Origin of the sequence: Nocardioides guangzhouensis (assembly GCF_004519545.1) — a bacterium.
In the GTDB taxonomy this organism is placed as follows: Bacteria; Actinomycetota; Actinomycetes; order Propionibacteriales; family Nocardioidaceae; genus Nocardioides; species Nocardioides guangzhouensis.
This window is the reverse complement of the sequence record NZ_SDKM01000032.1, coordinates 1-55023: the sequence shown is the minus strand read 5'-3', so window position 1 is coordinate 55023 and position 55023 is coordinate 1. Positions and strand designations below refer to the sequence as shown.

Here is a 55023-nt window from a genome sequence, read left to right as displayed (position 1 = left end):
CAGCGGCCACGTCTTGCCCGCCCAGCGGCCAGGTCTTGCCCGCCCAGCGGCCAGGTCCTGCGGTCAGGTGCCCTTGCGGCGGAACTGCGCCATGGTCCGCGCGTGCGCCGCGAACTCCGGCAGCTCGGTGGCCAGCTCGTCGAAGTCGCCGACCGACATCGTGAGCAGCCGCATCGGGGTGGCCGCGACCACGTTCGCCGTACGCCGTCCGTGCTCGACCACGCCGATCTCGCCGAATGTGCTGCCCGGCCCGAGCGAGCGGACCTCCACGCCGTCGACGGTGACCGCCGCGACGCCCTCGCGGACCACGAACAGGTGGTAGGCGAAGTCCCCCTGCCGGGCGATCACCGTGCCCAGGTCGACGTCGACCTCCTGCAGGCGCTCGGCCGCGAGCTCACGCTGCCGGTCGGTGAGGTTCCTGAAGAGCGGTATCGACCGCAGTTCGTCCGTCAGCATCGGTGTCTCCCTCCGGATCTCACAGTGGGGCACCCGGGTGGGCTCGTCAACGGCGCCGTACCGCTGCAATTGCGGCCGTAGGGCAGGACGGGGTGGCTGCCGACCTGTCATGGGACTGCAATTGCCGCCGTATGACATGGCGCGAGCCCGAAAACGTGTCGTACGGCTGCAATTGCGGGCTCTCGACATGCGCTCGCCGCCCTGACTCGGCGATTCGCACGTCCTGGTCGAGGTCCGGCCCTCGGCACCACCAGAACGTGCGACATGCGCGAGGCCGGGCCGCAACGTCATGCGTCCCGGCCGCCCGGACAGCCGCCCGGACAGCCACCTCGCATGACCTCCCGCGCAGCCTCATACGTCCGGGCTGCCTGGGCGACCACCGCGGATGACGTCCGACGCGACGTCGTACGTCGCGGGGGTGGGGTCTCAGATGACGCCCATCTTCGACGCCTCGTAGACCGCCTCGGCCCGGCTGGAGACGTCGAGCTTGCGCAGGATGTTGCCCACGTGGAACTTCGCGGTGGTCTCGGAGATGTAGAGCCGGGCGCCGATCTCGCGGTTGGACAGGCCACGGGCCAGCAGGCTGAGCACCTCGCACTCGCGGGCGGTCAGGGTGCGGTTCTCCTCGGGCGGCGGGGCGTTGAGGCCGCGCACCATCGCGGCGGCCGACCGGGCGTCGAAGGCGCTCTCGCCGCGGGCCACGTCGCGGATCGCGCGGATCAGGCCGGAGGTGTCGACGTCCTTGACGACGTACCCGCGAGCACCGGCCCGGATCGCCTGCAGCACCAGCTGCTCGTCGAGGAACGTGGTCAGCACCAGCACGCCGACGTCGGGGTGACCTGCGGTGATCTCGGCGCACAGGTCGAGGCCCTCGGTGTCGGAGGACGTCGACAGCTTGAGGTCGAGCAGCACGATCCGCGGCCGGGCCCGGCCGATCACGGTCAGCGCCTCGGTAGCCGTCGACGCCTCGGCGACCACACGTAGGTCGCGCTCGCGTTCCAGGATCGACCGCAGGCCCTGGCGGACGATCGCGTGGTCGTCGACCAGCATGATGTCGACGGTGCCGCTCTGGGCGTCGCGGCTGGGGCTCAGCGTGGCCATGGGTCCTCCTGGGTGTCGTCGCCGGACCTGTCGTCCCGGTCGTCACCGGGCGTGCCGACCAGCCCGGAGATCACGCCGGGACGGTCGGTGGGGGTCAGCGGGAGCGGGATCCGCATCTCGACACGTACGCCGCCGAGCCGGGCCCGCCGGAACACGATGCCGCCGCCGAGGTCGACGATCCGGGTCTCGATGTTCGCCAGCCCGCGATGCCGCCCGTCGGCGGACCGGCCCCGCTCGAGCCGCAGGAGCCGGCTCAGCTCGACCGGGTCGCCGTGCCCGTCGTCGGCGACCGCAGCCAGCAGCTCGTCGGCCCGGTAGCGCAGGCGTACGACGGCGCGCGTCGCCCGCGCGTGGGTGGCGACGTTGAACAGCGCCTCGCCGACCGCGCGCGCGATCTCGTGGTCCGCGTCGGTGGTCAGCGGGACGACGTCGCCCTCCACCCGGACCTGCACCTGCAGCTGCGGCCGATGGTGCTCGGCCACCTCGTGCAGCAGCTCGGGCAGGGTCGAGACGGTGTCGCGGTGCGACTGGTGCAGCGCGTAGATCGCCCGCCGCAGCTGCTCGACGGCGTCCTGGCTGAGCTGCTTGGCCGTACCGAGCCGCTCGAGGATCGTGGTGCCGTCGGCACCGAGCTCCTCGGCCTCGCCGCGGGCGACCTCGACGGCCATGCCGGCGGAGAGGACGTACTGAGTGACCGAGTCGTGCAGCTCGCGCGCGATCCGGTGCCGCTCGGTGTCGATCAGCTCGCGCTGGTGGGCCAGCACCAGTCGTTGCTCGGCCTGCCGGAGCTCCTGGGTGCGCTGCTCGAGGTCGCGGGCCTGGGCGGTGGCCTCGTCGTACAGCCTCTGCGCCCGGCGGTGCAGGGCGACGCCGGCCTGGTACTGCTCGCTGGTGTGCAGGCTGACCGCGGCCTGGTTGGCGAGGATCCGCAGCACCGACAGGTCGCCGGGCTCGGGCGCGGCGTCGAGGCCGTGCAGCCCGACCAGGCTGCCGATCTGGCGGCCCTCGAGGGTCATCGGCACCCGCACCCAGGGACCGTCGTCGTCGCTGCGGGTGGCGTGCCCGGCCCGGATCGCGCCGAGCTCGCGGCGTACGAGCGGTGCCAGGCCGGCATCGTCGTCGGTCACCACCCCGTCCGGGCCGACCGCGAGGAACCGGGGCCGGGCCCCGCGGAGGTGGCCGTCGGAGAGCGCGAGGATCGTCCACGACGCGTCGAGGTGGGCGGCGGCCGCGCGGGCCACCTCCTCCAGCAGTCCACGCGGTCCCTCGACGGTGCGGACCAGGGCGCGGGAGATCGAGTCCATCGCCCGGACCGCGCGCTGCATGCGCTCGTCGGAGCGGACGTAGGCGCGGTAGTAGGACCGCTTGCCGGACCGGACGCCGGTCAGGGTCGCGAGGTCGGGCGCGGCGTGGCCCGGCGGTCCGGGCGCCGGTCCGGGTGCCATGCCGGCTGCACTGTCGGGGGCGCTCATCGCCGCCTCAGAGAGCTTCCCGGAACAGATTCTCGACGTCCGACTCCGTGGCCGAGCGCGGGTTCGTGGTGAGGCACGCGTCGTCGAGCGTGGTGTGCGCCAGGCGCGGGATGTCGGCCTCGCTCACGCCCAGCTCGCGCAGGCCCTTCGGGACGCCGACGTCGTCGGCGAGGCGGCGTACGTGCGCGGCGAGGAGCTCGGCGGCCTCGTCGCCGGGCATCCCGTCGACGTGCAGCCCGGCGGACCTCGCGAGGTCGACGAACCGGTCGGGGGTGGCCCGGGCGTTGTAGCGGATCACGTGCGGCAGCAGCACGCCGTTGACCACGCCGTGCGGAGCGTCGAGCAGGCCGCCGACCTGGTGGCTCATCGCATGGGTGGCGCCGAGGATCGCGTTGGTGAACGCCAGCCCGGCCTGGAGGCTGGCCTGCGCCATCTTGGTGCGGGCGTACTCCTCGGTCGGGGCGGTCATCGTCGTGCGCAGGTGGTGGCAGACCAGGCCGACCGCGTTGAGCGCGTGGATGTCGGCGAGCGGGTTGTGTGCCAGCGAGACGAACGACTCGATGCCGTGGGTGAGCGCGTCGAGGCCGGTGGCGGCGTTGAGCTGCTCGGGCATCGTCATCAGCAGCCGCGGGTCGGTGATCGAGATGTCCGGCACCAGCGCCCGGCCCATGATCGTGATCTTCACGTGCCGGTCGGTGTCGGTGACGATGCAGAACTGGCTGACGTCGGCACCGGTGCCGGACGTGCTCGGGATCATCAGCAGCGGCGGGATCGGGTGGGTGACCTGGTCGACGCCGGCGTAGTCGAGGATGTCGCCGTCGTTGCCGGACAGGATCGCTACGCCCTTGGCGGCGTCGATGCAGGAACCGCCGCCGATCGCTATCAGGACGTCGGCGTCCATCGCGCGGTAGTGGTCGTACGCCGCCCGGATCTCGTGGTCCTTCGGGTTCGGCGTGACCGCGGACCACAGCACCGGGTCGAGCCGGCTCTCGCGGAGGTGACCGAGCAGCTCGTCGACCCAGCCGGCCTCGATGATCCCCGGGTCGGTGACGATCATGGGACGCCGGGCGCCGAGCCGGGCCGCGGAGAAGCCGGCCTCCCCCAGGGACCCGATGCCGAAGACGACCTCGGGTGCGTGGAACTTGACCAGCCCGGACCCGGCGTCGTCGTGCGGATGGCCGTCCACGACGGGCTCCGCGGGGGCGGCTGTGGCCACGGGACCTCCCTCTGTGATGCCGCCCACAGTACCGCCGTGCGGGGCAGCCGGCGCTGGCCGGACAGGGGGCGGAACCTGCCCGATCGGACAGGTCCGTGCGGGCCCGTTGAGTTGCGCCTCGCTGCGCGGTCAGTGGCGCATCGCTGCGCGGTCAGTGGCGCCTCGCTGCGCGGTCAGTGGCGCCTCGCTGTGGCTCCGTTCAGCCCGCGAACCCCCCGTCCGCGGCGACCACCGACCCGTTGAGCGCCCGCCCCTCGGGCGAGCAGCAGAACGCCACCACCGCGGCCACCTCGTCCGGGTCCAGCGGCTCCCGCAGCAGCTGGGAGCCGGCCAGGTCGGCCGGGGTCACGCCGTACAGGTCGGCGGTGGCGGCCAGCATCGCCGTGTCCGTCGCACCGGGGCTGACCGCGGTCGCGGTGACGCCGGTGCCGACCAGGTCGGCGGCCAGCCCGCGGACCAGGCCGACCACGGCGTGCTTGGCCGCGGAGTACGCCGCCAGGTGGAACAGCCCCCGGCTGCCGGCGGCAGACGCGACCGCCACGAACCGGCCGCGCGACGGGTCGCGGCCGGCCAGCATCCGCGGCACCGTGGCCGCTGCGAGGTGCTGCACGCCGAGAACGTCGACCGCCCACAGGGTCTCGAGGTGGGCGGCCGGGGTCTTCCAGAGCGGCTGCCCGCCGACGACGACGGCCGCCGCCGCGACCGCGACGTCCAGCCGTCCGTACGCCGCGACGGTACGGTCCGCCGCCTCCTCCAGCGCGGCCGGGTCGCGGACGTCGGCGACCACCGTCAGCACGTCGTCGGCGGACTGCCCGTCGAGCTCGGCCCGGCTGGCGAGGTCGTAGCCGACCCCGGGCAGGCCGTGGTCCCCGCCGGTGGCCACGTCGAGGGCGCACACGGCGTACCCCTCCGTGCGGAGCCGGCGCACGGTCGCCGCGCCGATGCCGCGAGCGGCGCCGGTGACGAGCGCGACCGGGCGGTCCACGGCTCAGGCGGAGGCGGGTACGCCGAGCGCCCGGGTGAAGCCGTCCGGCACCAGGACGTCGGCCGGGGTGAGGTCGTGGATCGAGGAGTGACCGAGGCCGAGCAGGGCCGAGTCGATGCCGCCGCGGAGGATGTCGAGCACGTTCTCGACGCCGGCCTGGCCGTTGGCCGCCAGCCCCCACAGGTAGGCCCGGCCGATCAGCACCGCGCGGGCACCGAGCGCGACCGCCTTGACCACGTCGCCGCCCCGGCGGATGCCGCCGTCGAGCAGCACCTCGACGTCGTCGCCGACCGCGTCCGCGATCGCCGGGAGCACCCGGATCGGGGCCGGGGTGCCGTCGAGGTTGTTGCCGCCGTGGTTGGAGACCGAGATCGCGGTGATCCCGGCGTCGCGGGCGGCGATCGCGTCGTCGACCCGGCAGACGCCCTTGAGCATGACCGGGCCGTCCCACTGCTCGCGCAGCCAGGCGACGTCCTCCCAGGACGGGGGCGGGGTCGTCATCCACTCGCCGTACGCACCGAAGAAGGTGGGCGCGTCCGGGCTGCCGGGCGGGACCAGGTTCGGCGTGGTCAGGTCGGGGAGGCCGGTGCGCGCGAAGTCGAGCAGCCAGCGCGGCCGGCGGAGCACCTCGGGCGCGAACCTCGCCATCGCCCTCGCGTCGAGCTTCTCCGGGATCGACGGGCTGCCCCAGTCGCGCCCGTGGGAGAACGACCAGTCGAGCGTGACGATCAGCCCGACCGCGCCGCCCTCACGGGCCCGGGACAGGCGGTCGACCATCTGGTCGCGGCCGCCCATCCAGTACGTCTGGAAGAAGGTCTGCGGGTTCGCCTCGACCACCTGCTCCAGCGGCTTGCTGGCGAACGAGCTGAGTCCCATCGCGATCCCGCGGGCGGCTGCCGCCCGGGCCACGGCGACCTCGCCGTCAGGATGAACCGCCTGGACGCCGGTCGGGGAGATCACCACCGGCATCGAGATGTCCTGCCCCATCACCCGGGTCGCGGTCTCGCGCTTGGTGGACAGGCCGGCCACGTGCGGCGCGAACCCGAGCTCGGCGAACGCGCGCGTGTTGTCGTCGTACGACGTGCCGCGCTCGCTGCCGGCCAGCAGCGCGCCATACACCGACCTGGGCAGCCGCTTCTTCGCGCGCCGCTGCGCCTCGGCGACCGTCTCGAACCATCCAGAGGCCATGGCCGTCTCCTCGTTGCCCGCTGCGTGCGTCTCTCGACCTTGCCCTCGACGCTAGGGGCGGGCCGCGGGGCCGGACACCCTCCGACCGGACGGGCGGGTGGTCCCACCGGACAGGTCCGGCGGGACCTATCGAACAGGTGTTCGATTTCGTGCTACGGTGGTCGGGTGGAGTTCCAGGCCAACCTGTTCGACACGGCGGTCGCCCCGTCGCTGGCGACCCTGGCCGGCGCGCGGCGCACGACGCTGGCCCGCGGCGCCTGGGTGGACGTGCGGCCGAACTGGGTGGTCGGCGCCGACCCGGTGTTCTCCGCGCTGGTCGACGACGTGCCGTGGCGGGCCGAACGCCGGCAGATGTGGGACAACGTGGTCGACGTCCCGCGGCTGGTGCACACCTACGGCGAGGATGAGGCGCTCCCCCACGCGCTGCTCGAGGAGGCCCGGCTGGCCCTGTCGGCGCACTACCTCCCGGAGCTCGGCGAGCCGTTCGTGACCGCAGGCTGCTGCTACTACCGCGACGGCCGTGACTCGGTGGCCTGGCACGGCGACACGTTCGGCCGGGGCCGCCGGGAGGACACCATGGTCGCGATCGTGTCGTTCGGCGACCCGCGCCGGCTGCTGCTCCGCCCGCGGGGTGGCGGCTCCTCGGTCGCGTTCACGCTCGGCCACGGCGACCTGCTGGTGATGGGCGGCTCCTGCCAGCGCACCTGGGAGCACGCCGTACCCAAGACCGCGCACGCCGGCCCCCGCATCTCCGTCCAGTTCCGCCCCCGCAACGTCTTCTGACCCCGCCGAGGTGCCCCTTCTTGCGCGCCGAGGTGCCCGCTCTTGCGGTCACGTGCGCAAGAGGGGGCACCTCGGGCATTGATTCGGGGCACCTCGGCCGACAAGGCCGGGCACCTCGGCGGGCTAGTCGGTGGTGGGGGTGACGGCGGTGGCGGCCTTCTTCCGCTTGCGACGCTTGCGGACCTTGCGGAGGACGAGCAGGACGACGAGGCCGGCGACGATCTGCCGCCAGTAGGACTTGAGCACCACCGGCAGCACCGTGGCACCGAGGTCGAGCGCGTCCTCGCCGGAGGCCGGGGCCGGACCCGGTGCCCGACGTGCTGCGGCCGCCGACGCACCGCCGCCGGAAGCGCCGGCAGCGGGCGCGGCGGCAGCCGTCCCGTTGGACGCGGCGACGCCGCCCGCCGATGCGGGCGCCTCGGCAGCGGCCTCCGGGGCCGCCGCGGCTGCCTCGGGTGCCTCCGCCTCCTCCGGCTGCTCGGTGAACCGCTGCTCGAGGCAGGCCACGAACTGGCCGAGCAGCTTGTCGGAGACGTCCTGCATGACGCCGCGGCCGAACTGCGCCGGCTTGCCGGTGATCGCGAGCTCGGTGGTCACCTCGATGGAGGTGCCCTCATCCACCTCGGTCATCGCCAGCGTGACGTGGGCACCCGCGGTGCCGTTGCCGCGCTTGTCCTTGCCCTTCGCGTCGACGACGAAGCGGTGCGCCGCCGCGTCCTTCTCCACGAAGGTGCCGGACCCGTTGTAGACGAGGGCGATCGGCCCGAGCTTCACCTTGCAGGAGCCCTGGAAGGTGTCCCCGTCGACGGAGGTCACCTGCGCGCCCGGGAAGCACTCCGCGACCGACGCGATGTCGTTGAAGTGCTCCCAGGACTCGTCGACGGACAGCGGGACGGTGAACGAATGGGTGAGGTCCATCCGGTCATCCTCCCGCGGCGGCCAGGACGGCGCGGCGGGTCAGCACGGTGGCGAGATGGCGGCGGTAGTCACGGTCACCGTTGAGGTCCGAGGGCGGGTTGGTGCCCTCGGCCGCGGCCGCCGCAGCCTGGCGTACGGCGTCCTCGGTCGCCGGCTGCCCGACGAGCGCCTGCTCCACCGCGGTCGCCCGCAGCGGCGTCGAGCCCATGTTGGTGAGCCCCACGCGCGCCTCGGAGATGGTGCCGCCGTCCGCCTTCACCGTCGCCGCGACCGCGACGATCGGCCACTGGTGGGCCACCCGCACGAACTTCTCGTAGTGCGCGCCCCAGCCGGTGTGCTTGGGGATCCGCACCTCGGTGAGCAGCTCGCCGTCGCCGATCGCGGTCTCGAAGAGGTCGACGAAGAACTCGTCGGCGCCGACCGTCCGGGTGCCGCCGGTGCCGGCGATCACGAACTGTGCCCCGAGCGCCAGCGCGGGGGCCCCGAGGTCACCGGCCGGGTCGGCGTGCGCGAGCGCGCCGCCGAACGTGCCCCGGTGCCGGATCTGCGCGTCGGCGAGGTGCTCGACCGCCTTGGTGACCAGCGCGGCGTTGTCGTAGACCAGTGAGCTCGCGCCGACCTCGGCGTGCGTGGTGGTCGCGCCGATGACGATCGCGTCGCCGTCGTCGCGGATCCCGCGCAGCGCGTCGATCCGGCCGATGTCGATGACCACCTCCGGCGCGTTCAGCCGCATCCGGAGCACCGGCAGCAGGCTCTGCCCGCCGGCGATCACCTTGGCGTCGTCGCCGCGTTCGGCGAGTGCGGCCAGCGCCTCGTCCACGGACGTGGGCGCCACGTAGTCGAACTGTGCGGGGATCACTGGGCCCCTCCTTCCTGCTCGTCGAAGTGGGGCATGGCGGCACCCGCCGTCGGGTCGTCGCCGCCGGCGCCGACACCCTGGACCGCCTTCCACACCCGCTCGGGCGTGCACGGCATCTGGATGTCGTTGACGCCGAGGTGGCGCACGGCGTCCACGATCGCGTTCACCACGGCCGGCGTCGAGGCGATCGTGCCGGCCTCGCCGACGCCCTTGGTGCCGAGCGTGTTGGTCAGCGACGGCGACGTGGTGTGGTCGATGTCGAAGCTGATCAGGTCAGCAGCGGTCGGCACCAGGTAGTCCACCAGGGAGCCGGACACCAGCGTGCCTGCGTCGTCGTACACCGCCTCCTCGAAGAGCGCCTGCGCGATCCCCTGGGTCACACCGCCGTGCACCTGCCCCGCGACGATGAGCGGGTTGATGATGTTGCCGATGTCGTCGCAGCACACGTACTTCCGCATCCGGACCGCACCGGTCTCGGTGTCCACCTCCATCGCACACAGGTGCGTGCCGTGCGGGAAGTTGAAGTTGATCGGGTCGTACGTCGCCTCGGCGTCGATGTACGGCTCGATCCCCTCGGGGTAGTTGTGCGCTGCGAAGGTCGCCAGGGCGACCTCCTGGATGGTCAGGCCCTGGTCGGTGCCCCGCACGCTGAACCGACCACCCGCGAAGTCGAGGTCGTCGACGCTGGCCTCGAGCAGGTGGGCGGCGATCGGCCTCGCCTTCTCGATCACCCTGTCGGCGGCCTTGACCACGGCCTCGCCTCCGATCACCAGGGAGCGGGACCCGTAGGTGTCCATGCCCTTGTGGGCCACTTGCGTGTCGCCGTGCAGGACCTCGACGTCCTCGAAGGGCACCCCCAATCGATCGGCGACGATCTGGCTGAACGCCGTCTCGTGGCCCTGACCGTGCGGGCTCACCCCGGTGACCAGCTCGACCTTGCCGGTGGCGAGCATCCGCACGCTCGCGTGCTCCCAGCCGCCGGCACCGTAGTCGAGGCTGCCCAGCACCCGGCTGGGCGCCAGACCGCACATCTCGGTGAACGTCGAGACGCCGATCCCGAGCTGCACCCTGTCACCCGACTCGCGACGCTGCTTCTGCTCGGCGCGCAGCTCGTCGTACCCGATCATCTCCTTGGCCCGCTCGGTGGCCGCCTCGTAGTTGCCCGAGTCGTACTCCAGGCCACACACCGTGGTGTAGGGGAACTCGTCGTGCTTGATCCAGTTCCGCTCCCGGATCTCCAGCGGGTCGACGCCGAGCTCGGCGGCGAGCTCGTCCATGATCCGCTCGATGGCGAACGTCGCCTCCGGGCGCCCGGCCCCGCGGTAGGCGTCGGTCCACGTCTTGTTGGTCAGCACCGTCTGGACGCTGAAGTGGTAGGCCTGGAACTTGTAGATGGCATTGAACATGAAGGCGCCGAGCACCGGTGTCCCGCCGCCAAGCAGGGCGTTGTAGGAGCCGAGGTCAGCGAGCAGCTCGACCTTCAGGCCAGTGACGGTGCCGTCCTTCTCGGCAGCCAGCGTGAGCTTCTGCCACTGGTCCCGGCCGTGGTGGCAGGCCACCAGCGACTCCGACCGGGTCTCGGTGTACTTCACCGGCTTGCCGAGCCGGCGGGCCACCGCAAAGGTGATGAACTCCTCCGGTGTGGTCTGGAGCTTGCCACCGAAGCCGCCGCCGACGTCCGGCGCGACCACGCGGATCTTGGACTCCGGCACGCCCGTGGTGGCGGCGAGCGCGAACCGCAGGACGTGCGGGATCTGGGTCGCCGACCACATGGTGATCTGCTCCCCGGTGGGGTCGACCACCGTCGAGCGGGGCTCCATGAATGCCGGGATCAGGCGCTGCTGGCGGTACTCCCGCTCGATCACGATGCCGTCGCTGCGAGCCTTGTCGATGGTCTCCTCGACGTCGCCGCCGGTGCCGGCCTCGCCCGAGTCGAACGTCCACAACGCCGACTTGTTGGTACCGAGGTCGGGGTGCGCCAGCACGGTGTCGGCGGCGGACTCCTTGAGATCGACCGCCGCCGGCAGCTCCTCGTAGTCCACGTCCACGAGCTCGGCCGCGTCGCGAGCCTCCGCCGCCGACCGTGCGACGACCACAGCGACGATCTCACCGGCGAACGTCGCCCGGTCCGACGGCATGGGGAGGTGCGTCGGCGAAACCTGGTCCTTGGTGATCGGCCAGGCGTTGATGATGACGCCCTGGTCGTCCGCGATGTCCGCACCGGTCAGCACGGTCACCACGTTGGCGGATGTCCTCGCGGCCGAGGTGTCGATGGACCTGATCGTCGCGTGGGCGAACGGGCTGCGCACCATGGCCAGGTGCAGCATCCCGGGCAGCGTGATGTTGTCGGTCCAGCGCGTGCGCCCGGTGATCAGCCGCTGGTCCTCCTTGCGTCGGCGGTCACGGCCGATCTCCGCAGTGGCCGCCCGCTCCTCGGTGGCGGTCACGACGCACCTCCTGCCGCGGTCTGCACGGCCTTCACGATGTTGTGGTAGCCGGTGCACCGACAGAGGTTGCCCTCGAGCCCGAGCCGGATCTCCTCCTCCGAGGGGTTCGGGTTGTCGTTGAGCAGGTCGACGGACTGCATGATCATGCCCGGCGTGCAGAAGCCGCACTGGAGGGCGTGGCACTCGTGGAACGCGGCCTGCACCGGGTGCAGCTCGCCGTTGGTGGCGAGACCCTCGATCGTGGTCACCTCCCGGCCGTCGGCCTGGACCGCGAGCACGTTGCAGGACTTCACGCTCTTGCCGTCGAGGTGGACGGTGCAGGCACCGCAGTTGCTGGTGTCGCAGCCGATCACGGTGCCGGTCTTGCCGAGCTTCTCGCGGAGGTACTGCACCAGCAGCATGCGGGGCTCGACGTCGTCGGAGACCGTGTCCCCGTCGACGGTGAGTTGGATCTTGGTCATGGGCACGCAACTCCCTCGGGAGGTCGGATGACTACCTGATGGGGCTGACGCTAGGAGGGCAAGGTTGGCGAAAGGTTGGTCACTTCGTGACCGCCGTCACAGGTCTCGACCATCGCCGCCCNCTAGGAGGGCAAGGTTGGCGAAAGGTTGGTCACTTCGTGACCGCCGTCACAGGTCTCGACCATCGCCGCCCCACGGTGAGTCGGCACAAGATGTGCCGGGTCACCACCCCCGCCCGACGGTGAGTCGGCACAAGATGTGCCGGGTCAGCGGCCGGAGGCGGCCAGGCGGCCCTTGAGCAGGGCCCGCGCCGGGTGCGGGGAGGTGCCGAGGGCGGCCAGCGCCACCTCCAGCACCTCCGTGTCGTACGGCGCGATCTCGCCGTAGCGGAGCACCGCGTCGGGCCGCGGGTCGGCCATCAGCGCCTCGCGCACGGCCACCGCGACGTACTCCGCGAGCTCGGTCAGGCCGGGGGCGTCGGTGCCCGGCAGCAGGTCGCCGCCGTACGCCGCCACGGCCGCGCCGACCTCGCCCTGGCCGAGCAGGTCGAGCACGGTCTCGACGTCCGTGGTCACCGGCATCATCAGCCGGTACGGCCGGGAGGCGAGCTGCCCGCCGAGCGCTGCGCGCAGGTGGGAGACCTCGGCCTTGAGCGTGGAGACGGTGACCGAGTGGTCGCCGTACAGCACCGCGTGGAGGTGCTCGGACGACAACCCCTCGGGGTGCAGCGCGAGCAGCGCGAGGATCTCGGTCTGCCGGCGGTTGAGCAGCAGCCGCTGCCCGTCGAGCCACGCCTCGGCGCCGCCGAGCAGGGTGAGCACCAGCCCGGGCTCGAGCCGGGCCGCCGACATCAGGGAGGCGTCGGCGTAGCTGCGGGTGTGCGGCAGCGCGGTCTCGATCAGCCGGGCCATCACGCGTGCCGTGGCGAGCCCGATCGGGTGGGTGCGGTCCCAGGTGGTCGAGAGGTCGATGACCCCGAGCTGGCGGCCGGTCAGCGGGTCGTGCACGGGCGCGGCCCAGCAGACCCAGTTGTGCACCATCGGCGCGTAGTGCTCGGCGCTGAACACCATCGCCGGCGCGTCGCCGCGGGTGGCGAGGTCCAGCGCGTTGGTGCCGACCGAGGTGTCGTCCCACCGGCCCCCGGAGACGAAGTTGACCGACTCGGCCTTGCGGCGCATCACCCGGCCGCCGTACGTCCACAGGATGCGGGTCTGGTCATCGGTGACCGCGATGACCAGGTCACCGTCCTCGGCGGTGCGCCGCAGCTCGGCCTCGACCCGCTCGACCGCGGTCTGCAGCGGGGAGCCCTCCCAGAGGGCGCGGGTGTCGTCCTCGTCGGCCAGCGGTGCGTGGGTGACGTCACGGGTGAGGTGCGCCTCGGAGCGCTGCCAGCTGTCGAGGATCTCGGGACGCACCAGCGGCCCGGCCGCGTCGCCGTTCTCGACGAACGCGGTCCAGGCCCGCACCGCCTCGAGGCGGCGTCCGTGCAGCTCGTCCCGCGAACCCGTCATCCGTGTCTCCCCGTGAGTGATGCCCGCCACGTTAGCCCCCGGGCCCACACCCGGACGAGGGATCGGCGGCGCGGATCAGGCCAGCTGCCGACGGAGGAACGCGACCGTGGTGCGGATCGAGTCCTCCCAGCGCGGGACGAACGCGTGCTCCTCGCCCTCGTAGACCACCAGCCGCGACCGGACCCCGTCCTGGCGCAACAGGTCCTGCGTGGTCCGCGACCAGGCGATCGGGCAGCTGTCGTCGGAGGTGCCGTGGTGGATCAGCAGCGGCTCGGTGATCCGGTCGAAGTAGGTGCGGGCGGAGAGCTCGCGGTAGAAGCGCGGGTTGGCGCGCGGTGTCCCGAACCGGTCGTAGAGCGCCTGCGCGGCCTCCGGTCGCTCGGGGATCGTCCACCGCTCGAGGTTGTCGAGGAACCGCGAGCTGACCGGTGCGTAGACGACGGCCGCCTGCACCAGGCCGGGCTTGGCGACCAGGGCGTTGTAGGTGACCGCGCCGCCCATCGACCGGCCGAGCATCGCCACCCGGGTCCGGTCGACGACCGGCGACCGCTTGAGCGACTGGACGGCGTTGATCGCGTCGCGGGTGTAGCCCAGCCGGGTCTCGCGGGACAGCGGGGTGGCCGGGTCGGACGCCGCGTGACCGCGGTAGTCGGTGTGCAGCACCACGAAGCCGGCCCGGGCCAGCCGGTCCTGCTCGCGGGCCAGGCCCTGGCCGGTGACGTAGACCGACGGCTCGATGTAGCCGTGGTTGAGCACGATGCCGGGGAACGGGCCACGGCCGTTCGGCACCAGGAGGACCCCGGAGACGGTGACCTCGCCGCTGGGGTAGGTCACCTCCCAGCGCGTGTACGCGTCGGTGACCGCCTGCCGCCGGACCCGGGCGATCGGGCCGCCGGTGAGCCGCTCGCGCATCAGGGCCGGGAGGGACACGGACGAGCGGACCGGCGGGTCGTCGGCGGTGCCGGTCGGGCTGTCGGTGGACCCGCTCGGCGCGGGCTCCGCCGGGGTCGTGGCGTCGCCGGTCGGGGCGCTGCCGCTGGTCGTGGCGGCCGCAGCATCCGCGTCGCCGTCGCCGCGGTCGTCGGAGCACCCGGTGAGCAGGGTCGCGACCAGGGCCAGGGCAGCGGTGGGTACGGCGCGACGGAGCGCCCCGGGTCGAGGCACCGTCCTGGTCGCGGTCACACCCTGATCATGCCGCTGTGCTGGTGACGCCCCGGCGTGCTGACCCGGCACATCTTGTGCCGGGTCACCGTCGAACCGGCGTGCTGACCCGGCACATCTTGTGCCGGGTCAGCCTGGCGTGGGGGTGGTGGTGACGGCGTCGGTGCGGGCGGCCGCGTGGTGGATCCGGCCCTCGGTGCCGACCAGCCGTTGCCCGGACCCTCCCCACTGGTGGGCGATGATCTCGGCCGCGATGCTGACCGCGGTCTCCTCCGGAGTGCGGGCGCCGAGGTCCAGTCCGATCGGCGAGGACAGCCGGGCCAGTTCCGCGTCGGTGAGCCCCTCCTCCTGCAGCCGCTTGAGCCGGTCGTCGTGGGTGCGCCGCGAGCCCATCGCGCCGACGTACGCGACGTCGGGGTGGCGCAGCGCGACCGCGAGCAGCGGCACGTCGAACTTCGGGTCGTGGGTGAGCACACAGATTGCGGTGCGCTGGTCGATCCGGCCGGCCTCTATCTCTCCGGTGAGGTAGCGGTGCGGCCACTCGACGACGACCTCGTCGGCGTCGGGGAATCGGGTCTTGGTCGCGAACACCGGCCGCGCGTCACAGACCGTCACGTGGTAGCCGAGGAACCCGCCGACCCTGGCCACGGCCGCGGCGAAGTCGATGGCGCCGAAGACCAGCATCCGCGGCTTCGGGGCAAACGCCCACACGAAGACCCGCATGCCCTCACCGCGGCGCTCGCCGTCGGGGCCGTAGGACAGCACCTCGCTGCGCCCGGCGGCGAGCAGGCCGAGCGCGTCGTCGCGCACGGCGTCGTCGATCCGGTCGCTGCCCAGGCTGTCGGTGGGCGGCTGGTCGGGTCGGAGGATGGTGCGGCGGCCGATGCGGGACGGGTCCGGGTGGTCGACCACGGTTGCCACCGCGACTGGACGGCTCGCCTCGAGGTCGGCCGCGACCTCGCCGAGCTCGGGGAAGGTCTCGGGGCTCACCTTCTCGACGTAGACGTCGAGGATGCCGCCGCAGGTCAGCCCGACCGCGAACGCGTCGTCGTCGGAGACGCCGTACCGCTGGAGCACGGGGGTGCCGCTGCCGACCACCTCCTGGCCCAGCTCATAGACCGCGCCCTCGACGCAGCCGCCGGACACCGAGCCCACCGCCTCGCCGCCGGGGCCGACGATCATCGACGCCCCGGGTGGCCGGGGCGCGGACTGGAACGTCGCGACCACGGTGCCGAGGCCGACGGTCTCGCCGGCCCGCCACCACTGCAACAGCTCGTCCAGCACCTCACGCACGGGCGACCACCTCCACCAGGTCCGCGAACGTGGCCAGCGAGTGGCCGGCCAGGAACTCGTCGACGTAGGGAAGAGCGGCCACCACACCGGACTGCACCGGCTCGTAGCCGGCCTTGCCCCGGTGCGGGTTCACCCACACCACGCGGTGGGCCATCCGCTGCAGCCGGGCCATCTGGCCCGCGAGCAGCGTCGGGTCGCCGCGCTCCCATCCGTCACTGAACACAACCACCACGGCCCCGCGTGCCATTCCGCGCTGCCCCCACCGGTCGAGGAAGGCCTTGAGGTTGTCGCCGAGCCGGGTGCCGCCGGCCCAGTCCGGGACCGTCTCACCGGCCGCGACCAGGGCCCGCTCGGGGTCGCGGATCCGCAGTGCCCGGGTGACGTGGGTGAGCCGCGTGCCGAGCGTGAACACCTCGACGCCGCCGCGGCCACCGGTCGCGGTCACGAACCGGTGGGACAGCCGGAGCAGCGCGTCGGCGTACTTGCTCATGGAGCCGGAGACGTCGACCAGCAGCACCACCCGTCGCGGGCGGGTGCCGCGGCGGCGCCACTCGACGGTGCCCGGCTCGCCCATCCGGCGCAACGTGGTCCGCAGCGTGCGGTGGGCGTCGATCTCGCCCCGCCGCCACGCCGTACGACGGTGCGCGCGGCGCTCGGGCGCGGTCGGGTGCAGCGCCCCGAACATCGCGGCCAGAGTGGCCTTCTGGGCGCCGGTGACCTCGGCGATGTCGCGGTGCCGCAGCACCTCGGTGGCACTGGCCCGGGCGGCGACCGTGTCGGGGTCGTCGTCGAGGCCACCGCCCTCCTGCTCGGCGTCGGGCAGGTCGGCCTGCGCGACGTCGACCCGGGTCGGGGGCTTCTGGGTGCGCGGCAGCCCCTCTCGGGAGAGGAACCACGCGTCGAAGACCTGGTCGTAGCGGGCCAGGTCGTCCGGGCAGGAGCAGAGCGTCGCCCGCCCCGCCCAGTACGTCGCCTGGCGGTCGCCGAGGTCGACCAGCGAGGCCGCCTCCAGCCAGGCCCGGGACCGGTCGAGGGTGACCGGGACGCCGGCCGCACGGAGGGCGCGGGCGAAGCCGAGCAGCACCTCGTCGGGCTGGTGCAGCACGGCGTCCGCGGTCACCTCACACCGCCAGCATCCGGTCGAGCGCGTGCTTCACGCGCTCGGTGTCGTCGCGGTACTTCACCACCGCGCCCAGGGTCGCCGAAGCGGTGGCCAGGTCGAGCTCGGTGGCCCCGAGCCGCTCGAGGGCGCGCGCCCAGTCGAGGGTCTCGGCGACGCCCGGGGGCTTGAGCAGGTCGTCGCGGGCCCGCAGCTGCTGCACGACCGCGACCACCTGCCGGGCCAGCTCGGCGGACACCTCGGGGGCCCGGGAGCGCACGATCTCGACCTCGCGGTCGAGGCCGGGGTGGTCGATCCAGTGGTAGAGGCAGCGTCGCTTGAGCGCGTCGTGCAGCTCGCGGGTGCGGTTGGAGGTGAGCACCACGACCGGCGGGGTCGCGGCGGTGACGGTGCCGAGCTCCGGGATGGTCACCTGGTACGTCGAGAGCACCTCGAGCAGGAAGGCCTCGAACTCGTCGTCGGCCCGGTCCACCTCGTCGACCAGCAGCACCGCCGGGGTCTCGCGCAGTGCCTGCAGCACCGGGCGCGCCAGCAGGAACCGCTCGTCGTACAGGCTCTTCTCGGCCTCCTCGACGCCCGGCCCGCCGCCGACCGCCTCGAGGGCGCGCAGGTGCAGGATCTGGCGGGGGAAGTCCCAGTCGTAGAGCGCCTGGCTGGCGTCGATGCCCTCGTAGCACTGCAGCCGGATCAGCGGCCAGCCCGCGGCGGTGGCGAGGGCCTCGGCCAGCGAGGTCTTGCCGGTGCCGGGCTCGCCCTCGAGCAGCAGCGGGCGCTGCATCCGCAGGCCGAGGTAGGTGATCGTCGCGAGCGCCTCGTCGCAGAGGTAGCCGGTGCCCCCCAGCAGGCGCGCGACGTCGTCCGGCCCGCGCAGGTCGTCGGCTTCCATGGCGTCCACGCTACTGAGGCCGGGGTTGGTCGGAGGTGGGGGCGTCGCGGCACGGACCGTCGTGGTCGGCGCCGGTCGCGAGGTCGCCGCACTCGACCGTCTCGGGGTCGTGGGTCGCGAGGTAGTCGCGCGCGCCGCGGTCGCCGGTCGCGCTCTCGGTGACGCCCGGCCAGTGCTCCCGGCCGAGCAGGACCGGGTGCCCCGGGGTCCCGCCGTACGTCGCGCGGCGGAGGGTGGCGGTCGAGACCGGCCCGGCCAGCACCCGGCGCACGACCTCGGGTCCGACGTCGGGGAGGTCGACCAGGGTCACCAGTGCGGCGTCGGTGCGGTGCCCGGCGCCCGAGCCGGCCAGGTCCCGCAGCCCCGTGCGCAGCGAGGCGCCCATGCCCTCGGCCCAGTCGTCGGCGACGACCTGTCGCACCGCGACCCCGGCCTCGGCCAGGATCTTGCTCGCCTCGTCGGCGCCGGCGCCGAGCACGACGGTGACGTCGTGGCAGCCGCCCGCCTGCAGCGCGTCGACCGACCGGGTGAGCCACCCGTCGACCAGCGCCTTCGGCATTCCCATGCGGGTGCCGGCGCCGGCCGCGAGGAGCAGTCCGTGGATGCCCATGTCCCCAGCCTAGGCAGGTACCATCGGAGGAGCAGAGGGGTTCCGCGTGTCAGTGGTGGGGTGGCGCGCACGTCCAGTGCCGCACCCGGAGCCCGCATGACCGTCACCACGCTCGTCGACCCCGTCGACGTCGTTCCCTCCCGCACCACCTACCGCTCGCTCGCACGCGCCGTCGACCGGCGGTTCCTCGCGCTCGGCATGGCGGTGCGCCTGCCCACCGCGATGCTGCCCCTCGGCATCCTCCTGTACGTCGCCGACGCGACCGGGTCCTTCGCCTCCGGCGGGCTCGCGGTCGCCGCCCTGAGCATCGGCGGCGGGATCGGCGGACCCGTCGTCGGCGCGCTCGCCGACCGGTTCGGCCAGCGCCCCGTGCTGCTCGCCTCGACGGCAGTGCAGGTGCTCGGCATCGCCGCGTTCCTGCTGCTCGGCGACACCCTCGGCCCCGCGATGCTGATCGCGGCCCTGGTCGGGCTGGCCAACCCGCAGGCCGGGGCGATGGCCCGCGCCCGCTGGTCGGTGGTCGCCCGGCGCCGACCGGACCGGCTGCCGTTCACGGCGACCGCGATGGCCTACGAGGGCGCGGTCGACGAGGCCTCGTTCGTGGTCGGACCCGTGCTGGTCAGCACGGTGGCCGGCCTCACCGCGCCGTACGTCGGGCTGGGGCTGGCCCTGGTCCTCGCCCTCGTCGCGCAGACCGGCTTCGCCCTGCACCCGAGCTCGCTGCCCGGCCGCGGGCGGGCGGCCTCGACCCCCGACGTACCTCGGGCCCCGCTGCCGGTCGCTCACCTCGCGTTCCTGCTGCTGGCGATGGCCGCGGTCGGCGTGGTCTTCGGCTCCTCGCAGACCGGCGTCGCCGCCCGCATGGCGGAGTCCGGGCACGACGGCCTGACCGGACCGGTCTACGCGCTCATGGGCGTGGGGTCCGCGGTGGCCGGGCTGCTCAGCACCCGGCTACCGGCCCGGTTCGCGCTCGCGGACCGGATCGCGGCCGGAGGAGCACTGCTGGTGCTCGGCGGCGGCGTCGTCGCCCTCGCCGGTCCGCCGCCGCTGCTCGGCCTCGCCTGCCTGTTCCTCGGGCTGGCCCTCGCCCCGGCGCTGGTCAGTGCCTACGCGCTGGCCGAGCGGGCCGCGCCCGCCGGCTGGGGCACCACCACGATGACCGCGCTGGCGACCGCCAACGTGGTGGGCGTGGCCGCGGGCGCCGCGGTCGCCGGGCAGCTGGTGGACCGGGTCTCCCCGGGTGCCGGCCTGCTCGTGGTCTCGGTGGCGGGCCTCGGGGTGCTCGCCTGCGGCCTCGGCGCCCGGTTCCGACCGCTGGGCCGACGGCTCGGCTGACCGCCGGGACCTTCGTCCCGACGGCGCGGCCGCTCGGCCCTGCCGACCTCTCCCGCGCGCGACCAGAGTGGAAGCAGGAGGCGATGACGATGCGCACGCTGGTGGTCGTGGAGTCCTCGTTCGGCAACACCCGCGCGGTGGCCGACGCGGTCGCGGAGGGCCTGGGCGGCTGTCCGGTGTCCGACGTACGCGACACCGACCCCGGCGTCGTCGCGGACCTCGACCTGCTCGTGGTCGGCGGTCCCACGCACGCCTTCGGCATGAGCCGGGAGCGGACCCGGGCGGACGCGGTCGAACAGGGCGCGACCGCGGGCGACGGCGACGGCATCCGGGAGTGGCTCGGGCGGCTCGAGCCCTCCGCGGACCTGACCGTCGCCACTTTCGACACCCGGATCGACCGGGTGCGTCGCCTGCCCGGGTCCGCTGCCCGCGGCGCGGCCAGGCTGCTGCGCCACCACGGATTCCGGCAGGTGCTGGAACCGGTCAGCTTCTACGTGACCGGCACTGCCGGGCCGCTCGCCGACGGCGAGCTCGCCCGGGCCCGCACCTGGGGCGCGTCGCTCGCCGAGCGACCGTCCACGCACGCCGGGGGGTGACGCGATGAGCGCCACCGCCCCGGCTGCGGCCCGGTCGGCGCGTGCCGGTCGCCTGCTCGGCCGGCACGCGGTCGGTGGGCTGTACCTCTTCACGGCCGGCGTCCACGTCGGGCTGGTCGGCGCGGACCCGCAGGCGTACGCCGGCTTCGGCGACGCGGCGCTGGCGCCCGGGCTGACTCGCGCGTGGGACGAGGGGTTCATGGCACACCCGGCGTTCTGGGGCCTGATGGTCGCCGCCTTCGAGCTGGCGATCGCGCTGCTGCTGCTCCTCGGCCGCGGCCATTGGCGCAGCCTGGGCTGGGTCCTCGTGATCGGCTTCCACCTGGCGCTGATGGCGTTCGGCTGGGGCTTCTGGATCTGGTGCGTGCCGTTCCTGGCGCTGTTCCTCCCGGCCGCGCTCGACGACCTGCGGGCCGACCTCGCACGTCCCTCGGAGGTGCGGCCATGACCACGCTCGCCGTCCGCCCCGCCGCGCACCGCGCGACCGCTGACCGTCGGCTCCCGCTCGCGCTGGCCGTCGTCGCCGTCGCCGCGGCGGCCCCGACCTGGCTGGTCGACGACGTGCTGACCGGCCCGGCCGCGATGAACGGCTCGGCCCGCGGCACCGCGGTCGTGGTGCTCGTCATCGCCGTCCCGCTGCTCGTGGTCGCCGCGTTCCGCGACGGCCTCGCCACGCGTGCCGTCGAGGTCGGCGCGACGGCGTACCTGCTCTACAACGCCGTCCTCTTCTGCTTCGCCACGCCGTTCAACCGGTTGTTCCTGCTGTACGTCGCGATGCTCGGGCTGGCCGCGGCCACCCTGCTGGTGCTGCTGCTGCGCACCGACCCGAGCCACCTCGACGGGCGGTCGGTTCCGGCGCGTGCCGTGGCGTCGTACCTCTGGGTCGTCGTGGTCCTCAACGCCCTCGTCTGGCTGTCGCGGGTCGTGCCGGGGGTCCGTGGAGACCTGCCGCCGGACTTCCTCGACGGCACCGGCCTCACCACCAACCCGGTGTTCGTGCAGGACCTCGGTCTGTGGCTGCCGGCGTTCGCGTGGATCGGGTACGCCGTGTGGCGGCGCCTGCAGGTCGGCTACTTCCTTGCCTCGGCCGGGCTGGTGTTCTGGACCGTCGAGGCGGTCGGGGTGGCCGTCGACCAGTGGATGGGTCACCGCGCCGACCCGTCCTCGACGGTCGTCTCGCTGGCGGTGGTCCCGGGCTTCGTGGTGCTGGCCGTGCTCAGTGCGGCGATGCTGTGGCTGTCGCTGCGCTGGACGCGGGCTCCGGGACCCCGGGCACCGGCACCTTCGGCGCCGGCTCCACGTCCGCGCTCCTGATGCCGTTGACCTCTGGCGTGATCTGCGACTCCAGCCGCCGCACCATCAGCACCAGCACGACCAGCCCGAGCAGCAGCGTGGCGATGAAGCCGGCCCCCAGGTTGCGGTCGATGAAGAGGCCGGCGACCACCGGAGCCACGATCGAGCCGAGCTGGAACGAGCCGGCCGTGATCGCGTTGTAGCGACCCCGCAGGTCGTCGGGGGCCAGGTCGTTGGTCATCGCCGGCATGGTCGGCTGGAACAGCGTCTCGCCCAGCGCGAACACCGACGCACAGGCCGCGACCAGCAGCGTGGCGCCGGCGGTGCCCGGGACCAGCCCGGAGAGCCCGAGCAGCAGCCAGGCGACCCCCCAGACGACCGCCATCACCATGACCACACGGGTGCGGCGCCGGCCCTCGATCCGCTGCAGCACGACCAGCTGGATCAGCACGATCACCACGGTGTTGGCGGCGAACGCCCAGCCGAGGCCGCGGGTCGACACCTCGCTGATGCTGCGGGCGAACGCCGGCATGCCGCTGTTGAGCTGCCCGTAGCCGACGAACGCGAGCACGAACGACAGGGCCACCATCAGCGGCATCGCCGGGCGGCGCAGCACGCCGAGGTAGCCGACCGACGGCGTGCCCTCCTCGTGGGTCGACGGCACCGGGCCGCCCACGTGCCGCAGCGGCACCAGCAGCACCACCAGCGGCAGGGCGTAGCTGAGCGCGTCCCCGAGGTACATCAGCTGGAACGTCCAGGTCCGCTCGACGTCGACCACGATGCCGCCGACCACGCCGCCGATGCCGATGCCGAGGTTGAGCAGCGTGAAGTTGAGGCCGAAGTAGCGCTGGCGGATCGCGCTCGGCACCACCGACGCCACCAGTGACTGCCACGACGGCCAGCCGAGGCCGAACGACGCACCGGTCAGGGTCATCCCGAGGACCGCGAGCGGCAGGGTCGCGGCGAAGGCCATCACGCACTGCCCGCTGATCGCGAGCACCAGCGTGAGCACCTGGATCGCCCGCGGCCCGAGGCGGTCGATCGCCGGGCCGGCGGCGAGCGAGGAGATCATGCCGGCCAGCGGCAGCACGGCCAGCAGCACGCCCACCGTGTCCAGCCCGAACCCGCGGACCTCGTGGAGGTAGACCACCCAGAACGGCAGCACCAGCCCGGTGCCGATGAACTCGAAGACCACCACGGAGATCAGCAGCTTGCCCTCGCGCGGGAGGTCGTGCCAGAAGGACGCCATGGCCGATCGCTGCTGCTCGCTCACTGGTCCAGTCTGGTGGTCCGGACCGACAGTCGGCACGTGATTTTCGGCGGGCCCGGACTGTCATTTCGCTGCAATTGCAGCCGTACGACGTGCCGCCGCGGCCGCCGTACTGTCACAACCCCGCAATTGCAGCCGGATGGCAGGGAAGCGGGCCCGGAACATGTCACGAGGCTGCAATTGCGGCCGTACGACGGATGAGCGGGGCAGGCGCCATGTCATGCGGCTGCAATTGCAGCCGTACGAGAGCACGCGGGCACGCGAAAGGGCCCCGGTCCGGAGACCGGGGCCCTTCCGTGATGCTGCGTTCCGGGAGGCAGGACCGGGTTTCGAGACACGTCGCGCACTCCCTCGCTCCGCTCAGGTGTGCGCCGACGCCCTCGACCTGATCGCCGGACGGTCGCCCGCGGCTGACGCCGCGGGCGACCTGGCGATCAGAAGTCCATGCCGCCCATGCCGCCGGTCGGGTCGCCACCCATGGGGGCGGCCTTCTCCGGCTTGTCGGCCACGACGGCCTCGGTGGTGAGGAACAGTGCGGCGATCGACGCGGCGTTCTGCAGCGCCGAACGGGTCACCTTGGCCGGGTCGATGATGCCCTCGGCGATCATGTCGACGTACTCGCCGGTGGCCGCGTTGAGGCCGTGGCCCGGGTTGAGGCCGCGCACCTTCTCCGCCACGACGCCGCCCTCGAGGCCGGCGTTGACCGCGATCTGCTTCAGCGGGGCCTCGGTGGCCAGCTTCACGATCGCGGCACCGGTGGCCTCGTCGCCGGAGAGCTCCAGCTTCTCGAACGCCGCGCCCGAGGCCTGCACCAGGGCGACGCCGCCGCCGGCGACGATGCCCTCCTCGACGGCCGCCTTCGCGTTGCGGACGGCGTCCTCGATGCGGTGCTTGCGCTCCTTCAGCTCGACCTCGGTGGCCGCGCCGACCTTGATCACCGCGACACCGCCGGCCAGCTTGGCCAGGCGCTCCTGCAGCTTCTCGCGGTCGTAGTCGGAGTCCGACTTCTCGATCTCGGCACGGATCTGGTTCACCCGGCCGTTGATCTGGTCGCCGTCGCCGGCACCCTCGACGATGGTGGTCTCGTCCTTGGTGATGACGACCTTGCGGGCCTGGCCGAGCAGCTCGATGCCGGTCGACTCGAGCTTGAGGCCGACCTCCTCGCTGATGACCTGGCCACCGGTCAGGATCGCGATGTCCTGCAGCATGGCCTTGCGGCGGTCACCGAAGCCCGGGGCCTTGACGGCGACGGACTTGAAGGTGCCGCGGATCTTGTTGACGACCAGCGTGGACAGGGCCTCGCCGTCGACGTCCTCGGCCAGGATCAGCAGCGGCTTGCCGGACTGCATGACCTTCTCGAGCAGCGGCAGCAGGTCCTTGACGTTCGAGACCTTCTGGTTCGCGATCAGGATGTACGGGTCCTCGAGGACCGTCTCCATGCGCTCCGGGTCGGTGACGAAGTACGCCGAGATGTAGCCCTTGTCGAAGCGCATGCCCTCGGTGAGCTCGAGGTCGAGCCCGAAGGTGTTCGACTCCTCGACGGTGATGACGCCTTCCTTGCCGACCTTGTCCATGGCCTCGGCGATGATCTCGCCGACGGTCGGGTCCGCGGCGGAGATCGAGGCGGTCGCCGCGATCTGCTCCTTGGTCTCGATGTCGATGGCCATGCCGAGCAGCTGCTCGGACACGGCGGCCACGGCGGACTCGATGCCGCGCTTGAGGCCCATCGGGTTCGCGCCCGCGGCGACGTTGCGCAGGCCCTCGCGGACCATGGCCTGGGCGAGAACGGTGGCGGTGGTGGTGCCGTCGCCCGCGACGTCGTCGGTCTTCTTGGCGACCTCCTTGACGAGCTCGGCACCGATCTTCTCGTAGGGGTCCTCGAGCTCGATCTCCTTGGCGATGGACACGCCGTCGTTGGTGATCGTGGGGGCGCCCCACTTCTTCTCGAGGACGACGTTGCGACCCTTGGGGCCGAGGGTCACCTTGACCGCGTCGGCGAGCGTGTTCATGCCACGCTCGAGGCCGCGGCGGGCCTCCTCGTTGAAAGCAATCAGCTTCGGCATAACTCCTGCGATTCCTCACGCTTCAGAGTTGTCGGGAACGGAGGCGACCGGCTGCCCGCGACGGCCGGCCCGGCTCGGCCCGGCAGACCCTTCCTGCCGGCGCTGAGGACCTCAACCTGTCGCTCCGCGTTGTCACTCTCCAGTCGAGAGTGCCAGCCTCATGTTTAGCACTCGCCCCATGAGAGTGCAAGAAAGGGGTCCGCACTCCGAAGCGGCCCGGGTCAGGCGAGGCGACGGGCCACCAGGTCGGCGAACGGCTCGGCGTTCGCCGGCAGCACGTCGAGGTAGAGACCGGGCTCGATCACCTCGAGCTCGCTGACCGCGAGGCTGCCGTCGTCCAGCCGCATCATGTCGACCCGGCCGTAGTCGAGCGGACCCCCGTGCACCGTCGCGGCGGCGGCCATCCCGGCCAGCGCCAGGGCCGCACACTCCGGCTGGAGGGCCACCGGGACCGACAGGCCGCCGAAGTGCTCGTGCACCCGGATGTCCCCGTCGGCGGGGCTCTTGTCGACCTGCGCCACCGGCTCGCCGTCGATCACGAACACCGAGGTCTCGCCGGTGGTGCGCACCGAGGCCACCAGCGGCTGCACCACCCATGGGCCGCCGAGCGGCTCGAGCAATGGGTGGCCCGAGAACGGCTTGCCGAGCCGCGGGTCGTCGGGGTCGTCGACGACCAGCACTCCGGCGCCGCCGGCGCCGGTGCGCGGCTTGACCACGGCGGTCCCGAGCCGGCGTACGGCGTCGCGGAGGGCGTCGAGGTCGTCCGCCGGGATGGTCGGGACCGCGGGGACGCCGCCGAGGCCCGCGAGGTAGACCTTGTCGAGGTTCCACGCGAACAGGTCCGCACCGTTGAGCAGCCTCGTGACGTCCTCGACCGCCCGGGCCCACGCGACGAACTCGTCCGGGCGCTCGGTGTAGTCCCAGGTCGACCGAACGGCGACCAGGCCGGCCGCGCCCCAGTCGACGGCGGGGTCGTCCCAGGGCACCCAGGCACTGCCGATCCCTCGGCGGCCGAGGGCAGCGTCGAGGGCGGCGGCACCGGGCTCGCCGTCGGGCCAGTCGGCGGAGGTGGCGAGGAGGACGTCGGTCATGCGGCGAGGCTAGGGGGTCGGCGCGTGGTGGCCGAAGGGGACTTCCGCGGTGACGCCGAGCGCCGCCAGCACGGACGGGAGCATCGCCTTCGCGGTGCGCTTGTAGCCGAGCGAGCTGGGGTGGAACCGGTCGAGGCTGAACATCTCGTCGGGGTTGGTGATGAAGAACGGGCCGACCACGTGTTCCAGCGAGACCGCCCGGGCACCGCGGCGCAGCGCGGTCTCGCGCTGGGCGTCCGCGAGCTGGCGGGAGGCCCGCGAGCCGAGCGCCCGCAGCGGCTGCGGCACCGGGCGCAGGGCGCCGAGGTCGGGGCAGGTGCCGACCACGACCGGCGTACGGCGGTCGGCGAGGGCGGCCAGGCAGTCGTCGAGGTAGGCGGCCGACTCGGCCAGCGGCACCCGGTGGGTGACGTCGTTGCCGCCGACCACCACGACCGCGACGTCGGCGCGGTAGGCCTCCGGCAGCGACTCGAGCTGGGCGCCGAGCTCGGAGGTCTCGGCGCCGACCCGGGCCGCAGTGGTCAGCCGTACGGCGCGTCGGGTGCGCTTGGCGACCGCCTTGGCCAGCCGGGCCCCGAGGGTGTGCCCGGGTGCGTCGGCACCGAGGCCGGCGGCGATCGAGTCGCCGAGGACCAGCAGGTCCAGCCGGTCGCCGTACCGCTTCTTCCAGGTCCGGTCCGCCACGGGGCCTCCTCGCCGAGCGGCTTGCCGATCAGGGCGCGGGCGGCTGCCGCCTGCCGGTGCAGCAGGTGGCGCGAGCCGAGCAGGGCCGCGGCGGTGGCACCGGCCACCGCCCCGGCACCGGCGAGGGCCACGTTCGGTCGTCTCATCAGGTCCGTTTCAACCAGACCCGGGCGACCGGCCCGGCAACGGGGGGCGACGGGCGTCCGACGGCCGGGCGGCGGGTGGGTCAGCTGCTGCCGCGGACCACGAGGTGGGTGGGCAGCACCCGCCCCTCCTGCGGCTCGTCCGGGCTCCCGAGCGTCGCGAGCAGCAGGTCGACCATCTCGCGGCCCATCCGCTCGGGAGACTGGTGGACGGTGGTGAGCGGCGGTTCGGTGGACAGCGCCAGCGGGGCGTCGTCGAAGCCGACCACCGACACCTCGCCGGGCACGTCCCGGCCGGCCTCGCGCAGGACGCGCAGGGCACCGGCGGCCATCAGGTCGTTGGCGCAGAAGACGCCGTCGACGTCGGGGCGCCGCAGCAGGATCTCGCGCATCGCGGCCTCGCCGCCGGCCTGGCTGAAGTCGCCGGTGGCCACCAGCCCGGGGTCGGCCGTCCGGCCGGCGTCCTCGAGCCCGGAGAGGTAGCCCTCGTAGCGGCTGCGGCCGGCGACCATGTCCAGCGGACCGGTCACGGTTGCCACCCGCCGCCGGCCGCGGTTGACCAGGTGCCCGACCGCGAGCCGGGCGCCGAGCCGGTTGTCGACGTCGACGAAGCCGAACCGCTCCTCCCCGCTGCGCTGGCCGCCGACCACCATCGGCAGGCCGCGGGCCCGGATCCGGTCCGGGAGGGTGTCGTCGTCGTGCAGCGACAGCAGCAGGACGCCGTCCACGTGCTGCCGGCCCAGCCACGAGTCGAGGTGCTCGCTGCGCTGCCCGGACGAGGCCAGCATCAGCACCAGCTGGAGGTTGGCCTCGCTGAGGGCGGTGCCGATCCCGCGCACCACGCCCGCGAAGAACGGCTCGCCGAAGATCCGCTCCTCGGACTCCGCGATCACCAGCGCGATCGTGTCCGTACGGCGGGTGACCAGGGTCCGCGCCGCCGAGTTCGGGACGTAGCCGAGCTCGGCGATCGCCTCCTCGACGGCCTGGCGGGCGCGGGCGGAGACCCGCTCGCCGCCGTTGATGACCCGGGACGCCGTGCCCCGGCCGACCCCGGCTCTGCGGGCGACCTCCTCCAGCGTCGGCCGCGGGCTGGGCGGTCGGCTCATGGCGCCAGTATGCCGTCGCGGTGGGCCGCGATGAACTGGGCGTACCAGCGCCCGCTCGCCTTCACCGTCCGGACCTGCGAGGCGTAGTCGACGTGCACCAGCCCGAACCGCATCGTGTACCCCTCGGCCCACTCGAAGTTGTCCAGCAGCGACCACGCGAAGTAGCCCGCGACGTCGGCCCCGGCCTCCCGGGCCCGGGCGCAGGCGTCGAGGTGGTCGGCGAGGTAGCCAAGCCGGTCCGGGTCGTCCACGCTGCCGTCGGCGGCGACCCGGTCCTCCCAGGCCGAGCCGTTCTCGGTGACGTAGATCGGCAGCGAGGTGTACTCCTCGCTGACCCGGGTCAGCACCTCGACCAGGCCGTCGGGGTCGACCTCCCAGCCGTTGGCGGCGCGGGACAGGCCCCGGTGGGTGAACTCGGCCGCGTTGACGCCGGGGTACGGCGAGGACCGGACGTTGTGCCGCGTGTAGTAGTTGACGCCCAGGAAGTCGAGCGAGGTGGAGATCTCCGCCAGGTCGCCGGGTCGGCACCAGTCGCCGGGGAGGAGGCCGTCGAGGTCGTCGAGCAGGTCGACCGGGTAGTCGCCGCGGAACACCGGGTCGAGGAACCACCGGTTGTGCAGCCCGTCGAGCCGGTGCGCCAGCGCCGCAGAGGCGGGGGCGTCGTCGGCCGGCGTCACCGGGTAGAGGTTCAGCGTGATCCCGACCTGCGACCCGGGCGCGTGCGCACGGATCGCCTCGACCGCGCGGCCGTGGCCGAGCAGCAGGTGGTGGGAGGCCAGCAGCGCGTCGGTCGGGTCCGCCCGCCCGGGGGCGTGGATGCCGGACCCGTAGCCGAGGAACGCCGAGCACCACGGCTCGTTCAGCGTGATCCAGTGGTGCACGCGGTCGCCGAGCGCCGCGGCCGCCACCGCGGCGTACTCGGCGAACCGGTCGGCGGTGGCGCGGTCCGGCCAGCCCCCCGCCTGCTCGATCTCCACCGGCAGGTCCCAGTGGTAGAGCGTCGCCCACGGGGTGATCCCGGCCTCCAGGAGCCGGTCGACGAGCCGGTCGTAGAACCCCAGGCCGGCCGGGTTCGGCCGGGTGCCGCCGCCCGGCAGGATCCGGGGCCAGGCCAGCGAGAACCGGTAGGCGCCGAGGCCGAGGTCGCGCATCAGGCCGACGTCCTCGCGGTAGCGGTGGTAGTGGTCGCAGGCCACCACGCCCGTGTCGCCGTTGCGGATCCGTCCCGGCTCGGCGGCGTAGGCGTCCCAGATCGACGGCGTCCGGCCGTCGTCGGAGACGGCGCCCTCGATCTGGTACGACGCGGTGGCGGCGCCCCAGACGAAGTCCGGGGGGAAGCCCGCGGGCGAGGGATGCCGGGTGGTCTGCGGCACCGGAGGTGCAGTGGTCATGACTTGAGACCGCCTTCGAGGATGCCGCCGACGATCTGCCGGCCGAAGAGGAGGAAGACCAGGAGCAGCGGGACCACGCCGAGCAGGGTGCCGGCCATGATCAGGGCCTGGTCGGTGTAGTAGCCGCCGGCCAGCCGGGACAGCGCCACCTGCACCGTCGGGTGCTCGACGTCGAGGACCAGGTAGGGCCAGAGGAAGTCGTTCCAGCGCTCCATGAACGTCAGCAGTGCGAGCACCGCGGCACCGGGCCGCAGGATCGGCATCACGACGTACCAGAAGGTGCGGAAGATCGAGGCGCCGTCGAGCCGCGCCGCCTCGAGCAGCTCGTCGGGCACCGACTGGACGACGTACTGGCGCATGAGGAACACGCCGAAGGCCGAGACCAGGAACGGCAGCATCACCGCGGGGAGCTGCCCGGCCAGGTGCAGCTTGGACATCAGCATGTAGAGCGGGATCATCCCGAGCTGCACCGGCACCATCATCGTGATGAGCACGAACGCGAGCAGCGGCTGTCGGCCGACGAAGCGGAGCTTGGCGAAGGCGAAGCCGGCCAGGCAGGAGAAGAACACGACCGAGACGGTGCAGACGAGCGACACCACGACGGAGTTCACCAGCGCCTGCTCGAAGGTGACGTCGGGGTTGCCGAGCACCCGGTCGACGTTGTCCATCAGCCGGTCACCGGGCCACAGGGGTGGCGGCACCGAGGTGATGTCCTCGTTGGGCCGGGAGGCCATCACGACCATGAAGTAGAGCGGGAACGCCGAGACCGCGGTGACCACAGCGAGCATCACGACGGCCGGACGGATGCGGAAGCGGGACGCGGCCATGTCAGTCCACCGACCTGAGGCGCCGTACCAGCAGCGCGTTGACGAGCCCGACGACCGCGATGACGAGGAACATGACCCAGGCGATGGTCGAGGCGTAGCCGAACTCGAGGCCGGTGAACGCCTTCTCGTAGAGGTACATCGTCAGGGTCTGGAACTGGCGTGTGGTTCCGCCGGTGATCGCGTTGGCACCCGAGTTGAACAGCAGCGGCTCGGTGAAGAGCTGGATGCCGCCGATGGTGGAGACCAGGACCACGAACAGGATGGTGGGCCGCAGCAGCGGGACCGTGATGCTCCAGAACTGCCGCCACGCGTTGGCGCCGTCGATCTCCGCGGCCTCGTAGATGTCGCGCGGTACCGCCTGCAGGGCGGCCAGGAAGATCAGCGCGTTGTAGCCGGTCCAGCGCCAGTCGACCATGATCGAGATGGCCAGCCAGGACGACCAGCGGTGGTCCTGCCAGCCGATCGGGTCGACACCCACGTGGCCGAGCGTCCAGTTGACGAGGCCGAAGTCCCGGGCGAACAGCAGGGTGAAGATGATGCCGACCGCGGCCACCGACGTGATGTTGGGGAGCAGCACCCCCATCCGCCAGAACGTCCGGGCCCGGATCTTCTCGTTGAGCAGGGCGGCCAACCCGAGTGCCATCAGCAGCTGCGGCACGGTCGCCAGCACGAAGATGCCCAGCGTGTTGGTCAGCGCGTTCCAGAAGTGGTCGTCCTCGACCAGCGCCCGGTAGTTGTCGAGCCCCACCCAGGTCCGGTCGCCGAGCAGGCTCCAGTCGTGCAGCGAGACCCAGAGCGTGAACACCACCGGGAAGAGCCCGAAGGCCGCGAAGACCAGGAAGAACGGCGAGACGAAGAGGGGGCCGGCGATCCGCTCCTGTCGGGACACCACGGCGCCCGAGCGCCGGCGGCGAGGTCGGGGGTCGGGCGGTGAGGCCATGACGGCAGTCTCGCCCGACGGCACGGCCAGCCCTGCCCGGGAGCCGGAGGAGCTCCCGGGCAGGACCGGCTCAGCCCGCCGCAGATCCGGCATCGTCGACCGCCGTCTGCCAGCCCTCCTCGGAGGACTTCTGCCCGTTCTCCACACTCCTCAGCGCGTTCTCCACCGCGTCCCGCACGGGTTGGTTCTTCGCGCCCAGGTAGACCGGGCGGAGGTTGCTGGCTCCGGCGACGAACAGCTGGCCCACGGGAGCGTCGTTGAAGTAGTCGTTCGTGGCGTTCTCGAGCTCCGGCGTCGAGTAGAGGGTCGGGTTCGAGGGCAGGTTGCCGACCTGGTCGAACGCGGACATCTGGCCGTCCGCGCTGGTCAGGAACTGGGCCAGCTCGATGGCGACGTCCTGGTGGCTGCTGGAGGTGGGCACCGCCAGGAACGAGCCGCCCCAGTTGCCGCCGCCACCGGGTACCGGCGCGATGTCCCAGTTGCCGGCGTTGCCGTCGCCAGCCTGCTCCTTGATGTAGCCGGTCATCCAGGCCGGGCAGGCGATGGTGGCGAAGGTGCCGTTCTTGAAGCCGGCGTTCCACTCGTTGGAGAACGACTTGAGCTTCGCGGACAGCCCTGCGTCCACCATCGCGACCGAGGTGTCCCAGGCGTCCTTGACGGCCGGGTTGGTCTCGATCACCAGGTTGTCGTCGGTGTCGAAGTACGTGTGGTCCGCGGTCTGCATGAGGATCGAGTTGTAGGTGTTCGTGGCCGAGTCGACGAAGTGGACCTCGTCGGAGCCGATCCCTGCCTGGAACTTCTCACCGGTCGCGATGTAGTCGTCCCACGTGGGCCAGAGCTTGCCGACCTCCTCGCGGTCGGTGGGCAGCCCCGCCTTCTCGAACAGGTCCCGGCGGTAGCACATCGCGAGCCCGCCGACGTCGGTCCCGAGGCCGATCGTGGTGCCGCCGTCCGCGGTGGTCGCCTGGGCGTACTTCCAGTCGAGCCACTGGTCCTTCTTCTCGTTGGAGCCGTGGTCCTGGAAGTTCACGAACCTGTCGGCACTCTGGAGGAAGTTGACGACCTGGCCCTCCTCGATCGCCACCACGTCACCGGCGCCGCTGCCGGCCGCGATCTTCTGGATGAGCTGGGTGTTGTACTGCCCGAGGTCGCCCTCGGCGGTCTCCACGATGGTGACGCCCGGGTGGTCCTTCTCGAACTGCTTGTAGAGCTTCTCGTAGCCGAAGTTGCCGAAGACGTTCACCCGGAGGGTGACGTCGTCGGCGGCCGCGTCGTCGCCGCCGCAGGCACTCAGGAAGGTGCCCATCGTCACGAGCGCGGCCACGGCCGCACCCGCACGCATCCGCCTGTTCTGCATCATGTCCGTCACCTGTTCTCGAAGAGAGTGGGAGCGTTCCCACGCGCTACTGTGACGGCGGTCACCCTAGGTGTCAAGATATGAGTGGGAACGCTCCCACTTTCGTGTCGCATCTCCCCCGCGACGAGCGTGGGGCGGCGGAGCGGTGGTTCAGACCAGGCGGCGCCAGACAATCAGGCCGGCCAGCGCGGCGGCGCCGACCGCCCCGGCCACGACGACCGGGCGGGGTCGACCGCTGTCGGTGGTGACGCGCTGCCGCAACGAGGCCGCCCGGGCGCGGGCGTGCGCCTTCACGTCGAGCTTGGCCTGCAGCGCCGAGACGGTGTCGGCCAGCTCTTCGCGCTGCCGGACGATGTCGGCCTCGATCTCGGCCGGGGTGCTCGGGCCGCTGCCGTTGGGGTTGCCGTTCGCGGTGTTGGTCACGGGTGCTGTCCCTTCACGGTGGCGACGTCCTCCTTGAGGCCCTCGATGGCCCGCTCCGGTGCCGGCGGCGTGGCCGCGGACACCTTGCTCTTCCCGGTCAGCGCGGCGACCGCGGCCGCGGCGAGCACCACGAGCGCGACGACCAGGGCGGCCAGCCAGGCCGGCAGCGCGAGCGCCAGCGCCAGCACCGCGGTGGTGAGCAGCAGCGCCAGCCCGAAGAACCCGAGTAGCCCGGCGACGCTGAACATCCCGATGCCGACGCCCGCCTGCTTGCCCTTCTCGGCCAGCTCGGCCTGGGCGAGGCGCAGCTCGCTGCGAATCAGCTCGGGCACCTGCTCGCTGAGCTGGTGCACGAGCGCCCCGAGAGGTTCCTCCCCCGTCGGGGCCTGGTCCGGTCGGTACGACGGAGAGGTCATGCCGGTCCCGTTGCCAACAACGGCGCGGTTCATGCGGCCCGGGGGTGGGGGAACCCCGGGTCAGCCTCCCGCGACCGCCGGGATCACCGAGATCTGGGCGCCGTCCGGGGTCGGCGTGGACAGGTTGTCGAGGAAGCGGACGTCGTCGTTGCCGACGTACACGTTGACGAAACGGCGCAGCTCGCCGGCCTCGTCGAGGATCCGTCCCTTGATCCCGTTGTAGTTGGTGTCGAGGTCGTCGAGCACCGCGGCCAGGGTCTCGCCGGACGCCGACACCTCCGACTCACCCCCGGTGTAGGTGCGCAGGATGGTCGGGATACGGACGGACACGCTCATGGCTCTCCTCGTCTTGTGGTTCTCGGTTGCCGGCGTCGCTCAGATGCCGGTCGCGGCGAAGGCGTCGTACGACGGCGCGATGGTCGCCGCAGGACCCACCCTGCCCGACACGGCGTCGAGTGTCTTCAGGCCCATCCCGGTGTTGATGACCACGGTCTCCAGCGCCGGGTCGAGCTGGCCGGTCTCCACGAGCTTCTTCAGCACGCCGACCGTGGTGCCGCCGGCGGTCTCGGTGAAGATGCCCTCGGTGCGCGCCAGCAGCAGGATGCCCTCACGGACCTCGTCGTCGGTGATGTCCTCGACGGCACCGCCGGTGCGGCGGCAGATGTCGAGCACGTAGATGCCGTCGGCGGGGTTGCCGATGGCCAGGCTCTTGGCGATCGTGTCCGGGCGGACCGGGCGGATCGCGTCGACGCCGTCCTTGAAGGCGACCGAGACCGGCGAGCAGCCGGTCGCCTGGGCGCCGTACACCTTGTAGGGCTTGTCCTCGACCAGCCCGAGCTCGATCAGCTCCTGGAACGCCTTGTCGACCTTGGTCAGCTGGGAGCCGGACGCGACCGGGATCACGATCTGGTCGGGCAGCCGCCAGCCGAGCTGCTCGGCGATCTCGAAGCCCAGGGTCTTGGAGCCCTCGGCGTAGAACGGGCGGACGTTGACGTTGACGAACGCCCAGCCCTCCTCCTCGCCGGCGATCTCCGAGGCCAGGCGGTTGACGTCGTCGTAGTTGCCGTCGACGGCGACCAGGTTCTCCGTGTAGACCGCGGAGTTGACCTGCTTGGGCTGCTCGAGGTTGCTGGGGATGAAGACCACGGTCTTGATCCCGGCCCGGGCACCGGCGGCCGCCACGGCGTTGGCCAGGTTGCCGGTGCTGGGACAGGCGAAGACGGTGGCGCCGAGCTCGCGGGCGGCGCTCAGGGCACAGGCCACCACCCGGTCCTTGAAGCTGTTCGTCGGGTTGGTGGAGTCGTCCTTGACCCAGAGGTTGTCGATGCCGAGCGTTCGGCCGAGGTTGTCGGCCTTGAGCAGGCGGGTGAAGCCGGGCTCGGTGTTGGGGCTCTGCTCGATGTCCGTGGGCACCGGCAGCAGCGCCTTGTAGCGCCAGATGTTGCGGGGGCCGGCCGCGATCTCCTCGCGGGTGACGGCCGGGAAGTCGTAGGCGACCTCGAGCGGTCCGAAGCACTCCGGACAGGCGTAGTGGGGGCCCAGCGCGACCTGGTGGCTGCACTCGCGGCAGGCCAGGGCGCGGGCGTTGCCGAAGGCGCCCTCCCGCAGCCCGGTCGTGGTGGACGTCTCGGCGACGGCGGTGCTCATGGGTTCCTCCTCCTCATCTTCCCCGGAACGCGTCTCTCGCGCCGGGCCGGAATTGGCACCGTTTCCGCGTCCGCCGCCGTGGTCGGCGGGATGGGCGCGGCGGTTGCCGGGACGTCGCAGGGCCGGTCCCTCAGTCCCTCTGGATGAGCAGTCACCAGCCTAGGTTCCGCGTCTCACGATGTGCACACCACGTCCACATGCTGGCTATCGCGCGATAGTCCCAAACATTCGGGGGGCCGACACGCCGCCCGGGACCCTCGAATGTTTGGGACTATCCGGGCTGGGGTCAGAGGCCGGCGTCGCGGAGGATCGCAGCGGGGTCCTGCCCGTGCCCCCGGCGTACGAGCTCGCGGAAGCGCTCCTCGTCCAGGCGGGGGCGCACCAGGTGGTCGCGGACCAGCGTCTGGTGGATGAAGCCCGCCGTGTCGTGCATCAGCGCGCCCTCGGTCACGCCGAGGAGCTCGGCGGCGCGGTCCCACTCGTCGGCGCAGGCGGCGGCGTACGCGAGCGCCAGCACGCAGTCGACGTCGGCCGCACGGCCCTCGGCCTCGGCGCGCGCCCGGGCCCGCCGCAGCTGGGCGTGGTAGTCCTCGCCGGCGGCGATGAGCGAGAGCGCTCCCCAGTAGAGCGTCAGCCAGTTCTCGTGCAGGGCCGTCGCGGACAGGTCGTCGCGCTGCTGGTCCATGAGGTGCACGAGCCAGTCCGCGTCGCGGTCGAGGAGGGCGATCAGGCTGGCCGCCCAGTGGCAGAGGTACCGCGCGTAGTCGCGGTCCGGCGCACCGTCGGTCAGCGCCGTCCCCTCCTCGCGCAGGCCCTCGGTCTCGCCACGCATCCGCTGCGCGACCATGCGGAAGCCCCGGGCCAGGCGCTCGAGACCGGGCTCGCCGGCCTCGCGGGCCCGCAGTGCCGCGGCGGAGAGCCGTACGGCGGCCCGTTCCGGCACCGCCAGGTGCACCATCGCCTCGTAGATGGCAGCGATCACCGCCGCGCCGTCGTCGTCGACCTCCGCGGCGAGCGCGACCGCGGCACCGGTGGCTCGTCGCATCATCCGCGCGTCCCCCGAGCCGAGGTGGACGTCGGCGTCCAGGAGCAGCGTCCACAGCCGGTCACGGGGCCGGAGGTCGCGTGCGGCCAGGGCGTCGACCCAGTAGCGGCCGTCGGCGTACGAGACCGCGTTCCGCCACAGCGTGCTCAGCCCGAGGGCGAGGTCGACCGCCGCGGTGAGGTCACCGGCGGCCAGGCTGGCCTCCAGCGCCAGCCGGACGCTGTCGATGTCGTCGCGGCTCCGGGCCGCCAGCGAGCTGGAGAGCCAGGCCTGGACGCGGGGCTCGGCGGTCGCGCGGGCCACGAGGTGGCAGCGCAGCAGCTCCAGGGTCTCGGCCCGCCGCCCGGACTCGTCGAGGCGCTGCGAGGCGAAGAGCCGGATGGTCTCGAGCAACCGGTAGCGCCCGCGAGCCGGCTCGTGCACGACCAGGCTCTTGGCGACGAGGTCCCCGAGCAGGTTGGTCACCTCGGAGGGAGCGCGCCCCGGCACGAGCGCGTGCACGGTCTCGAGGTCGAAGCCGGCCGGGAGGACTCCCAGCCGGTCGAAGACGTCACGGCTGCCGTCGTCCAGCAGCCGGTAGGACCAGTCGATGGTCGCGGTGAGGGCGGAGTGCCGTTCACCCGCGCGGGGACGCCCGCCGACGAGGAGCGTCAGCCGGTCGTCGAGCCGGTCGACGAGCTCGGGCAGGCCGACGTGCCGGAGCTGGGCGGCGGCCAGCTCGATGGCCAGCGGCAGCCCGTCCAGCCGGGCGCAGAGCTCCACGACGCGCGGGTCGCTGGCATCGGCCGCGCCCTCACCGGCAGCCGCGGTCGCTCGCTCGACGAACAGCTCGGCGGACCCGGCACCCAGCGAGCCCAGCCGGTGCTCGACCTCGCCGTCCACCCGCAACGGCTCGCGGCTGGTCACCAGCACCCGGGCGCCGCTGCCGGCGTCGAGCACGGCGTCGACCAGCCGGGCACTGGCGTCCAGCAGATGCTCGCAGTTGTCCAGCAGGAGCAGCACCTCACGGCGACCGAGGGTGGCGGCGAGCGACTGCACGTGGACCGCTCCCGCGCCCTGGACGCCGGCCGCCTCGGCCACGGCTCGGGTCAGGCCGTCTGCGTCCCGGACCGGGGCCAGCTCCACCAGCACGACGTCCGGTACGTCGTCCCCGCTCCCCGCCTCCACGAGCCGGGCCGCCGCCAGGGCCAGCGTCGACTTGCCCGCCCCGCCCGGGCCCGTGAGCGTCACCACCCGGTGCCGACCGAGCAGGCCCGTGACCATCGCCAGGTCGGCAGCGCGGCCGATCAGCCGGGTCCGCGGCGGTGGCAACGTGGGCCTCCGGACCTCGCCGATGCCCCGACCCGGTGTCGGCAGGCCCTCGGCCCGGCGCCGGAGCTCCGCCGCCTCGGGTCCTGGCGCGGTGCCGAGCTCGACCGCGAAGACCTGCGTCAGCCGGTCGAGCGCGGACAGCGCCGGCTGCCGGCGCCCGGCCTCGACGTGGTCGCGCACCAGCGCGAGGTGCGCCGCCTCGTCCAGCGGGTCGGCGGCCACGAGCTCCTCCAGGTGCCCGGCCACCGGGAGGAGGTCGAGCCACTGGCGACGCAGGCTCTCCCGGCGCTCCTCGGTCCACGGCTCGTAGAGGTCCTCCGGCAGCAGGCTGCCGCCGTACGCCGCCACGGCCAGGCGCGCCGACTCCCGGTCACCGTCGCGGCGGGCCGCGGCCGCCGCCCGCTCGAACGCCGTGACGTCGACGTCGAGCTCGGCGCCGGGGAACAGCGCCAGGAACCCCTGGTCGACCACGATCCCACCCCGGTCCCCCAGCGCCGACCGGGCGAAGTGCGCGGCCTTGTGGAGGCGGGGTGCCGCCTCGTCGACGAGGAGGTCCGGCCACAGGGCGTCCATCACCTGCTCACGGTGGAGGCGCCCGTGCGCCTGCAGCGCGAGCAGCTTCACCAGCGCGGCGGCCGGCCGCCGCTGCCAGCCGGCGGACGGGACGGCGCGGCCGTCGACCGTGACCTCGAAGCCGCCGAGCAGGCGGATGCCGACGCGCATGTCCCCTCCCAGGGCGCACTGTGCCGGAACCGTACCGCGTCCCTCGCCCGCCTCGCCCCTTCCCCGGCGCCGCGCTGCGGGGAAGGCGGAGGGAAGGCCCGCCCCCGACGCTCGGACCCGCACGCAGTCACACGTCGTGGCTGCCGAAGACGGAGGACCCTGATGGACATCCGGACCCGGACCCGGGGTGCCGCCCTCGACGGGGCGGTGGCGCTGGCGCCGATGCTGCTCGCCTATGCCCCGTTCGCGCTGGTGGTGGGGACCGCCGTGGCGCGCAGCGGGCACCCGCTCGCGGCCTGGTTCGGGACCTCCACGATCTACGGCGGCGCCGCCCACCTCGCCGTGCTCGACGTGCTCGCCGGCGGGGCCGGCTGGCTGCCGGCCGCGGCGATCGGGCTGCTGGTCAACGCCCGCCTGGGGGCGTACGCCGCAGCGATGGCGCCACAGTGGCGCTCGGCGCCGCTCGGGCTCCGGGTGGCCGCGGCGGTGATGCTGACCGACGCGCCGTGGGCGCTCGCCCAGCGTCGTCCCGGGGACCGCGTCTTCTACCTCGGCGCCGCGGCCACCCTGTTCGTCGGCTGGCCGGCCATGGTCACGGCCGGGATGCTGGCCGGGGACCGGCTCGCGGCCGCCCCGGTGACCGGGCTGCTGCCGGCGCTCACCCTGGGAGCGGTGGTGGTGGGCCGCCTGCGCACGGGGCCCGTCGCCCTGGCCGCGGCGGCTGCCGCCGTGACCGCGCTGGCCACGGCCGAGATGCCGGCCGGCGCGGCCCTGCCGGTGTGCGCAGTCGTCGGCACCGTCGCCGCGACCCTGGGGCGTCGGTCATGAACGTCGCGGTCGCGATCGCCGTCGTCGGCGCGGGCAGCCTCCTGCTCCGCATCGTGCCGCTGGTCGGCGCCCGGCGGCTGCCGGACGCCCTGGCCGAGGTCGCGGAGGTCGCCGGACTGGCGCTGCTCAGCGCCCTCGTCGTCCGGGCGGTGGTCCTCCACGAGGACCCCGCGATCCCCGGCGACCCGGTCGTGGCAGCGCTCTCGGCCGGGTGCGGGCTGCTGCTCGCCTTCCGGGGCCGCTCGACCCTGGTCGCGGTCACCGCCGGCGCCGCGACGTACCTCGTCCTCGCCGCGGCCGTCGCGGCGACCACCTGAGCGGAGCTGCCGATGACCACGCACCTGCCCTGCCCGCCGCTCACCGTCCCGACCGAGGGGACCACGACCCGGATCGCCGGCGGTACGGCCACCCTCCGTCCGCTGGGGCCCGGCGAGGCCGAGCCGCTGGAGGCCGTCTTCGCGGGGATGTCCCCGGAGTCCCGGGCGGAGCGGTACCTCACCCCGGTCCCCCGGATCCTGCCGGTCATGCTCCGCGCCCTGACCGCCGTCGACGGCCGGGACCACGTCGCCTGGCTGGCGAGCGTGGAGGGACGGCCCGCGGGCATCGCGCGCTACGTCCGGGTCGGCGCCGGCACCGCCGAGATCGCCTTCGAGGTCGTCGACGAGCACCACGGCCGGGGACTGGGTACGGCGCTCCTCGACGCGGTCACCACGGTCGCCTCCGCCTCGGGCATCCGCCGGCTGCAGGCCGTGGTCGCGGGGTCGAACCGCGCGTCGGTCCACCTGCTGGGCCGGGTGGGTCTGTCGTTCCGGCCCGCCTCCGGCACCCTCGAGGCCGACTCGCCGTTCCACCTGCTCACCCCGGCCCGGGTGGACCGCGCGGCCGTGGTCCGACTGGCGTTCGGCGTCCTCGGCCCGGAGCCGGGCGCCTCGCCGCGGTCGACGGCCTGAGCCAGCGAGCCCCACGAGCCCCACCGGTCAGGGAGATCAGTGCCTGGTCAGGGAAGGCAATGCCTGACCGGGCACTGATTCCCCGGGCGCCCGGGGAATCGTGGGGCAGGAGTGGTCAGGAGCGGGCGGCGTCGATGTCGGCCATGAGGGTGCGCAGGAAGCCGAGCACGCCGTCGGGGCCGTCGACGACGGCGTCGGCGAGGTCGACCAGGGCGCTCTCCTCGTCCGAGCCCGAGCAGACCAGCAGCGTGGGCATGCCGTCCTTGCGGTGCGCCAGCACGGCCTGGAAGGCGTCGACGTCGCCGAGGTCGTCACCGATGAAGACGAACGCGCCGGCCTCCTGCTCCTCGACCAGGGTGTCGACAGCGGCACCCTTGTGCATGCCGGGCGACCGGACCTCGATCACGTTGCGGCCGGGCTCGACGACCAGCTCGTGGCGCCGGGCCAGCTCGGTGAGCGCCGGCAGCAGTCGCCGGAAGGCGGCCCCGGGATCCGCCATGCGACGCGTGTGCACGGCGACCGCGAGCCCCTTCTCCTCGACGTACGCGTCGCCCGCGTCTTCCCGCCGCAGCACCCGCGGCAGCTCACGCAGGAACGACGCCAGGCCGTGCGGCGGGCGGGGCGAGATCACCCGGCGGTTGTGGGAGGACCAGCGTTCGTTGCCGTACTGGCCGAACACGAACAGCTCGCGGCCGCCCTCGCCCAGCGCGTCCCCGACCTCGTCGAGCCCGCCGAGCGCCAGCACCTGGCGGGCCGGACGGCCGGTGACCACCGCGATCGCCCGCACGTGGCCGGCCAGGTCGACCAGGATCCCGGGGGCGTCGTCGTGGATGTGGGCGTGCTCGGGGTCCTCGACGATAGGGGACAGGGTGCCGTCGAAGTCCAGCCCGACGACCAGCGAGTCCGCGGAGCGCACCACCTCGGCGTACTGCTGCTCGCCCTGCTCCGAGGTGAACTCCATGGGGTCACCCAATCACGCCCCGGTGTCCGCGGAGTACGCCGGTCGGGACCGGCCGGTGAACGCCTCCGGGCGGCGTCAGGGCTCAACCCGCGTAGTCGGCGGTGAGGATCACGGTCAGCCGGTCGAGCCGCATCGGGTCGATCGCGGGCTTGAGCCGGGCGACCCCGAGGTCCTTGCCGAGCAGCTTCGCGGCCCGCTCGAGCTTGGCCGGGTAGTAGACGGTCGACGAGGGGATGGTGCCGTACCAGTTGTCGGAGCCGACGACCTGCCAGCCGGCGCCGGTGGCGCGGCCGGCCGTGGTTCCGGCCAGACCCTTGATGCCGGAGTTGTTGTAGACCTCGACGTAGACCTTGCCGCGGTCGACGGCCGGGGGCTTCGGCTTGGGCTTCGGCTTGCGCACGACCGGCGCCGGGGCGGTCTCGGTCGGGGTCGGCTGGGGCCGGGAGACGGTCTGGAGGGTGCCCTCCTCGCCGGAGCCGTTGGTGGCCACGAACGCGAACCCCGCCGCTGCGACCGCGACGATGCTCAGCATCACCAGCGGCGAGGGCAGCGCCACCCCTCGCTCGTCACGCACCCGGCGGGCACGCACGCTCAGACCTCGAAGCCGAGGCGGCGGGCGGAGCGCTGCCGCTGGCGGGCGGCGCGGAGACGGCGCAGGCGACGCACCAGCAGCGGGTCGGCGGCCAGCGCCTCGGGCTTGTCGATCAGCGCGTTGAGGACCTGGTAGTAGCGGGTGGCGGACATGTCGAACTTCTCGCGGACCGCCTGCTCCTTGGCCCCGGCGTACTTCCACCACTGGCGCTCGAACGCGAGGATCTCGGTGTCGCGGACGGACAGCACGGGACCGTCTGGCGACTCGTGCTGGTTGAGCTGACCCGACTCTGCCGCGTCCATTCCGACCCCTCCACAAACGCTGATGGCAATGCGGCCATCCTACGCAACGAATCACAAGAGTGTCATTCGAACCGCGGCGAGTCCCGACGTTCGCTCGCTCACGTTCACTGGACAGCACCGGGGCCGGGCGCGAGGATCCCCGGTGGGGAGGAGCCCGACGAGAGGATACCCACGTGACCCAGTCACCCGACACCGGGCGCCTGACCGCGCTCGACCGCTTCTCCGGCCTGTCCGACGCGGAGGTCGCGCTCATCGCCAGCCGCGGCACCCAGGTCCACCTGCCCGCCGACTGGTCGCTCATCTGGGAGAAGACCCCGGCGGACAAGGCCTACATCATCCTGCGCGGCGAGGTGTCCGTACGCCGCGCGGGCACCGAGATCGCCCGGCTCGGCCCGGGCGACACCGTGGGCGAGTCCGCGATCGTCTCCCGCAAGCTGCGCAACGCCACCGTGGTGTCGCTGACCGAGATGGACGTGCTGCACTTCACCAGCGACTCCGTCCGGCAGCTGCTCGACGAGGTGCCGGCGTTCCGCGAGGCGCTCGAGCAGACCACCCGGGAGCGGCTGCCGCAGCCCGCCGGCTCCTGACCTGCCGATGGACGATGCCGACGAGCCGGAGCTGCGGCTCTCTCCCGCGACGTTCGAGTCCATCGAGGAGACCGTCCTCGGCCGGCGGCCGCACCTGACCCGCCCGGACGTGCTCGAGCGGACCGGCGTGGACCGCGAGCGCGCGCACGCGCTCTGGCTCTCGCTCGGGTTCCCGGCGCCGGCCGACGACGACGAGGTGCTGTTCACCGACGACGACGTCGAGGCGCTGCGGACCCTGGCCGGGCTGATGGACGCCGGGCTGGTGGACCCCGGCACGGAGTACGCCCTCACCCGCAGCATGGGCCGCAGCTTCGCCCGGCTCGCCGAGTGGGAGATCACCGAGGTAGCTGCCGCGCTGCTCTCCGACGGCGGCGACCTGGACGACGCCGCGGTGGAGACACTGCTCGAGGGGGCGCTGCCGGCAGTCGAGCGCCTGCAGAACTACATCTGGCGCCGGCACCTCGCCTCCGCGGTCGGGCGGCTGCTGGCCACCAGCGGTGACGGTGACGCGGTGCCGATGGCGATCGGGTTCGCCGACATCGTCGGGTTCACCCGCCGCAGCCGGGGCCTGTCCACCGACGAGCTGGCGCAGATGGTGGAGACGTTCGAGGCGACCGCGACCGCCGTGGTCGCCGACCACGGCGGGCGGGTCATCAAGACCATCGGCGACGAGATCCTCTACGCCTGCGACGACCCGGTCGAGGCGGCCCGGGTGGCGCTGGTGCTCGCCGACGGGCACCGCGCCGACGAGGACTTCCCGCAGGTCCGCGTCGGGGCGGCGTACGGCGGGGTGCTGCGACGGCTCGGCGACGTGTTCGGCGAGCCGGTCAACATCGCCTCCCGGCTGACCTCCCTGGCCCGGCCCGGGCGGGTGCTGGTCGACCGTCCCCTCGCCGACGCGCTGCGGCAGCACGAGGACGAGTTCCGGCTGCGCCGGGTCCGCGGGGTCTCGGTCAAGGGCTACACCCGGCTCGAGACCTGGGCGCTGAGGCCCGCCCGCGGGGAGGACCGGCAGGACACCGCGGCCGAGGTCCTCGACGCGCTGTCCGACCTGCTGCCGCTGCCGCGCCGCACGACCACGCCCGGCTGACGCCGGACGATGCTGCCCCGCGCCCGGGATGCCGCGGACGCCTTCGTCCCCGGCATATAGGGTGGCGACCGTGAACGGCAACGGCACCGCTGACCTCGTGATCGTGGCCAACCGGCTGCCCGTCGACCGCGTCACCGAGGCCGACGGCACCCCCGGCTGGCGCAAGTCGCCGGGCGGGCTGGTCACTGCACTGGAGCCGGTCATGCGCAGCAACGACGGTGCCTGGATCGGCTGGCCGGGCAGCACCGACGAGGAGATGGAGCCGTTCGTCGACGAGGGGCTGTCGCTGATCCCGATGACGCTCAGCCCCGCCGAGATCGAGGAGCACTACGAAGGCTTCTCCAACGGCACGCTGTGGCCGCTGTACCACGACGTCGTCGCGAAGCCGGCCTTCCACCGCGAGTGGTGGGACTCCTACGTCACCGTCAACGAGCGGTTCGCGGCCAAGGCGGCCCAGGTCGCCGCGAAGGGCGCGACCGTGTGGGTGCAGGACTACCAGATGCAGCTCGTGCCGGCGATGCTGCGCGAGCTGCGTCCCGACCTGCGCATCGGGTTCTTCCTGCACATCCCGTTCCCGCCGGCCGAGCTGTTCCAGCAGCTGCCGTGGCGGCGCCAGATCCTCGAGGGCCTGCTCGGCGCGGACATCGTCGGCTTCCAGCTCGCCGGGGGCGCCGCGAACTTCGTGCGGCTGGTCCGCCAGCGGGTCGGGCACAAGACGCACCGCGACACCATCTACCTGCCCGACGGCCGCACCGTGCGGGCCGCGGCGTTCCCGATCTCGATCGACTTCACGGAGTTCGAGGAGCTGGCCAGGTCGGAGTCGGTGAGCCAGCGGGCCAAGCAGATCCGCGAGGCCCTCGGCGACCCCGAGACCGTGCTGCTCGGCATCGACCGGCTCGACTACACCAAGGGCATCACGCCCCGGATCCGCGCCTACAGCGAGCTGGTGCGCGACGGCCACTTCGACGTCGAGGACACCGTCTTCATCCAGGTGGCCACGCCCTCGCGCGAGCGGGTCGACCAGTACCGCGCGCTTCGCGACGACATCGACCGCCTGGTCGGCCGGATCAACGGCGACCTCGGCAAGATCGGGCGCCCGGCGATCTCCTACATGCACTCGTCCTACCCGCGGCACGAGATGGCCGCGCTCTACCGGGCCGCCGACATGATGGTGGTCACGCCGTACCGCGACGGCATGAACCTCGTCGCCAAGGAGTACGTCGCGTGCCGCTACGAGAACGACGGCGCCCTGGTGCTCTCGGAGTTCGCGGGCGCCGCGGAGGAGCTGCGCCAGGCCTGGCAGGTCAACCCGTACGACATCAACGGGATGAAGGCGACCATCCTCGACGCCGCCCGGGCGGAACCCAAGGAGGTCACCCGGCGCATGCGTGCCATGCGCAAGCAAGTTCGGGAGAACGACGTCTCGCAGTGGGCGATCCGGTTCCTCGACGCGCTCGCCTCGGTGCCGCACGACCACGGCAAGACGGTCCGCCCGGCGCGCCCCCGCTGACCGGCCCTGCCGGTACACGCCCGGATTCGGAAGTCGCCCACCCCAATTGACGACGGAATCCGTCGATTTCTCACCAGACCCTCGCAAAACGGCCCGCTGAGGCGCATCGTGGTTGAGGCAGTCGGGGGGCTGCACTGGATCTGGGTAGGGAGATCGGTGTGGGCGGCAGCGTGGGAGATGCCGGTACCCGGAGGACGTTCACGCACGAGGTCGTGTTCTACGACGGCCCCGACGAGCACGCTCGCGCCGTGCTGCCGTTCATCGTCGAGGGCCTCGAGCGCGACGAGCGGGTCGTGGTCGCCCTCCTTCCCGACGCGACCGCCGAGGTCGACGGCGCGCTGGGCGGGGACTCCGGCGTGGAGTTCCTCGACATGGCCGAGCTCGGCGCCAACCCGGCCCGGATCATCCCGGCCTGGCACTCCCTGCTCCACGGCCGCGGCGAACGCGGCATCCGGGGCGTCGGCGAGCCGCTCTGGCAGGGCCGCCGGCCGCCCGAGGTCGCCGAGGCGCAGCTGCACGAAGCGCTGCTGAACGTCGCCTTCGACGACGGCCCCGGCTGGCGCCTGCTCTGCCCGTACGACGCCCGCTCGCTGCCCGACGACGTGCTCGCCGAGGCCCGGCGCTCGCACCCGGTGGTGTACGACCCGGACGCCGAGCCCGCGACCTCGCCGTACGCCGGCCACCGGCACGCCCACCGGACGTTCGCCGAGGGGCTGCCCGTGCCGCCGGCGGACGCCGTGCGCATCGAGTTCGAGGCCACCGACCTGGCCACCCTGCGCGGCGTCGTCCGGCGCGTGGCGGCGGCCGCGCGGGTGGGCGACGACGCCGGCGACGACCTGGTCCTGGCGACCCACGAGCTGGCGATGAACAGCGTCCAGCACGGCGGCGGCCACGGCGTCCTGCTCACCTGGCAGGACCCGGACGCGCTGGTGGTCGAGGTCCGCGACACCGGCGTGATCGACGACCCGCTGGTCGGCCGCACCATGCCGGACTTCGGGTCGGTCTCGGGCCGCGGGATCTGGATGGCGAACCAGCTGTGCAGCCTGGTCCAGGTCCGCTCCGGCCGGGAGGGGACGCAGGTCCGGCTGCACAGCTGGCTCTAGTGCTTCGCCTTCTCAGACGTGCGCGTCGGGCACCACCCGGTCGTGCCGCAGCGAGGTCCGGCTGGTCTCCTTGGCGCACAGCACCGCGACCACGGTGATCACCGACGCGATGGCGACGTAGATGCCGACCGCGGTGGTGTTGCCGTCGTCGACGTCACCGAGGAGCTTGAGGGCGATGATCGGCGCCAGCGCGCCGGCGAAGATCGACGCGAGCTGGTAGCCGACCGACGCACCGGTGTAGCGGACCGTGGTGCCGAACAGCTCCGAGAAGAACGCCGCCTGCGGGGCGTACATGAAGGAGTGCAGCACCAGGCCGACCACGACCGCGAGCAGGATGCTGCTGCTCGACTTCGTGTCGACGAGGTTGAAGAACACGAACGTCCAGACGCCCACGCCGACCGCTCCGACGAGGTAGAGCGGCCTGCGCCCGACCCGGTCCGACAGGGCACCGATGGCCGGGACCACGAAGAACTGGATGGCGGCACCGATGAGCAGCGCCCGCAGCACGATCGCCTTGTCGATGGCGACGTACTCCGCGGCGTAGGTGATCACGACGACGGTGAAGATGTAGTACGAGATGTTCTCGGCCATGCGCATGCCCATCGCGACGAGGACCTCGCGGGGGTACTTCCGGATGACCTCCATGATCGGGAGGTGGCCGCCCTGGTCCTGCTTGGCCTCGAGGTCGGCCTTGGCCTCCTGGAAGACCGGCGACTCCTCGATCGAGAGGCGCACCCAGAGGCCGAGCACGACCAGCACGGCGGACAGCAGGAACGGCACCCGCCAGCCCCAGGCGAGGAAGGCCTCCTCGCTCTGGACGGCCGCCAGCACCCACAGCACACCGGTGGCGAGCAGGTTGCCGAGCGCCACGCCGGCCTGCGGCCACGAGGACCAGAAGCCGCGCTGGTCGTCGCGGCCGTGCTCGGCGGCCATGAGGACCGCGCCGCCCCACTCGCCGCCGACCGCGAAGCCCTGCACGAGGCGGCAGAACACGAGCAGGATCGGGGCCAGGACGCCGATCGAGGCGTACGTCGGCAGGAGGCCGATCGCGAACGTCCCGATCCCCATCATCAGCAGCGAGACGACGAGCATCGTCTTGCGGCCGACCCGGTCGCCGAAGTGGCCGAACACGACGCCGCCGAGCGGGCGGGCCACGAAGCCGAGGGCGTAGGTCATGAACGCGTAGAGCGTGCCCTCGGTGCCGCCGATCTGGCCGAAGAAGACCTCGCCGAAGACCAGCGCGGCCGCCGACCCGAAGAGGAAGAAGTCGTACCACTCGACGGCGGTGCCGACCAGGCTGGCCGCGACGATCCTGACGATCGAGCGCTGCCCGGGGTCCTGGTCGACCGCCCGGGTGGTTTCGGTGTGGGCAGACATGTGTGCCTTTCCTTTCACGCGGCGGTCCAGCCGCCATCCATCAGGTGGGAGGTTCCCGTGATCGAGTCGGTGCCGGGGCCGCAGAGGAAGGCCACCAGCGCGGCCACCTCCTCGGGCTCCACGAGGCGCTTCACGGCCGTGCGGGCGAGCAGCACGTCCTGGAGCACGTCGGACTCGGCGATGCCGTGGGTGGCCGCCTGGTCCGCGATCTGGCCCTCCACGAGCGGAGTGCGCACGTAGCCGGGGCAGACGGTGTTGCTGGTGACGCCCTTGTCGGCGCCCTCGAGCGCGAGCACCTTGGAGAGCCCCTCGAGGCCGTGCTTGGCGCTCACGTAGGCCGACTTGTACGCCGAGGCGCGGTGCCCGTGGGCGGAGCTGACGTGGACGATCCGGCCCCACCCCGCGGCGTACATGCCGGGGAGGAGGGCGCGAGCCAGCAGGAACGGCGCCTGCAGCATCACCCGGTGGATCGCCTCGAACGTGTCGGGGTCGAACTCCTCGACGGGAGCGACGTGCTGGAAGCCGGCGTTGTTGACGAGGATGTCCGCGCGGACCGTGGTGCCGAGGCCGAGCGCCTCGATGCCGGCGCGGTCGGCGAGGTCGGCGACGAGGTGGTCGCCGCCGACCTCGTGGGCGACCTCCTTGGCCGCGGTCTCGTCGCGGTCGAGGACGACGACGTGGGCACCGTCGGCGGCGAGCCGGGTGGCGACGGCACGTCCGATGCCGCTGGCGCCGCCGGTCACGAGGGCGGTACGGCCGGCGAGGGCGCGCGTGCTGGACGAGGACATGGTCCGTGAACGTAGGGGACCCCGCGTGGCGCACGCCATGTGTGCCGAGCACATCATTCAGGCGAAAGTATGGGTTGCAGCCACTGTCACCGGCGCGCGGCCGCGTCCATCGGCTCCGCGTCCGTCACGGTCTGGGTCTGCAGCGGGATGCGGTCGATGACCAGCACCAGGCGCACCACCCATCCCTTCGACTGCCGGACGACCAGGGCATCGGTGGGGCTCATGAGCGCTCCTGTCCGCGCATCCGGTGCACCCGGAGCGCCATCTGGAGGTCAAGTGCCCGATTCGGCTGCCGCCAGTCCTCGCCCAGCAGCCGTCCCACCCGCTCCAGTCGCTGGCCGACGGTGTTGGCATGCACGTGCAGCACCTCGCCGGTCCCGCGCAGCGAGCCGCCGGCGGCGAACCACGCCTCCAGCGTCGCGACCAGGGACCCGCCACGCTCGGCGTCCCAGCGCAGCAGCGGACCGAGCACGCGGTCCACGAAGTCGGCCAGGTCGTCGGGCCCGCTGGTGCCGAGCAGCAGCCGGGTCACCCCCAGCCCCGCCGGGTCGCTCACCTCGCCACTGCGGCCGAGGGTGCGCAGCGTGTCGACGCAGCGCCGGGCCTCGCGGTACGTCGCCGCGACTGCGCCCGGGCCGGACGCCGGGCCGGCGACCCCCACCGTGGTCAGCGCGTCGGACGTGCGGGCCCGGAGCACCTCGCCGAGCTCGCGGGCGTCCTCGCCGGGTGCGAGCACCACCACGTGCCCGTCGTGGACCGCGGCCAGGCCGTGCCGCTCCCCCGCCAGCTGCCCGGCGGTGCGCGCCGCCCGGTGCAGGTCCAGCCCGTCCAGGTGGGCCACGGCGACGACCGAGGGGCGGTCCAGGGCGGCGCCCTGCCGGCGGGCCCGCTCGCGGAGCCGGTCGAGGTCGGCGTCCCGGGCCGCGACCAGGTCGGTGAGCAGCTCCCCCCGGACCCGCTCCTCGGCCTCGGCCTCCGTGCGCGCGAACAGCAGCACCAGCGCGGTCACGATCGCGCCGCGCTCGAGGGTCCGCCGCTCGGCCTGCTCGAGCGGGGCGCCGCGGACCACCAGGGTGCCGAGGGGCTCGTCGCCGGCCGCGGCCACCGCGACGTACGTGCCGGGCGTGACCTCGACGCTGCGGCCGGTGCGCCGGGCCTGCTCGATCGCCGTCGCGAGCCCGGCCGGCTGGTCACCGGCTCCGGCCAGGGGCCGCAACCCCTCGTCGTACACGCTGACCCGGCCGCCGAGGACCTCGGCCAGCACGTCCGCGATGCCGGTGGCGCCGCCGCCGTCCAGGAGCACGTCCGTGAGCCGGTCGTGCGACTGGGCCGCCCGCTCGACCGACTCGCTGCGCGCGCGCAGCAGCTCGTTGGCCAGGTCGGCGGACACGACGGCCTCACGGGCCTGGTCGAAGAGCCGCGCGTTCTCGAGCGCGACCGCGGCGTGCGCGGCGAAGCTGGTGAGCAGCGTGACCTCGCCCGGCGGGAACGGCCGGACCGTCCGGTGCACCGCCAGCAGCGCGCCGATGACCCGGCCCTCGACCACCAGCGGGACGCCGAGGATCGCCCGGATCTTCTCGCCGGCGACCGCGCTGTCGATGAAGTCCCTGTGCACGAAGCGGGAGTCGGCCTGGTAGTCCTCGGTGAAGTACGGCTCGCCGGACTGCGCCACCAGGCCGAGCAGTCCGGTGCCGAGCGGCAGCCGCAGCCGGCGGAACTCCGGCGTCAGCGCACCGTCGGTGACCTTCATGTACGACGCGCCGTCCGCCTCGTCGTTGAGCGACAGGTAGGTCATGTCGGCATGCAGCAGCTGCCGGGCCCGCCGGACGATCGCGGCCAGGATGGTGTCGAGGTCGCGGATCGCGGTCAGGTCGTTGGCGGTGTCGTAGAGCGCCGACATCTCGGCCTCGCGGCCGCGGTGCCGGGCCAGCCGCTCGCGGACCTGCAGCGCGAGGGCGTGCTGGTCGGCCGCGTCGGCGCCGAGCTGGGCGAGCAGGTCGTCGTAGGCCTCGCGCGGCGCGTCGGCGTACAGGAGGTCGAGGAAGGTGCGGTCCATCAGGCGTCATCCTCGCACCGGCGATCGGGTATTTTTCGCGCATGGATCTGATCCCGAAGCCCGATCAGGTCGTCGCCGCGGCGGGCAACGTCGCGCACAAGCTGGCCTACGGTGGGCTGGCCGACCTCCGCAAGATGCCGCGGACCCTCATCGCCGAGGGCAACCTGAGCGCGCTCTACCACTACCGGCCTGCCGGCCGGGTGAAGGACGAGGGCGACCCGGTGCTGCTGGTCACCCCGCTCGCCGCGCCGTCGTCCTGCTTCGACCTGCGGCGGGGCTGCTCGCTGGTCGAGCACCTGGTGACCGAGGGCCGCCCGACGTACCTCGTGGAGTACGGCGAGGTGTCGTTCAAGGACCGCAACCTCGGGATGGAGCACTGGATCGACGAGGTCGTGCCCGACGCCGTACGACGGACCAGCGCGCACGCCGGCGGCCGTCCGGTGCACGTGGTGGGCTGGAGCCTGGGCGGCATCTTCGCGGTGCTCGCCGCCGCCGACCAGGCCGACCTGCCGATCGCGTCGCTGACCGTCGTCGGGTCGCCGTTCGACGTGTCGAAGGTGCCGATGATCGCGCCCCTGCGGCCGCTGCTCGCGATCACCGACCGCCCGGTGCGCGGGCTGAAGAAGGGCCACGGCCCGATCACCCGGCTCTACCAGGCAGTGGGCGGCGCCCCGAAGCCGATGGTGCGCTGGGCGTTCCAGCTCTCGTCGGCGCAGAAGCTGGTGACCAAGCCGCTGGTGAAGCTGCAGAACCTCGACGACGCGGACTTCCTCGCCCAGCTCGAGGCGGTCGACGCGTTCACCGGGGACATGATCGCCTACCCCGGCCGCACGTTCGGGCAGCTCTACCACCGGTTCGTGAAGGGCAACGAGCTCCGCGAGGGATGGTTCGAGCTCGACGGACGCCGAATCGAGCTGTCGGCGATCGAGGTGCCGGTGCTGGTCTTCGGCGGCCTGACCGACGGGATCGCGCCGATCCCGTGCGTCCGTGCCGGCGTACCCCTGCTGTCCGGGTCCCGCGAGGTCCGCTTCGAGGAGGTCCCCGGCGGCCACCTCGGCATGCTCACCGGCCGCCGCGCCCGCGGCACCACGTGGCGGATCCTCGACGAGTGGGTCGACCGCTGGGCCAGCGACGCCGGCGTACCCCCGTCCCGGACCGGCGGCCGGGCCTCCACCGGGGCGAAGCGACCCCCGCACGCCGCCTCCCGCGACGCGATCGGCGCCAACCCCACCCGCCGCTACGGCTCCGGCGGCTCCCGCTCCCTCGCCCCCTGATCCGCACGCACGTTCAGCTGTAACGCGGTGTTCATGTCAGTTGGTGCGCGTTCGAACACGTGCGAAGCGACATGAACACCGCGTTACAGCAGAGGTGTCCGATAGAAGGGCGGGGGCTCAGAGGGCCGCGGCCATCGCGGCACAGGCGCGGAGCCAGGCAGCGCGGGTGCTGTCGGAGAGCTGGCTGTACTGGATCACCGAGCCGGCGACCAGGGCCGGGTCGTAGGGGATGCGGAACACGGCCCGGGTGCGCTGCTCGTAGACCTCGACCAGGTCCTTGGCGAGCTGGGTGTCCACGGTCGAGGACGGGTCGGCGAGCACCGTGATCGCCTTGCTCTTGAGGTCGTAGTGGCCGGCGTCCTCCAGGGCGTCGAGCATCCACAGCCCGGAGTAGCCGGTGTCCTCACGGACCGTGCAGGTGACGACGATCAGGTCGGCGGTCTGGGCGGCGGCAAGCCAGTTCTCCGCGCGCAGGTTGTTGCCGGTGTCGACCAGGATCAGGTGGTAGAAGCGCTCGAGCAGCCGGTGCACGGCCCCGAAGTCGGAGGCCTTGATCTGCCCGGTGACGTCGGCCCGCTCGTCCGAGGCGAGCACGTCGAAGTGGGCGTCGCCCTGGGCCCGCACGAACGCGCCGAGGTCGCCGATCCGGGACTCGTAGACGTCCTGGAACCGCTGCAGGTCGTCGAGCAGCTCGCGGGTGGTGTTCTGGTGGTTGGCCCGCTCGCCGCGGATGCCGAGCGTGCCGCGGGTCTCGTTGTTGTCCCAGGCGACCACGCCGCCGCCACGGATGGTGCCGAACGTGTAACCGGCGGCGAGCACGCTGGTGGTCTTCGCCGCACCGCCCTTGGGGTTGGCGAACACGATCGTGCGGGGGCCTGAGAACGAGCGCTGCACGGTGGCCCGGGCCTCGCGGTACTCCCGCTCGGCCCGCCCCATCTTCGGCGCGACCAGCCCGAGCGTCAGCCGCCGCAGCCACCCGCGCCAGCCCCAGGTGGCCGGCCCGATGTCGATGGTGCGGTGCCGGTGCTGGAGGAAGTCCTGGGCGGTCATCGGGCGCTCGGGCGCCGGCGGCTCGGCGTACGTCGTCGGGGCCGCGTGCTGCCCGGCCGGCGGCTGGTGCTGGTGTTGCGGCTGGTGCTGGGACTGGTGCTGAGGGTCCGCATGCTGCGGGTACGGCGACGGGTGCTGGTCCGGGTAGCCCTGCTGCGGGCCGGGGTGCGGCTGGCCGTCTGCGCGGGCGCCCGGCCGGCCCTCGCCGGGCGGCGGTGAGAACGGACCCGTCACGGGACCCGGTTGGACTTCCCACATCGGACGCTGGGGCGGTTGGTTGCTTCCGTTGCCGACGTCCTGCGTCATGGCGACCTCCGACCCGACGCCACTCCCCGCTGGAGGGGCTCCCGCGCGCATGGTGCCCTCCCGCCCGGTCACCAAACATCGCGCCGGACACCGCGCCGGACACCGCGCCGAACATCGGCACGTGTGACCGGGGCCACTCCGGGGTACGGAACGACGGCCCGATTTCCCGATCTCGGAGGTGAAGATGTCGGACACCGACCGCGCGTCTCGACGCGGCGGATCGTCCCGGGGCATCTGGACCGTCATCGTGGTGCTGCTCGCACCCGCGGTCCTCGTGCCCCTCTACGTGCCGCTCTACGACAAGGCGGATCCCACGCTGATGGGGTTCCCGTTCTTCTTCTGGTTCCAGTTCCTGCTGATCATCCTGGTCTCGGCCGTGACGGTGCTGGCCTACTACCTCGCCAAGGCCGCTGACCGCGCCCGGCGGGCCGAGGAGAGGGGGCGCGCGTCATGAACGGTGTGGCAGTCGGCGTCTTCGTCTTCTTCTTCCTGCTGGTCACGATCATGGGCTTCGCCGCGGCCCGGTGGCGGCGCGCCAAGGCGCTCGACAACCTCGACGAGTGGGGGCTCGGCGGCCGCGGCTTCGGCACGTTCATCGCCTGGTTCCTGATCGGCGGCGACCTCTACACGGCGTACACCTTCATCGCGGTGCCCGCGACGCTGTACGCCGGCAGCGCGGTCGGCTTCTTCGCGGTGCCGTACACGATCGTGGTCTACCCGATCATCTTCCTGTTCCTGCCGCGGCTCTGGTCGGTCTCGCACCGGCACGGGTACGTCACCCCGGCCGACTTCGTCGAGGGCCGCTACGACAGCCGGCCGCTGGCGCTGGCGGTCGCGCTGACCGGGCTGCTGGCGACGATGCCCTACATCGCACTGCAGCTGGTCGGCATCGAGGTCGTGCTCCAGGTGATGGGGCTGCAGGCCGGCGAGGACGCGTCGTGGTTCGTGCAGCACCTGCCCCTGTTCGTGGCGTTCGCCGTGCTCGCGGCGTACACGTACTCCTCGGGCCTGCGCGCGCCGGCACTGATCGCGTTCGTGAAGGACATCCTGATCTACGTCGTGATCATCGTGGCGGTCCTCTACCTGCCCTCGAAGCTGGGCGGCTGGGACAGCATCTTCACCACCGCGAACGACAGCTTCAACGCCTTCAACAAGGAGAACGCCGACGCGATAGCGGCCGGTGACGCGGCCCCTAAGGCGATGATCCCGCCGGCCGCCGCGCACTGGGCCTACGCCTCGCTCGCGCTCGGCTCGGCACTGGCGCTGTTCATGTACCCGCACTCGGTCACCGGGGTGCTCTCCACCCGCAGCCGCCAGGTGATCCGGCGCAACGCGGCGCTGCTGCCGGCCTACTCCTTCCTGCTCGGGCTGCTCGCGCTGCTCGGCTTCGTCGCGATCGCGGCCGGCATCAAGGTCGAGAACGCCCAGCAGTCGGTGCCGCAGCTGTTCGAGCAGGAGTTCCCGCCGTGGTTCGCGGGCGTCGCGTTCGCGGCGATCGCGATCGGCGCACTGGTGCCGGCGGCGATCATGTCGATCGCGGCCGCGAACCTCTGGACCCGCAACATCTACCGGGCCTTCATCAACCGGGACGCGACGCCGCAGCAGGAGGCGCGGCAGAGCAAGCTGATGTCGCTGCTGGTGAAGTTCGGCGCACTGGCGTTCGTGCTCGGGCTGCCCAAGCAGTTCGCGATCAACCTGCAGCTGCTCGGCGGCGTGTGGATCCTGCAGACGCTGCCGGCGATCGTGGTCGGGCTCTACACCCGCTGGTTCCACCGGTGGGCACTGTTCGCCGGGTGGGCGGTCGGGATGACCTACGGCACCTGGACGGCGTACGGCGTGCCGCTGCCGGGCGACCCGGACAGCCACTTCGGTGGCCCGCTGGAGCTGTTCCCGGGCGCGGAGACCACGAAGGTCTACATCGGGTTCACCGCATTCCTGCTCAACCTGCTGGTCACCGTGGTCCTCAGCGTGGTGCTGCGGGCGCTCAAGGTGCCCGAGGGCGTCGACCGGACTCGTCCGGACGACTACACCGCGGACCTCGGCGACGAGGGCGTGGAGGCGGAGATCGACCCGCACGAGCCGGCGCACGCCTAGGGCGTGTCTCCCTAGTTCGGGCGTGAG

The 55023-nt window shown here is 72.8% G+C and carries 54 protein-coding genes and 1 riboswitch; of the genes, 16 read left to right on the top strand and 38 right to left on the bottom strand.

Annotated elements, in window-relative coordinates; genetic code table 11:
• Positions 1 to 63: 63 nt before the first annotated feature.
• From EKO23_RS25415 to mftD, 6 genes are all read right to left on the bottom strand, one after another.
• Positions 64 to 456 carry a cyclic nucleotide-binding domain-containing protein gene (locus EKO23_RS25415; RefSeq protein ID WP_167880553.1) on the bottom strand — a complete coding sequence of 131 codons (393 nt, stop codon included), beginning with the start codon at positions 454 to 456 and terminating at the stop codon, positions 64 to 66.
• Between the two features lie 426 nt (positions 457 to 882).
• Positions 883 to 1557 carry a MadR family response regulator transcription factor gene (locus EKO23_RS18970; RefSeq protein ID WP_134719695.1) on the bottom strand — a complete coding sequence of 225 codons (675 nt, stop codon included), beginning with the start codon at positions 1555 to 1557 and terminating at the stop codon, positions 883 to 885.
• The gene (locus EKO23_RS18965) at positions 1545 to 3002 is read right to left on the bottom strand and encodes a MadS family sensor histidine kinase (protein WP_134719694.1); all 1458 of its coding nucleotides are present in this window, start codon (positions 3000 to 3002) and stop codon (positions 1545 to 1547) included. The genes EKO23_RS18970 and EKO23_RS18965 overlap by 13 nt, the downstream gene beginning before the upstream one ends.
• 34 nt (positions 3003 to 3036) lie before the next feature.
• On the bottom strand, positions 3037 to 4245 hold the full coding sequence (locus EKO23_RS18960; protein ID WP_134719693.1) for an iron-containing alcohol dehydrogenase: 1209 nt from the start codon (positions 4243 to 4245) through the stop codon (positions 3037 to 3039).
• 199 nt (positions 4246 to 4444) lie between these two features.
• A complete protein-coding gene (locus tag EKO23_RS18955) occupies positions 4445 to 5230 on the bottom strand; it encodes a mycofactocin-coupled SDR family oxidoreductase (RefSeq protein WP_134719692.1) in 786 nt (261 codons plus the stop codon).
• A gap of 3 nt (positions 5231 to 5233) precedes the next feature.
• Positions 5234 to 6418, bottom strand: coding sequence for a pre-mycofactocin synthase MftD (mftD, locus tag EKO23_RS18950; protein ID WP_134719691.1), 1185 nt, complete (start codon positions 6416 to 6418; stop codon positions 5234 to 5236).
• Between the two features lie 165 nt (positions 6419 to 6583).
• On the opposite strand from mftD, the gene EKO23_RS18945 reads away from it, so the two are divergent.
• Positions 6584 to 7201, top strand: coding sequence for an alpha-ketoglutarate-dependent dioxygenase AlkB (locus EKO23_RS18945; protein ID WP_134719690.1), 618 nt, complete (start codon positions 6584 to 6586; stop codon positions 7199 to 7201).
• 123 nt (positions 7202 to 7324) lie between these two features.
• On the opposite strand, the gene EKO23_RS18940 is transcribed toward EKO23_RS18945, so the two are convergent.
• The 10 genes from EKO23_RS18940 to EKO23_RS18895 form a co-directional block, all read right to left on the bottom strand.
• Positions 7325 to 8119 carry an SRPBCC family protein gene (locus EKO23_RS18940; protein WP_134719689.1) on the bottom strand — a complete coding sequence of 265 codons (795 nt, stop codon included), beginning with the start codon at positions 8117 to 8119 and terminating at the stop codon, positions 7325 to 7327.
• A 4-nt stretch (positions 8120 to 8123) separates the two neighbouring features.
• Positions 8124 to 8978, bottom strand: coding sequence for an FAD binding domain-containing protein (locus EKO23_RS18935; protein ID WP_134719688.1), 855 nt, complete (start codon positions 8976 to 8978; stop codon positions 8124 to 8126).
• Complete coding sequence (locus EKO23_RS18930; protein WP_134719687.1) at positions 8975 to 11425, bottom strand: xanthine dehydrogenase family protein molybdopterin-binding subunit; 2451 nt, start codon at positions 11423 to 11425, stop codon at positions 8975 to 8977. The genes EKO23_RS18935 and EKO23_RS18930 overlap by 4 nt, the downstream gene beginning before the upstream one ends.
• The gene (locus EKO23_RS18925) at positions 11422 to 11886 is read right to left on the bottom strand and encodes a (2Fe-2S)-binding protein (RefSeq protein WP_134719686.1); all 465 of its coding nucleotides are present in this window, start codon (positions 11884 to 11886) and stop codon (positions 11422 to 11424) included. Before EKO23_RS18925 ends, EKO23_RS18930 begins: the two co-directional genes overlap by 4 nt.
• A 266-nt stretch (positions 11887 to 12152) precedes the next feature.
• The gene (locus EKO23_RS18920; RefSeq protein ID WP_134719685.1) at positions 12153 to 13397 is read right to left on the bottom strand and encodes a sigma-54-dependent transcriptional regulator family protein; all 1245 of its coding nucleotides are present in this window, start codon (positions 13395 to 13397) and stop codon (positions 12153 to 12155) included.
• Positions 13398 to 13472: 75 nt separating this feature from the next.
• A complete protein-coding gene (locus EKO23_RS18915) occupies positions 13473 to 14579 on the bottom strand; it encodes an alpha/beta hydrolase family protein (protein ID WP_246051187.1) in 1107 nt (368 codons plus the stop codon).
• 108 nt (positions 14580 to 14687) lie between these two features.
• Complete coding sequence (locus tag EKO23_RS18910; protein ID WP_134719684.1) at positions 14688 to 15851, bottom strand: XdhC family protein; 1164 nt, start codon at positions 15849 to 15851, stop codon at positions 14688 to 14690.
• Positions 15844 to 16971 carry a vWA domain-containing protein gene (locus EKO23_RS18905; RefSeq protein ID WP_246051186.1) on the bottom strand — a complete coding sequence of 376 codons (1128 nt, stop codon included), beginning with the start codon at positions 16969 to 16971 and terminating at the stop codon, positions 15844 to 15846. Before EKO23_RS18905 ends, EKO23_RS18910 begins: the two co-directional genes overlap by 8 nt.
• A gap of 1 nt (position 16972) precedes the next feature.
• Positions 16973 to 17857 carry an AAA family ATPase gene (locus EKO23_RS18900; RefSeq protein ID WP_134719683.1) on the bottom strand — a complete coding sequence of 295 codons (885 nt, stop codon included), beginning with the start codon at positions 17855 to 17857 and terminating at the stop codon, positions 16973 to 16975.
• A gap of 10 nt (positions 17858 to 17867) precedes the next feature.
• Positions 17868 to 18467 (bottom strand): nucleotidyltransferase family protein, encoded by a 600-nt coding sequence (locus tag EKO23_RS18895; protein ID WP_134719682.1) that lies wholly within the window; start codon positions 18465 to 18467, stop codon positions 17868 to 17870.
• Between the two features lie 96 nt (positions 18468 to 18563).
• Between EKO23_RS18895 and EKO23_RS18890 the strand changes: the two genes are divergently transcribed.
• The 4 genes from EKO23_RS18890 to EKO23_RS18875 all read left to right on the top strand — a co-directional run bounded on the left by EKO23_RS18890 (position 18564) and on the right by EKO23_RS18875 (position 21712).
• On the top strand, positions 18564 to 19802 hold the full coding sequence (locus EKO23_RS18890; protein ID WP_134719681.1) for an MFS transporter: 1239 nt from the start codon (positions 18564 to 18566) through the stop codon (positions 19800 to 19802).
• 83 nt (positions 19803 to 19885) lie between these two features.
• The gene (locus EKO23_RS18885) at positions 19886 to 20398 is read left to right on the top strand and encodes a flavodoxin family protein (protein ID WP_217702698.1); all 513 of its coding nucleotides are present in this window, start codon (positions 19886 to 19888) and stop codon (positions 20396 to 20398) included.
• Positions 20399 to 20402: 4 nt separating this feature from the next.
• Positions 20403 to 20846, top strand: a complete 444-nt coding sequence (locus tag EKO23_RS18880; RefSeq protein WP_175582719.1) for a hypothetical protein — start codon at positions 20403 to 20405, stop codon at positions 20844 to 20846.
• On the top strand, positions 20843 to 21712 hold the full coding sequence (locus EKO23_RS18875) for a hypothetical protein (RefSeq protein ID WP_134719680.1): 870 nt from the start codon (positions 20843 to 20845) through the stop codon (positions 21710 to 21712). The genes EKO23_RS18880 and EKO23_RS18875 overlap by 4 nt, the downstream gene beginning before the upstream one ends.
• On the opposite strand, the gene EKO23_RS18870 is transcribed toward EKO23_RS18875, so the two are convergent.
• The 14 genes from EKO23_RS18870 to EKO23_RS18800 form a co-directional block, all read right to left on the bottom strand.
• A complete protein-coding gene (locus tag EKO23_RS18870) occupies positions 21615 to 22964 on the bottom strand; it encodes an MFS transporter (protein WP_217702697.1) in 1350 nt (449 codons plus the stop codon). The two genes, EKO23_RS18875 and EKO23_RS18870, sit on opposite strands and share 98 nt — an antisense overlap.
• A gap of 431 nt (positions 22965 to 23395) precedes the next feature.
• Positions 23396 to 25024, bottom strand: coding sequence for a chaperonin GroEL (gene groL, locus EKO23_RS18865; RefSeq protein ID WP_134719679.1), 1629 nt, complete (start codon positions 25022 to 25024; stop codon positions 23396 to 23398).
• A 221-nt stretch (positions 25025 to 25245) separates the two neighbouring features.
• On the bottom strand, positions 25246 to 26115 hold the full coding sequence (locus tag EKO23_RS18860; protein WP_134719678.1) for an ATP-grasp domain-containing protein: 870 nt from the start codon (positions 26113 to 26115) through the stop codon (positions 25246 to 25248).
• A gap of 9 nt (positions 26116 to 26124) precedes the next feature.
• A complete protein-coding gene (locus tag EKO23_RS18850; protein WP_246051185.1) occupies positions 26125 to 26799 on the bottom strand; it encodes an SGNH/GDSL hydrolase family protein in 675 nt (224 codons plus the stop codon).
• A gap of 226 nt (positions 26800 to 27025) precedes the next feature.
• Positions 27026 to 28048, bottom strand: coding sequence for a LacI family DNA-binding transcriptional regulator (locus EKO23_RS18845; RefSeq protein ID WP_134719677.1), 1023 nt, complete (start codon positions 28046 to 28048; stop codon positions 27026 to 27028).
• Positions 28045 to 29439 carry a GH1 family beta-glucosidase gene (locus EKO23_RS18840; protein WP_134719676.1) on the bottom strand — a complete coding sequence of 465 codons (1395 nt, stop codon included), beginning with the start codon at positions 29437 to 29439 and terminating at the stop codon, positions 28045 to 28047. The genes EKO23_RS18845 and EKO23_RS18840 overlap by 4 nt, the downstream gene beginning before the upstream one ends.
• Positions 29436 to 30266, bottom strand: a complete 831-nt coding sequence (locus EKO23_RS18835; RefSeq protein WP_134719675.1) for a carbohydrate ABC transporter permease — start codon at positions 30264 to 30266, stop codon at positions 29436 to 29438. Before EKO23_RS18835 ends, EKO23_RS18840 begins: the two co-directional genes overlap by 4 nt.
• 1 nt (position 30267) lies before the next feature.
• On the bottom strand, positions 30268 to 31206 hold the full coding sequence (locus tag EKO23_RS18830) for a carbohydrate ABC transporter permease (protein WP_217702696.1): 939 nt from the start codon (positions 31204 to 31206) through the stop codon (positions 30268 to 30270).
• A gap of 70 nt (positions 31207 to 31276) precedes the next feature.
• Positions 31277 to 32566, bottom strand: a complete 1290-nt coding sequence (locus EKO23_RS18825) for an ABC transporter substrate-binding protein (RefSeq protein ID WP_134719673.1) — start codon at positions 32564 to 32566, stop codon at positions 31277 to 31279.
• Positions 32567 to 32713: 147 nt separating this feature from the next.
• Positions 32714 to 32986, bottom strand: a complete 273-nt coding sequence (locus tag EKO23_RS18820) for a DUF3618 domain-containing protein (RefSeq protein WP_134719672.1) — start codon at positions 32984 to 32986, stop codon at positions 32714 to 32716.
• Positions 32983 to 33402, bottom strand: a complete 420-nt coding sequence (locus EKO23_RS18815) for a phage holin family protein (RefSeq protein WP_134719671.1) — start codon at positions 33400 to 33402, stop codon at positions 32983 to 32985. The genes EKO23_RS18820 and EKO23_RS18815 overlap by 4 nt, the downstream gene beginning before the upstream one ends.
• Before the next feature lie 60 nt (positions 33403 to 33462).
• On the bottom strand, positions 33463 to 33738 hold the full coding sequence (locus EKO23_RS18810; protein WP_134719670.1) for a MoaD/ThiS family protein: 276 nt from the start codon (positions 33736 to 33738) through the stop codon (positions 33463 to 33465).
• A gap of 39 nt (positions 33739 to 33777) precedes the next feature.
• Positions 33778 to 35049, bottom strand: a complete 1272-nt coding sequence (gene thrC, locus EKO23_RS18805; RefSeq protein ID WP_134719669.1) for a threonine synthase — start codon at positions 35047 to 35049, stop codon at positions 33778 to 33780.
• 10 nt (positions 35050 to 35059) lie between these two features.
• Positions 35060 to 35199, bottom strand: a riboswitch (SAM riboswitch).
• 136 nt (positions 35200 to 35335) lie between these two features.
• Positions 35336 to 38128 carry an ATP-binding protein gene (locus EKO23_RS18800; protein WP_134719668.1) on the bottom strand — a complete coding sequence of 931 codons (2793 nt, stop codon included), beginning with the start codon at positions 38126 to 38128 and terminating at the stop codon, positions 35336 to 35338.
• A 162-nt stretch (positions 38129 to 38290) separates the two neighbouring features.
• On the opposite strand from EKO23_RS18800, the gene EKO23_RS18795 reads away from it, so the two are divergent.
• Genes EKO23_RS18795 through EKO23_RS18785 form a run of 3 tightly spaced genes read left to right on the top strand, consistent with a single transcriptional unit; the run spans position 38291 to position 39906 of the window.
• Positions 38291 to 38956 carry an AzlC family ABC transporter permease gene (locus tag EKO23_RS18795; RefSeq protein WP_134719667.1) on the top strand — a complete coding sequence of 222 codons (666 nt, stop codon included), beginning with the start codon at positions 38291 to 38293 and terminating at the stop codon, positions 38954 to 38956.
• The gene (locus tag EKO23_RS18790; protein ID WP_134719666.1) at positions 38953 to 39273 is read left to right on the top strand and encodes an AzlD domain-containing protein; all 321 of its coding nucleotides are present in this window, start codon (positions 38953 to 38955) and stop codon (positions 39271 to 39273) included. Before EKO23_RS18795 ends, EKO23_RS18790 begins: the two co-directional genes overlap by 4 nt.
• Before the next feature lie 12 nt (positions 39274 to 39285).
• The gene (locus EKO23_RS18785) at positions 39286 to 39906 is read left to right on the top strand and encodes a GNAT family N-acetyltransferase (RefSeq protein WP_134719665.1); all 621 of its coding nucleotides are present in this window, start codon (positions 39286 to 39288) and stop codon (positions 39904 to 39906) included.
• Positions 39907 to 40021: 115 nt separating this feature from the next.
• On the opposite strand, the gene otsB is transcribed toward EKO23_RS18785, so the two are convergent.
• The 3 genes from otsB to napA form a co-directional block, all read right to left on the bottom strand.
• Entirely contained in the window at positions 40022 to 40867 is an 846-nt protein-coding gene (otsB, locus tag EKO23_RS18780) for a trehalose-phosphatase (protein WP_134719664.1), read from the bottom strand.
• A gap of 82 nt (positions 40868 to 40949) precedes the next feature.
• A complete protein-coding gene (locus tag EKO23_RS18775) occupies positions 40950 to 41423 on the bottom strand; it encodes a LytR C-terminal domain-containing protein (protein WP_246051184.1) in 474 nt (157 codons plus the stop codon).
• Positions 41424 to 41458: 35 nt separating this feature from the next.
• On the bottom strand, positions 41459 to 41761 hold the full coding sequence (napA, locus tag EKO23_RS18770) for a nucleoid-associated protein NapA (protein ID WP_134719663.1): 303 nt from the start codon (positions 41759 to 41761) through the stop codon (positions 41459 to 41461).
• Positions 41762 to 41934: 173 nt separating this feature from the next.
• On the opposite strand from napA, the gene EKO23_RS18765 reads away from it, so the two are divergent.
• The 4 genes from EKO23_RS18765 (at position 41935) to EKO23_RS18750 (ending at position 46051) form a co-directional block, all read left to right on the top strand.
• Positions 41935 to 42348 (top strand): Crp/Fnr family transcriptional regulator, encoded by a 414-nt coding sequence (locus EKO23_RS18765; RefSeq protein ID WP_246051183.1) that lies wholly within the window; start codon positions 41935 to 41937, stop codon positions 42346 to 42348.
• A 7-nt stretch (positions 42349 to 42355) separates the two neighbouring features.
• Positions 42356 to 43438 (top strand): adenylate/guanylate cyclase domain-containing protein, encoded by a 1083-nt coding sequence (locus EKO23_RS18760; RefSeq protein ID WP_134719662.1) that lies wholly within the window; start codon positions 42356 to 42358, stop codon positions 43436 to 43438.
• Positions 43439 to 43508: 70 nt separating this feature from the next.
• Positions 43509 to 44948 carry an alpha,alpha-trehalose-phosphate synthase (UDP-forming) gene (locus EKO23_RS18755; protein WP_246051182.1) on the top strand — a complete coding sequence of 480 codons (1440 nt, stop codon included), beginning with the start codon at positions 43509 to 43511 and terminating at the stop codon, positions 44946 to 44948.
• 170 nt (positions 44949 to 45118) lie between these two features.
• Positions 45119 to 46051 (top strand): anti-sigma factor RsbA family regulatory protein, encoded by a 933-nt coding sequence (locus EKO23_RS18750; protein ID WP_167880552.1) that lies wholly within the window; start codon positions 45119 to 45121, stop codon positions 46049 to 46051.
• A 12-nt stretch (positions 46052 to 46063) separates the two neighbouring features.
• Here the strand turns inward: EKO23_RS18750 and EKO23_RS18745 are convergent, their stop codons facing one another.
• The 4 genes from EKO23_RS18745 to EKO23_RS18735 all read right to left on the bottom strand — a co-directional run bounded on the left by EKO23_RS18745 (position 46064) and on the right by EKO23_RS18735 (position 50272).
• The gene (locus EKO23_RS18745; RefSeq protein WP_134719659.1) at positions 46064 to 47428 is read right to left on the bottom strand and encodes an MFS transporter; all 1365 of its coding nucleotides are present in this window, start codon (positions 47426 to 47428) and stop codon (positions 46064 to 46066) included.
• Positions 47429 to 47442: 14 nt separating this feature from the next.
• Entirely contained in the window at positions 47443 to 48216 is a 774-nt protein-coding gene (locus EKO23_RS18740; RefSeq protein ID WP_175582718.1) for a 3-hydroxybutyrate dehydrogenase, read from the bottom strand.
• Between the two features lie 86 nt (positions 48217 to 48302).
• Complete coding sequence (locus EKO23_RS25410; RefSeq protein WP_167880551.1) at positions 48303 to 48440, bottom strand: hypothetical protein; 138 nt, start codon at positions 48438 to 48440, stop codon at positions 48303 to 48305.
• Positions 48437 to 50272 (bottom strand): helix-turn-helix domain-containing protein, encoded by a 1836-nt coding sequence (locus tag EKO23_RS18735; protein ID WP_246051181.1) that lies wholly within the window; start codon positions 50270 to 50272, stop codon positions 48437 to 48439. The genes EKO23_RS25410 and EKO23_RS18735 overlap by 4 nt, the downstream gene beginning before the upstream one ends.
• A gap of 41 nt (positions 50273 to 50313) precedes the next feature.
• On the opposite strand from EKO23_RS18735, the gene EKO23_RS18730 reads away from it, so the two are divergent.
• On the top strand, positions 50314 to 51546 hold the full coding sequence (locus EKO23_RS18730; protein ID WP_134719656.1) for an alpha/beta fold hydrolase: 1233 nt from the start codon (positions 50314 to 50316) through the stop codon (positions 51544 to 51546).
• Between the two features lie 117 nt (positions 51547 to 51663).
• Here EKO23_RS18730 and EKO23_RS18725 read toward each other — a convergent pair whose 3' ends face one another.
• Entirely contained in the window at positions 51664 to 52596 is a 933-nt protein-coding gene (locus EKO23_RS18725; protein WP_175582717.1) for a MinD/ParA family ATP-binding protein, read from the bottom strand.
• On the opposite strand from EKO23_RS18725, the gene EKO23_RS18720 reads away from it, so the two are divergent.
• The 3 genes from EKO23_RS18720 to mctP all read left to right on the top strand — a co-directional run bounded on the left by EKO23_RS18720 (position 52570) and on the right by mctP (position 54996).
• On the top strand, positions 52570 to 52815 hold the full coding sequence (locus tag EKO23_RS18720) for a hypothetical protein (protein ID WP_134719655.1): 246 nt from the start codon (positions 52570 to 52572) through the stop codon (positions 52813 to 52815). The genes EKO23_RS18725 and EKO23_RS18720 overlap by 27 nt on opposite strands.
• A 271-nt stretch (positions 52816 to 53086) precedes the next feature.
• Positions 53087 to 53356 (top strand): DUF3311 domain-containing protein, encoded by a 270-nt coding sequence (locus EKO23_RS18715; RefSeq protein ID WP_134719654.1) that lies wholly within the window; start codon positions 53087 to 53089, stop codon positions 53354 to 53356.
• The gene (gene mctP / locus EKO23_RS18710) at positions 53353 to 54996 is read left to right on the top strand and encodes a monocarboxylate uptake permease MctP (RefSeq protein ID WP_134719653.1); all 1644 of its coding nucleotides are present in this window, start codon (positions 53353 to 53355) and stop codon (positions 54994 to 54996) included. Before EKO23_RS18715 ends, mctP begins: the two co-directional genes overlap by 4 nt.
• Positions 54997 to 55023 lie beyond the last annotated feature (27 nt).

What these genes read in the sequence shown, in the direction of transcription:
- EKO23_RS18875 (WP_134719680.1), top strand. Translation starts at nt 20,843, where the DNA reads ATGACCACGCTCGCCGTCCGCCCCGCCGCGCACCGCGCGACCGCTGAC.
- EKO23_RS18970 (WP_134719695.1), bottom strand. Translation starts at nt 1,557, where the DNA reads ATGGCCACGCTGAGCCCCAGCCGCGACGCCCAGAGCGGCACCGTCGAC.
- EKO23_RS18900 (WP_134719683.1), bottom strand. Translation starts at nt 17,857, where the DNA reads ATGGAAGCCGACGACCTGCGCGGGCCGGACGACGTCGCGCGCCTGCTG.
- EKO23_RS18810 (WP_134719670.1), bottom strand. Translation starts at nt 33,738, where the DNA reads ATGAGCGTGTCCGTCCGTATCCCGACCATCCTGCGCACCTACACCGGG.
- EKO23_RS25410 (WP_167880551.1), bottom strand. Translation starts at nt 48,440, where the DNA reads ATGAGCCCCACCGATGCCCTGGTCGTCCGGCAGTCGAAGGGATGGGTG.
- EKO23_RS18885 (WP_217702698.1), top strand. Translation starts at nt 19,886, where the DNA reads ATGACGATGCGCACGCTGGTGGTCGTGGAGTCCTCGTTCGGCAACACC.
- EKO23_RS18940 (WP_134719689.1), bottom strand. Translation starts at nt 8,119, where the DNA reads ATGGACCTCACCCATTCGTTCACCGTCCCGCTGTCCGTCGACGAGTCC.
- EKO23_RS18920 (WP_134719685.1), bottom strand. Translation starts at nt 13,397, where the DNA reads ATGACGGGTTCGCGGGACGAGCTGCACGGACGCCGCCTCGAGGCGGTG.
- EKO23_RS18860 (WP_134719678.1), bottom strand. Translation starts at nt 26,115, where the DNA reads ATGACCGACGTCCTCCTCGCCACCTCCGCCGACTGGCCCGACGGCGAG.
- EKO23_RS18815 (WP_134719671.1), bottom strand. Translation starts at nt 33,402, where the DNA reads ATGACCTCTCCGTCGTACCGACCGGACCAGGCCCCGACGGGGGAGGAA.
- EKO23_RS18795 (WP_134719667.1), top strand. Translation starts at nt 38,291, where the DNA reads ATGGACATCCGGACCCGGACCCGGGGTGCCGCCCTCGACGGGGCGGTG.
- EKO23_RS18745 (WP_134719659.1), bottom strand. Translation starts at nt 47,428, where the DNA reads ATGTCTGCCCACACCGAAACCACCCGGGCGGTCGACCAGGACCCCGGG.
- EKO23_RS18730 (WP_134719656.1), top strand. Translation starts at nt 50,314, where the DNA reads ATGGATCTGATCCCGAAGCCCGATCAGGTCGTCGCCGCGGCGGGCAAC.
- EKO23_RS18800 (WP_134719668.1), bottom strand. Translation starts at nt 38,128, where the DNA reads ATGCGCGTCGGCATCCGCCTGCTCGGCGGCTTCGAGGTCACGGTCGAC.
- EKO23_RS18735 (WP_246051181.1), bottom strand. Translation starts at nt 50,272, where the DNA reads ATGGACCGCACCTTCCTCGACCTCCTGTACGCCGACGCGCCGCGCGAG.
- EKO23_RS25415 (WP_167880553.1), bottom strand. Translation starts at nt 456, where the DNA reads ATGCTGACGGACGAACTGCGGTCGATACCGCTCTTCAGGAACCTCACC.
- EKO23_RS18835 (WP_134719675.1), bottom strand. Translation starts at nt 30,266, where the DNA reads ATGGCCGCGTCCCGCTTCCGCATCCGTCCGGCCGTCGTGATGCTCGCT.
- EKO23_RS18830 (WP_217702696.1), bottom strand. Translation starts at nt 31,206, where the DNA reads ATGGCCTCACCGCCCGACCCCCGACCTCGCCGCCGGCGCTCGGGCGCC.
- napA (WP_134719663.1), bottom strand. Translation starts at nt 41,761, where the DNA reads ATGGACGCGGCAGAGTCGGGTCAGCTCAACCAGCACGAGTCGCCAGAC.
- groL (WP_134719679.1), bottom strand. Translation starts at nt 25,024, where the DNA reads ATGCCGAAGCTGATTGCTTTCAACGAGGAGGCCCGCCGCGGCCTCGAG.
- EKO23_RS18895 (WP_134719682.1), bottom strand. Translation starts at nt 18,467, where the DNA reads ATGGGCATCCACGGACTGCTCCTCGCGGCCGGCGCCGGCACCCGCATG.
- EKO23_RS18790 (WP_134719666.1), top strand. Translation starts at nt 38,953, where the DNA reads ATGAACGTCGCGGTCGCGATCGCCGTCGTCGGCGCGGGCAGCCTCCTG.
- EKO23_RS18925 (WP_134719686.1), bottom strand. Translation starts at nt 11,886, where the DNA reads ATGACCAAGATCCAACTCACCGTCGACGGGGACACGGTCTCCGACGAC.
- EKO23_RS18840 (WP_134719676.1), bottom strand. Translation starts at nt 29,439, where the DNA reads ATGACCACTGCACCTCCGGTGCCGCAGACCACCCGGCATCCCTCGCCC.
- EKO23_RS18715 (WP_134719654.1), top strand. Translation starts at nt 53,087, where the DNA reads ATGTCGGACACCGACCGCGCGTCTCGACGCGGCGGATCGTCCCGGGGC.
- EKO23_RS18890 (WP_134719681.1), top strand. Translation starts at nt 18,564, where the DNA reads ATGACCGTCACCACGCTCGTCGACCCCGTCGACGTCGTTCCCTCCCGC.
- thrC (WP_134719669.1), bottom strand. Translation starts at nt 35,049, where the DNA reads ATGAGCACCGCCGTCGCCGAGACGTCCACCACGACCGGGCTGCGGGAG.
- EKO23_RS18880 (WP_175582719.1), top strand. Translation starts at nt 20,403, where the DNA reads ATGAGCGCCACCGCCCCGGCTGCGGCCCGGTCGGCGCGTGCCGGTCGC.
- EKO23_RS18845 (WP_134719677.1), bottom strand. Translation starts at nt 28,048, where the DNA reads ATGAGCCGACCGCCCAGCCCGCGGCCGACGCTGGAGGAGGTCGCCCGC.
- EKO23_RS18965 (WP_134719694.1), bottom strand. Translation starts at nt 3,002, where the DNA reads ATGGCACCCGGACCGGCGCCCGGACCGCCGGGCCACGCCGCGCCCGAC.
- EKO23_RS18725 (WP_175582717.1), bottom strand. Translation starts at nt 52,596, where the DNA reads ATGACCGCCCAGGACTTCCTCCAGCACCGGCACCGCACCATCGACATC.
- otsB (WP_134719664.1), bottom strand. Translation starts at nt 40,867, where the DNA reads ATGGAGTTCACCTCGGAGCAGGGCGAGCAGCAGTACGCCGAGGTGGTG.
- EKO23_RS18825 (WP_134719673.1), bottom strand. Translation starts at nt 32,566, where the DNA reads ATGATGCAGAACAGGCGGATGCGTGCGGGTGCGGCCGTGGCCGCGCTC.
- EKO23_RS18785 (WP_134719665.1), top strand. Translation starts at nt 39,286, where the DNA reads ATGACCACGCACCTGCCCTGCCCGCCGCTCACCGTCCCGACCGAGGGG.
- EKO23_RS18760 (WP_134719662.1), top strand. Translation starts at nt 42,356, where the DNA reads ATGGACGATGCCGACGAGCCGGAGCTGCGGCTCTCTCCCGCGACGTTC.
- mctP (WP_134719653.1), top strand. Translation starts at nt 53,353, where the DNA reads ATGAACGGTGTGGCAGTCGGCGTCTTCGTCTTCTTCTTCCTGCTGGTC.
- EKO23_RS18740 (WP_175582718.1), bottom strand. Translation starts at nt 48,216, where the DNA reads ATGTCCTCGTCCAGCACGCGCGCCCTCGCCGGCCGTACCGCCCTCGTG.
- mftD (WP_134719691.1), bottom strand. Translation starts at nt 6,418, where the DNA reads ATGGCCTCTGGATGGTTCGAGACGGTCGCCGAGGCGCAGCGGCGCGCG.